Origin of the sequence: Geothrix mesophila (assembly GCF_022808835.1) — a bacterium.
Classification (GTDB): Bacteria; Acidobacteriota; Holophagae; order Holophagales; family Holophagaceae; genus Geothrix; species Geothrix paludis.
In genome coordinates this window covers 808068-864347 of record NZ_JAKZLD010000001.1, presented here as the reverse complement: position 1 = coordinate 864347, position 56280 = coordinate 808068, and the positions used below count along the sequence as shown (strand labels likewise).

Below are 56280 nucleotides of genomic sequence, written 5' to 3'. Positions count from 1 at the left end.
GCGGACCGGCTGGCGGACGCCATGAAGGGCGACGAGGAGAACGGCCTCTTCTTCACCGGCAGCAACGGCGCCAAGCTCCGCGAGCTGATCAGCGTCCGCGACCTCATCGAGGAGCTGACCCAGGATCCGGGCCTGCAGCGCGTCTACGCCTGAAGCCCCGAACTGCTCTGACAAAACGACACACACGGAGGTCGCTGAGGAAGCGGAGGTAGACGGAGAAGATATTCATCAGGCTGTTGCCTGATTTCCTCTGCGTCCCTCAGCCTTCTCCGCGACCTCCGCGAGTGTCGTTGCCTTCAGTCAGCTCCGCCGCTCCGCCACGATCTCCAGCACCATGGGCGTGATCATCAGGGTCTTCGGATCGGCTTCGGCGGCGCGGAGGGCATCGCGCACGGAGCGGACCCAGGCCTCGTCCACCCGGCCCAGGTCCAGGAGCCGCTGGAGGTTGATCTCCACGAACTCCGAGGGCCACTTCCAGATGAAGTCCGTGGGCGGGATCACGAAGATCTTCGGCTCCAGGCGCGTCACGGCGAGGCCGGTGCTTTCGAGCAGCTTGGGCAGGGAGAGGGCGATGTCCGGCTCGCCGCCGGAGGCCCGCCAGCTGGCCATGACCTCCGAGACGAACGATTCCAGGGGCGGGCAGGGGGGCGCCAGGCGCCAGGTACGGTAGTCCAGGTACTCGTGGAAGATGGCCACGCCACCGGGCTTCAGGGCCCGGGCCACGGTGGCCACCAGCTTCGCGGGATCGGATACGAAGGAGGCCACCCAGCGGCACCAGGCGGCGTCCATGCCCGTCACTTCCAGGGGGTCCGCCATGAGGTCCTGCTCGTGGAAGCGGACGTTCGCGAGGCCGCGTGCCTGGCAGGCCCCGCGGGCATGCTGGAGGAAGTTTCCCGAGCGCTCGGCCGCATGGACCTCGCCCGTCGGGCCCACGATCTCCGCCAGGTCCAACGTGGCGTAGCCGGGCCCGGCGCCCACATCGAGCACTCGGGAACCGGTGGTGATCCCGGCCCGGCGCCAGCACTCGAGCACATGGGGTCGCCAGACCCGGTGCTGCAGTCCCAGCCGCTCGATCTCCTCCTGATGCGTCCCGAGGACATAGTCGCGCTCGTCGGATCCGGCCACCCCTGCCTCCATGCCTGTCATGACGCCAGTCTAGCGGAGGGGGCGGGAATCCCGGGAAAGCGGGCTTGCACGATTCATTCCGTGATTAAAAATAATATCGCCAATTTACAATTGATTTTGCGTCTCATGGGCTTAGTTTAGATGGATCGCTCCTGAAGTGCCTCACCCATGGGATCTCATCCCGGAGGACGGACATGGCCCTTGATTCGCGCCCCATCGCACTCGCCCCCCCGCATCGCCTCTACACCTTCGCGGCCTGGGCGGTGGCGTTCCTCGTGGTCCTCGGTTTCGCGAAGACCTACTACCTCAAGGCGGTCTTCGGCACCCCGACGCTGTCCCCCCTGCTGCATCTGCACGGACTGGTGATGAGCCTCTGGTTCGGTCTGTTCGTGGTGCAGACACGGCTGGTGGCGGTCCGCCGGCTGGACCTGCACAAGCAGCTGGGCCTGCTCGGCGCCTTCCTCGCCGTGGCGGTCCTGGTCCTCGGCACGGTGACAGCCATCACCGCCGCGCGGCTGGGGCGTTCTCCGGGGCCGCCCCCGCTGATCTTCCTGGTGGTGCCCCTCGGGGACATGGTGGTGTTCGGATCGCTGGTGGGCACGGGCCTCTGGTTGCGGGCCAAGGGGGACTTCCACAAGCGGCTCATGCTGCTCTCCTGCGTGGGCATCCTGGCGGCGGCCATCGCGCGGATCCCCCTCGACGCCATCGCCAAGGCCGGGCCTCTGGCCTATTTCGGCCTGACGGACCTGGCGGTGATCGGCTGCGCGATCTACGACCGCCGCCGCACGGGCCGCCTGCATCCCGCCTTCCTGTGGGGCGGGCTCTTCGTCATCCTGTCGCACTGGCTGCGCCTGGCCCTGGCCGGCACCGGACTCTGGATGGCCTTCGCCACCTGGGTGACAAGGTAGCCCAGTTCGCAGCAGTCGGCTCGCAGCAGTCAACTTGCGTTGGGATGCCGCTCCAGCAGCTGTCGCAAGGGCGCGTTGCGCTTCACGGCGTCCTGGCGGCGGAGGTGGGCGATGAGCTGGGGCGGCGTGGCGCTCCAGCGGCCCAGGTTCTGGATGAGCAGGGTGGAGACGTAGGTGCGGCGGCAGAGCAGGGCGGTGGCGTGGCCATCCAGCGTGAGACCCACCAGGCTGGCCAGGCAGCGGCCCTCGGTGTTGAGGATCAGCTCGGCCTTCTCCTCGCCCGTGCGCTGGGTGAAGCTAGCGCGAAGCAGGTCCCGGGCCATGGCGCGCACCTGCTCCGGCGCGTCGCGGGACGTGGCCACCAGGTACTGCTCCGCCAGGCGCCGGGAGGACCAGAGGCGGCGGTAGAGGCTGGCCGGGAGTAGCGGATTCTGGAGGAGGGCCCGGCGCACGCCGGCGTCGTTCGTGAAACCGGCCCGACCGCCCAGGGCCTCCAGGCCCGCCGTGGTGCGATGGTGGGCCGCGATGAGGCGCGCGTGGACTGGGCCCACCCGGGGGTTCTCCAGCACCGAACGGATCACCTCCGCGGTGGGGTCGAAGCACCAGGCGCTCAACTCGGGCTCCACGGCGATCCGGGCCAGGGCCACCCGCTCGTCCACGGGCTTCGGGTGCAGTTGCTGCTCGAAGAGCTGGCGGTGGGTTGCCATCCGGGCGGCAGCCGTAGGAGCGTCCTCCCCGGTGTCCTCTTCGGCTTCCCCGCCTCCTTCCGTTCTCTCCGCCTCGGATTCACGCGGAGGCGACGGTGGTGGCGCTTCCTGGCGTGGGCGGGCCACGGGGGGTTCCGGCATCACGGCCCCCAGGGCCACCAGATCCCGGAGCATGCCGGTCAGCTGCTCCTGGCCCAGGCCCGTGAGGGCGGCCAGGGTGGGGATGTCCAGCGTCCCGTCGAGGCGCGACAGCAGGTAGCCCTGCTTGGGATCGAGGGGCAGCGAGCGGGCATCCACTTCCCCCCGCGGGACGGGTCTCCAGGTCATCGGAAGAGCATAGGCTGGATGGGGGACACGGCCTACTCTTCCACCGCGCCCTTCAGCCACGCCTTGCCCCGCAGGCGCTCGACGCTGGTCTCGGGGAAGAGGTCCAGGGGACTCTTCCCCTCCAGGCCCAGGCGGGGCACGGCGGCGCAGGCGAAGCCCAGGCGCGCGCCCTCCTGGAGGCGCAGGGGGAGCTGGGCCACGGGGCGCACTTCCCCCGTCAATCCGACCTCGCCCATGAAGAGGCCCTTCTCGGCCAGCAGGCGGCCCGTGGCGCTGCTGCACAGAGCGGCGATGACCGCCAGGTCTGCGGCGGGATCCTCGATCTCCAGGCCGCCGGCCACGTTCACGTAGACGTCGCGGTCGTGGAGCTGCACGCCGCCGCGGCGCTCGGCCACGGCGCAGAGCATGGACAGCCGCTGGCCGTCGATGCCGAGGGCCGTGCGGCGGGGGATGCCCAGGCCCGCGGCGGCCACCAGGGCCTGGATCTCCACCACCATGGGACGCGTGCCGCTGAGTACCACCGTGGCGGCGCAGCCCGGACGGGGTTCGGCGTCCAGGAAGAAGGGATTGCCCTCGGCGGGTACCAGGCCCTTCTCGGTCATGGCGAAGACGCCCAGCTCGAAGGCTGCGCCGAAGCGGTTCTTCAGGGCGCGCAGCAGGCGATGGTGGTGATGCCGGTCCCCCTCGAAGGCCAGCACCGTGTCCACCAGGTGCTCCAGCACCTTGGGGCCCGCGAGGCCGCCGTCCTTGGTGACGTGGCCCACCAGCACCAGGGGCGTGCCTGTGGTCTTGGCCCAGCGGGTGAGCATGGCGGCGCAGCCGCGCACCTGGCTCACGCTGCCGGCGCTGGATTCGAAGTCGGGATCGAAGAGGGTCTGGATGCTGTCCACCAGCAGGAGGCCCGGCTTCATGCGCTCGGCCTCCTCGATGATGCGGCGCACGTCCGTCTCCGCCAGCAGGTGGATGCCGGGGTTCTCGGCCCCCAGGCGCTGGGCCCTCAGCTTGATCTGGCGCTCGCTCTCCTCGCCGCTGGCGTAGAGGACGGTACTAGACGAGGGGGACCGCCCGTTCGCTTCGCTCTCTCTGCGTCCCCCTCGCGCTCCCCGCGTGTCCTCCGGGCCAAGCCCGGATTCCACGCCTGATTCTCCTGCCTGCGCGGCCCACTGGAGCAGCAGAGTGGACTTGCCGATGCCCGGCTCACCACCGAGGAGGACCACCATGCCCGGCACCACGCCGCCGCCCAGCACGCGGTCCAGCTCCACGAGGCCCGTGGGGCTGCGCTGGGTATCCGTGACCTCCACGTCCGGGAGCGCCACGGGCCCCGTGTAGTGACTCTGCGAGTAGGCCGATCCGGCGCGCTGGAGGTCGCGCCTCAGGCTACCGCGCACCTCCTGAACCGTGTCCCAGGCCCCGCAGGCCGTGCACTTGCCCAGGGCCTTGGGATGCCGCGCGCCGCAGGCGGTGCACTCGAAGAGCGGACTGGTCTTGGCCATCAGTCGCGGATTTCCTTCCGGATGAAGGCCACCACGTCGTCGGTGTTCGTGCCGGGCTGGAAGATCTCGCGGATGCCGAGGGCCTTGAGGCCGGGGATGTCCTCGTCGGGGATGATGCCGCCGGCGAAGACCAGCACGTCGTCCGCGCCCTGCTCCTTCAGCAGCCGCATGACTTCGGGGAAGATCTGGTTGTGGGCGCCGCTGAGGATGCTCAGGCCCAGCACGCGCGCGTCTTCCTGCACCACGGCGGCCGCGATCTGCTGGGGCGTCTGCCGCAGGCCGGTGTAGATCACCTCCATGCCGGCGTCCCGCAGGGCGCGGGCCACGACCTTGGCGCCGCGGTCGTGCCCGTCCAGGCCGGGCTTGGCGATGACGACGCGGATGGGGGCCTGGCTCATGGGGACTCCGTCGGGTTACCAGTTCTCAGTCTGCCGCAGCGCCTCGTAAAGGCCAATGGCCACGGCCTGTGCGAGGTTCAGGCTGCGGTGGTGGTCCCCGATCATGGGGATGCGCACCAGCTGGTCCTTGTGGGCGTCCAGGATGGCGTCGGGCAGACCCACGGTCTCCTTCCCGAAGACCAGCCCATCCCCGAAGGCCCAGGGGATCTGGGTGTGGCGCTTGGCGCCCTTGGTGCTGAAGAACCACAGCCGCCGTGCGGGGTTGCGGGCCAGAAAGTCCTCCCAGTTCTCGTAGTGGGTGGGCTCCAGCTTCTCCCAGTAGTCCAGCCCCGCCCGGCGCAGGTAGTAGTCGCTGGTGTCGAAGCCCAGGGGATGGATCAGGTGGAGCTTCGCCCCGTTGTTCACGCAGAGGCGCCCGATGCTTCCGGTGTTCTGCGGAATCTCGGGCTGGTGCAAGATGATGTGGAACATGGGGGGTCCTGATGAGCAGCGCTAGGAACGAATGTCTGTTCTGCAAGATCGCGCGGAAGGAGATTCCCGCGACCCTAGTGTATGAAGATGACAGCTTGCTCGCCTTCAAAGACATCTCGCCCCAGGCGCCGGTGCACCTTCTGATCATCGCGAAGGCGCACTGCGAGGGCCCGGCGGACATGACACCGGAGATCGCCGCGGCCGTGGGGCGCATCCCCCAGGTGGCCGCGCGCCTGGCCCAGGAATTCGGGGTCGCCGCCAGCGGTTGGCGCCTCCTCATCAACTCGGGGCCCGATTCGGGGCAGACCGTGTTCCATCTCCACTTCCACCTCCTCGGCGGCAAGCCCCTGGGCGGGAAGCTCTGCCTTTGAACTGAACCCGGTTACCTTCTATTCATATTTAGCGAAAAAGACACGCGTTTGCTGGCAATTCGCATTGCGTATGGCCCAAATGATGCAAATTAATAATATTTCAACCATTTAAACCGAAATGGTCCACCAGTGTGGACTTGAATCTGGTCGTGCGGATTGTAATGAGAATTAATTCTCACGTGAGTTTCGGGAAGACTCATCCTCGGCTGAGGGGGACGGTACAAATTGCCTAAACCCGAAGAGCTACTTCCGCCGCCAGAGATCGAAGGGTCGAGCGCCCAGGAGGATCGACACCCGGTTCTCGTGCTGGGAAGCGGAGCCTCGGTGGAGGTGCACCCGGCCAGCGGAAAGCTCCATGAAGAATTCCCGGAAGCCAGTCCTGGCCACCAGGCCCAACCCTTCGATGCGCAGGCCATCGCCTAGAGTGGACGGCTGGTCCGAGGCCCGACCAAGGTCGAAGCGGGGGCCGATCTGCCAGCCTGTACCCACCATCGAAGCCTTGGTGTAGGGCAGGCCGATCTTTAGGGCCGCCAAGTTCGGCATGAGGTAGGCGGCACTGCGGGTGCCGATGAAGGAATCGCTGCCGCCCGCGATCCACAGGCGATCCGGCGGCGCATCCTTCGACAGGGCCACTTCGGTGTCCACCATTAGTCCCCAGTTGGAACTCAGGGGTTGGTGGCGTTTGGCCCGGGCATAGCTGCGCCAGTACGGGTGGGCCTCGCCTTCCACGGAGAGGCTCCGGTCCGCCGAAAAGCGCAGGAGGGTGCCTTCGGTGGGGATGGTGTGGAAGTCCAGATCGTCCCACTCCAGCCAGCCCCGCACCACCGTGGCATTCGGCGTGTCGGTGTCGGTCCCGGCGCGGGTGAAGGTGCCCCTGTGCTGGAAGGCCGCGAGGCCGAAGCGGGCTCGATCCTCCTTGCCCCAGCGCAGGATGGCCTCCACGCCCAATTCCTTCCGGGTGAAGCGCGAGGCCAGGTCCGCCATGGGCTCCACGAACAGGACGCCGCCACGCACGTCGTTTTTCGACCAGGAGCCGAAGGCCCCCAGCGACAAGGCCGGAAGGGAGGGGAAGCTCCAGGCCACGTGTCCCTCCAGGCGCTTCTGGAGGTTGTCGGCCACCGCTTCGATGGAGCCGCTCTCGCCGCCGCCGAAGAGGTTCCGGCCTCGCATAAGGACGCCGCCGTGCGGGCCCCAGTCACTTTCGTAGGCCAGGGTGAGGTTCAGCAGGGTGGGTTGGCTGCCCACGGGGCGGAGGTTGAGGACAAGGCCCTCTTCGCGCTCCTGGAGGCGGGTCTCCAGCCGCTGAATGCCCATGCGGTCCTGGGCGCGTCCCAGTACCTCCTCCAGTTCCGAGGCGCGAAGCGCTTGGCCTTCCAACCCCTGGGCGATGGCGCGGGTGGAGGCCGCCATGGGGCCGGGCTCCACTTCGACGCGCACCAGGCTGGGCTCACGCACCGCGAGGGTGAGCACCCCGTCGGCGAAACCGCTGCCCCGCAGATCCAGCATGGCTGCGCCCTTGCCGACGGCCTCGGCGAGGAGTTCCTGTTCAGCCAGTCCGAACCGTGCAGCGTGGAAGGGCTGCCCGGGGACCAGGCCCCGCTCGCGCAGGCTCTGGGCCACTCGGGCCTTGTAGGCCGTGACCCAGTCCGCGGGCAGGTCCAACTGCACCCGCTGGATGAGAGCCGCAGGCTCCCAGTGGAAGATAGCCTCGCCTTCAGGAGTGGCGGGCAAGTCCACCCAGGCTCGGTCCAGAGGCAGCCTCCGGTGGGCGCGGCGGAGCAGGCGCCATAGGTCGGCGCGGCACCAGGGACCGGCGGACGGCCGGGTGTCGGCCAGCAACCCAGCCAGATCAGGATGGCCGGGGCCATCCACCCTCAGGGTGGCTGCGGCCGGAACCCCGGCATCCGTCATCAGGAGGGACTCCAACTGAGGCAGGGCTTTCCTTAGGGCGGTCGCGCCAGCCTCGAAGAGCAGGGACTCCTTGCCCCGGTAGGCGAACTCGTCCACCTTGTCGGTCTCGGGTCGGATCACCAGATCCGAATTCGCCTCGCTCCGCGCTTCGGTGACCCGCATGGCCAAGTCGAGGCTACGGTCCAGCAGGGTCAGGATGTCGGAAGGCGGCGTGGTATTCCAGGTTCGCCCGATGTTCACGGCGAGGATGCGAGCGCCGGGAAAGGCCGAGCGGGCTGCCATGGCGGGCAGGTTCTCCACCAGGCCGCCGTCCACCAGGCGCTCATCGCCGATGGCTACGGGGGCCAACAACCCCGGAATGGACATGGAGGCCTTCACCGCATCCACCAGGTCCCCCTGGGCCAGAATACGGGCCTCGCCCCGCGTGAGGCTGGAAGTCACAATCCGCAGGCGTGAACCAAGCCGGTCGAAGTCGGAGCCACCCAGCGCCTGGGCCCGTGCCAGGGTTTCGAACAGGGCGATCCGCAGGCGGCGCGCTCGGTCCTCGCCGGGCACCAGGATGGGCCGACCGCCGACGAAGGAGAGTCCCATCAAGGTGCCGTGCCGTTCCTCGTCCTCGGAGGCGCTCAGGCCCGGCGTCCGCCGTCGATCATCGAGCACCAGGGAGTAGTCCCGGCGCAAGAAGATCCGCTCGGCCCCGACCCCACCGAAACCGCTGGCGTAGAGCGCCGCCGCGAAGCTGCCGGCGCTGGTGCCCACGATTCCCTCGGGGTGCCAGCCTTCCTCCTCCAGGCGCCGCAGCACGCCGGCGTGGGCCAGGCCCTTGGCGCTCCCGCCCCGCAGAGCCAGCACGAGGGGGCGCTCGCCGGGGGCGTGGAGCACCGGCAGGAAACGGAACCGCTGGTCCGGCGGACTCACGGTCAGCGCGAGGCGTTCCTGGGCCTGCGCCAAGAAGCAGGAACTCAGGAAGAGGATGGCTAGAAAACGTCGCATATGGATTTAGAGCCCGAACCAGCGCTTGATCTCCACCCGCGCCAAATCTCGGCGATTGGCCGTCTTGGGCAAGTCGGCCATGTGCCCGGACCTGGATTCCTTCAGTTCGACCAGGCCGTCCACCAGATGGGGGGCGCTACGCAGGACGTGCTCGAAGGCGGCCTTGGGCACCTCCACCAGCTCGCAGACCGTCGCAGCCACCACTGTGGCGCGGCGGGGGGCGCCCGTGAGCAGGGACCCTTCGCCGAACCAGTCGCCGGGACCGAGGTCCCCGATCACCTCCCAGAACAGCCCGGTGTAAGGTTCGAAGCGCTCGACCACCTTCACGGCCTGCAAGGTGCCCGTCATGACCATGAACAGGGATTCGCCTGGATCCCCTTCCCGGATCACCCCTTCGCCAGGCTCGGCCCGGCGCAGGACCACGCGATCTTTGAGCTGTGGGGACCAATCTTGGGGCAGCCCGAAGCGTTCCAGGATGTCCTCCAAGACCCCGTCCTGGAGCACCACTGGGTCGGTCCTGGTGGGGGTGGGCCCGTGGGGTCCCAGCAGGGGCACCCCCAGGCGGTTCAACACCGTCTGGGTTAGGCGCACCGCCTGGAAGTTGGCGGCCCGGCCGTGACGCCAACCCAGGGCCCAGAACCGAATCTCTAACACCACCCCGCCCATGTCGAAGCTGTGGGATCTGACCTCGGGCTTGTGGTCTGGAGGGTGGGGGATGCCACCCAGGGCCTGCTCCATGGCCGCCAGGGTGGCCGCCATGGTGTCGTGGGGGGCCACGGTCACCTTCAGGGTGCGCCGGTGCAGACCGGAAGGAGCATAGAGGTTGGTGACCACCGCCTGGGCGAGGATCCGGTTGGGAAAGATGCTGGTGTCGCCGTTCTCGGTGATGATCTGGACCGTGCGCCAGGTCATGGCATCAACGCGGCCGATGAAGGTCTCCTGACCGTTGCCGCCCCTCAGATTGCCCGTGACCTCCACCCAGTCGTCCACACGGAACGCCGGGGCCAGGCTCATGGAGACGCCGGCGAACAGGTTGCCCAAGGTTTCCTGCATGGAAAGACCCAATACCGCGGCGGCGATGGCACCGGTGCTCATCAGAGTGCCCAGGTTCACGCCTACCGACTTGTGAAGCAGGAACACGGCGGCAACCAAATACAGGGTCACCACCACCAGATCCCGGGCGAATCCAGGGGTTGAGGTGCGCCAGTGGCTCAGCAGCGGGTCCAGCAACACGTGGGTGAAGACCCGGATTCCCAGGTAGGAGCCCAGAGCCCAGACCACAAGCTCACGCACCCGCACAAGCATAGGGTAGCCGTGGCCATCGCCCAGTACTGAGGCGGCCAGAGCGCCTGCCGTCAGCAGCAGGCCGATGGCCACCCATCGCCGCCACGGGCTGACGACGGTTCTCAGATCCCTGAACATGGCTGGACCTGGCTTACAGGAACAGAATGACTGACGTATACGCCCAGGTTCTCCAGCATCTTCTTGCCGGAGTCTTCCACCTGGTAGTCCGAAGGCAGTTCGAAGGCTGAGGGAGGAATGGGCCCTTCTTCGATATGAGTGGTGATGGTGGTTGTCTGCCCGGCAATGGGTAGTACGATGCGGTACTTCAGCGCGAGGCCTTGCACTCTGGCCAGTTCTTCACCGGCTTTGAGGCGTGGGGCCGCATTGGTCTGTGGCTGACCGATGACGGTATGAAGCCTGAGAAAGCGCTGATAGGGGATAGCAGGTACCGGAGGAGTGACCGACGGATCATTGCTGGTCTCGATGGTCGCCGGGCCCACGACGATCTTCCACTTGTGGCACTCGCGGTCGAGGATGATCTCAGAACCTTGGTCCACCACGGAGACGGGAGCATCGTTGGCACCCAACGCCTTCTGAATCAGGGGAGGTAGGTTCTTCAACTTCTCTCCAAGAACCTTCGCTGCAATCTCAAGGTCATCCCAGTTCATCTTCTGGATGAGCTTCTTGTCGTGATCGATGTGGTAGGAAACTCCCTGGGTGAAATCGACCAGAAAATCCACTTGGTTTCCAGGTTGGTTGATACGCATGTATCGGGACGACCAGAGCTGGATCTGTTCCCATTCATGTCCGTGATCAATGCTGGTTTGGTTGAGGGTGATATCCGAAGCCAAGAGGCTGATCGCAGGTAGAAGGAGGGCGACCATCGCCAACGGAACCGTTCGCATGTACCTCGTCAGGCTTCCCACAGAAATCGGCCCCATCCTTCACCTCCCAATCGGATCGGTGCAGTAAGGGCAGGTAAGATGCCAGGATGAATGATCAAATATAACTAGAATTAAATTAAAATTTACAAATACATGAGGCCTGCTGCAGTTCGACTTAGTGCCCTTCTCAGCGGCTTGATTTCGTCGCGAGGACTCTATTTCGTCACGGGTGAACTCGAATTCTGGCGATCGTTCGGTAGATCGCCCATGCGAGGTGCATCGAACTCAATTCCACGTATGATGCCTGTCGGCCTGGACGAACGACCCACTTGATCCAAGGTGAAATAGACCGACACATGCGACTTGTAGATCTCCATCCTGCCCCGATGATATAACCCCGAAGAAGGATGTCCCATGCAAGACGACCACGTGACACCCCCCTCCCACCAAGGCCGAGGTGTGAATCAGAACGCGGCGGGAGAGAAATTCACGGGTCACCGCAGGTGGCAAGGTGTATCTCGCAAACTGATGGTGCTCCAGGGGCTCCGTCGCCGATTGGATCAGCTGGCGCAAGAACGCGACGAGCTGCGACTCGTGCTGCACATCAACAAGCTTCTTCTGAACAACCTGGACCCAGAGCAGCTTTTCGTGGCCATTTCGTCGGCCTTATGGGAACGCACGCACCACGATTTCATGACCCTGAGCACACTGGAGTCGAAAGGTACCATGGAGCGTCTTCGGCTCTTGGACTTCACTCGCTCTCGGGGGCAGTTCAGAATTGGCGATCAGGTCCCTGAATCCCTGGAGTTGGCTAGCAGGGCCCTGGACACCAAGCAGATCGATATCCTCGATCCGGCGCGGATCGCCACTCTTCAACCGCCTGAGCTTGCCCGACTGCTACAGCAGGAGCACATCCAGTCCATCTGCCTCATTCCCTTGCACTCCAGAGGCAAAGCGCTCGGGGTGATCAGCCTTGGGAGCCAAAAGGAGAATGCCTTCCAGGGCCCCACCTTGCGTCTGCTGGAACTCGTGGCGGGCCAGATTGCCCTCGCCCTGGACAATGCCATGGCCTTCCAGGACATCCGCCACTCACACGATAAACTGGTGGAGGAAAAGCTCTATCTGGAAGAGGAAAGGGCCCAGGACTTCGCAACCCAAGAGATGGTCGGTGCTAGCCCATCTTTCGCAAAGGTCCTGCAGCAGATTGAAACTGTGGCCCCCTCCGACGCCACGGTCCTCCTGCTGGGAGAAACCGGAACTGGCAAGGAACTGCTGGCGCGAGCCATCCATGAGCGGAGCAAACGGAAGGAGCGCACCTTCATCAAACTCAATTGCTCGGCCATCCCCATGGGTCTGGTGGAGAGCGAGCTGTTCGGCCATGAACGAGGGGCCTTCACAGGAGCCATCGCCAGAAAGGTCGGCCGATTCGAGTTGGCCCACTTGGGTTCCCTGTTCCTGGACGAAATTGGTGACCTCCCCCTGGAGCTTCAGCCAAAGCTTCTACGCGCCCTTCAGGAGCGAGAATTTGAACGCCTGGGCAGCACCCGAACCCTTCGAGTCGACGTGCGGCTGATCGCCGCGACTCATCAGGACCTGGCACAGATGGTCGAGAATGGGACCTTCCGCCGGGATCTGTTTTACCGCCTAAATGTGTTTCCGGTCCGAGTCCCGCCGCTGCGTGATCGCAAGGAAGACATTCCCAACTTGGTCCGATATTTCACTCAGAAGTTTGCCAGGGCCATGGACAAGCGCATCGTGCGCATTCCTGCCGAAACCATGGAATTCCTGGTTCGATGGCCTTGGCCTGGAAACATCCGGGAATTGCAGAACCTGGTGGAGCGATCGGTGATCCTCAGCCCAGGTCCGGACCTGCATGTGCCCATGGGTGAGATGATCCTGCCGGCGGTCCACTCGCCAGTCGCCGCTGCCCAGACCTACGAAGACCTGGAACGCCAGGGCATCCTGGAGGCTCTGAAGGCGAGCGGGGGTGCGGTGGGGGGGCCCCACGGCGCAGCTGCGCGCCTTGGCCTGAAACGCACAACCCTGAATTCCAAGATGAAGCGCCTCGGACTCGATCGGCCCAAATGACGACATGAAGTCGCGAGACTTCATGTCGTCTTGCCAAAGCAGAATGGTCCATGAATGGAGTCGACAGGTGCAAGCTAAATCGCATTGATTTAGCGATTTGAGTGCTATTGGAAGATTGGCATCGTGTGTGCCAAGGGCTTCATGATTGGAGGCCCGAGGTGCCACGAATCCACGATGAAAAAGGGCACCAGGCCGAAAGGCTGGCCAGTGCTCCTCCGAGTCAAGCGGTGCGAACGCTGATTCGAGGTGTGGCGTTCCTGTGTGCTCTGCTTCTACTCCAGGCACTGCTCTCATGCAGGAGGCTCAATTTCACCGGCACCTCCCTGGAGGAGGATCGCCTCACCACCCTGAAGACGTTCTGCATCGATAGCCAGCCAGATTCAGCGCTTTGCATCTGGAATATGCGGACTATTCCCTTCGAAGAGTTGAAGCCATTGGTGTCTGACCGACTCATGGAGAAGGGTTACCGGATGGCGCTGCCTCAGGAGGCGGATTTCCAAATTGTCCTGACTACGTTCACTGAGGAGTCGTCCCCACGCACCCGGGTTCCAGTCATGGAGATATTCGAGCGACACGGCGCACGAAAGCTCTGGTGGGGGCACGCCGAGATTCCTTACAAGCTGGATCCGAGACAAGGGGTGAGGGATCAACCCGCTTTGACGGGGCTGCTGGACCTCATACCACCTCACACTGAATCCGATCGCACCCCATCCCGCTCCATGCTTCGGGATTGACGCGAAGTGGTTCCTTCCTTGATCGAAGGTTCAAATTCTCTTCATGAATCGAAGGGTGAAGGGATCCTTGCTGCATGAGGCCTATGGGGCCTCGGGTCCTTCGGAACTCGTTCGGGAACATGATTGCCAGGGAGGTTTGGGAAGGGTCTCCCACACGGCTCGATCTACCCAGCCCACTAAGCCTCCACTGCCTGGGTGAGCCGGGGGCATCGACGCCCTTCCTGGGCAGAAACACGGCATCTCTCACGCCGAGACACAAGGATTCGCTTTGGCCGAGCCAACTGACGACATGAAGTCGCGAGACTCCATGTCGTCTCGGGGCGACGATGTCGTCTTCGGAGCAGAGGCAGGCTCGTTCGATGCAAATATTAATATAAAAATAGTTAAAATTGTTTGAACAAACTGGCATCAAGTGTGCGCATAGGGCTCCGTGAATGGAGGTTCTGTGTGCTGAGAATCCATGTTGAATCTGAACAAGAAACTGTGCGGCTGCGCCTAGAAGGGAAGGTCATCCATCCCTGGGTGGACGAACTCTTCAGGGTGTGGATGGATGCCTCCCCCCGAATTCCCGGTCACTGGGAAGTCGTCGTGGACTTGTCTGAGGTCTCCTTCGTGGATGCCCGTGGCAAAGCCATGCTCGCGGCCATGCGCCGAGCCGGGTGTTTGCTGCAAGGTCCAACCCCATTCATCGAAGCCGTCATCGAGGAAGTCGAATCCCTTTCCAAGGATTGACCTTTTCCCATTTCAGGAGAATTCCATGCAACGCAAACTTCTCGTCCTATCTCCTCTGTGCCTGATCCTTGCCTGCGGGAGTCACCGGGAGGCCGTCGAGACCGCCAAGGTCAATATCTCGGTGGCACAGCCCACCCGTGTCCAGGAACTGGAACGCGTTGGCGTCAGCGGCACCCTGACTCCCCAGGGTGGATCCTCCATGGTGGCCTTTCAGGTGCCAGGCCGTGCGGTTCAGGTCCTTCTGAGGGAAGGCGAGCCGGTGCGGAAGGGACAGCTCCTGGCCGTCCTAGATGCCGAGAACCTCGCCCATGCGATGGAAGCAGCCCGTGCCCAGGTGGCGGCTGCAAGGGCGGGCGCGGACCAGGCAGATCAGGAATTCCGCCGCATGAAGCAGCTGTTCGACACTCAGAGCCTGGCGCCCAATGATTTCGCAAAGTTTACTGCGGCCCGGGACGCATCCCGCGAGCAGCTTCAGCAGGCGATCGCCGGGGAAGGTGTGGCTCGCAAGAACCTGGCCGAAGCCAGACTGGTGGCACCCATCAACGGTTTCATCGCGCGGCGGATGGTGGAGCCGGGCGTCATGGTGGGCGCAGGCCAGCCCGTCTTCGAAATCGCGCAGCTGGATCCCATTGAGGTGAACGTCGGGATTCCCGAAACCGACGTAAGGCTCGTGAAGGTGGGGCAGTCCGCCTCGGTCACGATTCCCGCCTTGCCCGGCCGCCTCTTCCAGGGCCGCGTGCGGGTGGTGAACATTTCGGCCGATCCTGCGACGCGCACCTACATGGCTCGTGTCAGCGTCACCAATCCGCAACGTGAGCTCAAGGTGGGCATGGTTGCCGAGGTCTCCATCACCGGATCGCAGCATTTGGACATGCTCACCCTGCCCTCCGAAGCCATCGTTCGGGATCCCCAAGGCGCCACCCAGGTGTTTCAGTACTTCCCCGATCAGCAGCGGGTCTACTCAAAGCGAGTGGAAGTAGGGGCGGTGTACGGGCGCAGCATCCAGATTCGATCCGGCCTTACAGGGAGCGAGTCCATCGTGGTGGCCGGCCAGAACACCCTGCGTAACGGCATGAGCGCCGAGCCCGTCCAGGGGGGTAAGTAGCCATGAACAAAGCCATCAAAGCCTTCCTACGCTACCCGACCATCACGGCCATTCTCGTCATCATGGCCGTGGCGCTGGGGATCCACGCCCTGATGGGCATGCCTCGTACCGAGGACCCGAGCATCACCATCCGGACCGGTATCGTCGCCGCCATGTATCCTGGTGCCACCACGGAACAGGTGGAGAAGCAGGTCACCAAGACGCTGGAATCGCACATCTTCAAGTTCCAGGAAGTGCGCAAGGAGAAGACCTACTCCACCAGCCGACCTGGCCTCGCGATCATCAACGTGGAGCTGGAGAAGAACGTCAAGACTCCGGATGTGTTCTGGGCGAAGCTGCGCCACGAGATGAACCTGGTGAAGGCCACAGAATTGCCGGGCGAGGTGATGGGACCGGTGGTGGATTCGGATTTCGGAGACACCGTGGCCATGCTCATCTGCGTGAGCGGCGAACGCTACGGCTACCGTGAGCTGCGCGATTACGTGGACACGATCCAGGATGCCCTTCGCACCGTGCCCGAGGTCGGGAAGATTGCGGTCTACGGCCGGCAGAACGAACAGATCTGGGTGACCAGCAGCCTCGAGCGCATGAGCCAGTACTTCACGGATCCCCGGCAAATCGTGGGAGCGCTGAATCAGAGAAACGAGATTCAGGCCGCCGGGAACGCCCGCACGGACAACGGCCAGATCCCCCTCCACACGACGGGGTCCTTCAACACGGAAGAACAGATCAAGAAGGTGATGGTCGGCATGTCCCCGACCGGGCAGCCAATCTACATCGGGGACTTCGCCAGTGTGGAGCGTCGGTACCAGGATCCGGAATTCATGGTCCGCTACGACGGCAAGCCCGCCCTGATGATCTCTGTGGAGATGCAGAAAGGGCACAACATCGTCGAGATGGGTGACAAGGTGACCGAGGTGCTCAATCACCGGGTCAAACCCATGCTCCCGCCCGATCTCCACATGGACTACATCGCGAACCAGCCGCAGGTCGTGGAAGAGCGGATGACCCACATGGGCCGTGAGTTCCTCATCGCCATCGGGTGCGTGATCGTCGTGACGGTCCTCCTGCTCCCCTTCCGGGTCTCGCTCATCGCGGCCCTGGCCATCCCAACGACCATGTTGACGACCATCGCCGTCATGAACGTCTTCGGGATCCAACTCCACCAGGTCTCCATCGCAGCCCTGATCGTGGTGCTCGGCATCGTCGTGGACGACGCCATCGTCATCGCCGACAACTACGTGGAGCTACTGGATCACAAGGTCCCGCGACCCGAGGCTGCCTGGCGATCCGCCACGGAAGTGCTCGTTCCGGTGCTGGCGGCGACCCTCACGATCATTGCCTCCTTCCTGCCCCTGATCATCATCTCCGGAAGTGCCGGTGAGTTCATCCTGGCCCTCCCCATCACCGTGGCGGTAGCCCTCTCCGTCTCCTTCCTCGTGGCGGTCTTCGTCACCCCGCTCCTTTGCCGAACCTTCATCCACAAGGGCTTGCACGACCACGACGCGGAACCTACGGATCACGTCAAGAAGTTCAATGCCCTGGATCTCCTCCAGGTCGCCTATAAGAAGGCCATCACGTACTTCATGTCCAAGCCCATGCTCGCGGTCGGCCTAGGCGTGGCAGGAATTGTCCTGGGTGCCTTCCTATTCCGGTTTGTCCCCCAGGAATTCTTCCCCAACGCCGAACGCAACCAGTTCGTCGTTGACCTCTGGATGCCCCAGGGAACACGCATCGAGGCCACGGACGCCACCATGAAGCGCATCGAGGGCGAACTCCTCCGCGACAAGCGGGTGACTCACCTTGCCGGCTTCGTGGGGCAGAGCTCCCCCCGCTTCTACTACAACGTGAACCCACAGCAGCCCGATCCGGCCTACGGCCAGTTCATCGTGAACACGGTGGACGTGAAGGCCACCACGGCGCTCGTGGAGGAGCTCCGGTCACGCCTGGCACGTCTGGCGCCCGAGGGCATGGTCCTGGTTCAGGAACTCCAGCAGGGAGCTGTGATGGAGGCGCCCATCGAGTTTCGAATCTCCGGGGATGACGAGGCGAAGCTGAAAGCCATCGGTGAGCAGATCGGGGACATCCTCCAGAAAGACCCCCGGGCCCAGTTCCTCCACACCGACTACCGGAACGACTCCCCCATGATCAATGTGGACCTTAATACGGAGCTGGCCAACCGCCTGGGCATCACCCACATGGGCGTGTCGAACCTCCTCTATGGCGCCTTCGATGGTGCACCCGTCAGCACGTTCTGGGAGGGCGACCGGGCGGTGAACCTCGTCCTGAGGGTCGACCCTGCCCACCGTGCCACCTTCGATGATGTGCGAAACACGTACGTCGGTTCTTCCATCACCAACGGGAAGGTACCCCTGCGGGCCATCGCGGATCTTGCTCCCACCTGGCAGACCAGCCGTCTCGTGCGCAGGAACGGCGTGCGCACCCTGACCGTCCGCTGCCTCCAGGCCCCGAGGACCTATGCCTCTTCCATCCTCAAGGACGCTCTGCCGAAGGTGAAGACTCTGAAACTTCCTCCCGGGTACCGGCTCGAACTGGGCGGCGAATTTGCCAACCAGGAAGAAACACAGCCCGAGATGGTTGTGGCCCTTGGCATCAGTCTCCTGGCCATCTTCTTCATCCTCATGATCCAGTTCCGGAACCTGGTCGAACCCCTGGTGGTCATGGCTTCCATTCCACTTTCGCTCTTTGGTGTGGTCGTGGGCCTCCTCATAACCCGCAATTCCTTCGGTTTCACGGCTTTCATGGGCATGATCAGCCTCTGCGGCATCGTGGTCCGGAACGCCATCATCCTCATCGACTACATCAAGGAGAAGCTGCGCGAGGGTATCCCCCTTGTGGAGGCCGCCACCCTCGCCGGTGAGCGTCGACTGCGACCCATCTTCCTCACCACCATGGCTGCGGCCGTCGGCGTAACACCCATGGTTCTTTCGGGCTCGAAGATGTGGAGCCCTCTGGCCAGCGTCCTCGCGGTCGGTCTGATCTTCTCGATGTTCTTCACGCTTCTGGTGGTCCCCGTCATCTACGTGCTCGTGTTCCGGTCCAAAGAGAGCTCATCCACTGGAAGCCGGGTGGCTTCGGTCATCCCGATGTTCATCCTGGCCTTGCTCCTGGCGTCCCCGCTCAGTGCGGGGGTGTCGGAACCGAAGCACATGACTCTCGAGCAGGCTGTGGCCAGCGCCCTCGACCACAGTGCGGCAATTCGCATCGCCCGTGCCAAGGTCGATGAGGCAGCGGGGAAGAAACGCACGGCGCGAGCCGACTACTTCCCGCAACTCGCAATGGATGCCACCTGGTTGAAGCGCAACGATCAGCCATTCATGACCGTTCCGGCAGGCTCCCTCGGAAACGTGCCAGGTCTAGGGCCCTTCCCGACCCAGGACGCCAACCTGGGCCAGGGTAAGACGCATCTTTTCTATCAGAACATCACCTTGAGTCAGCCCCTCACCCAGCTTTTCAAGATCCACCATGGGAACGAGGTCGCCTCTGCCGAGGAGCGGGTGGCAAAGGCCGAGCTGCGAAAGATGGAGACCGAGATCGCCTATCAGACACGCCGGGCTTACTATGGCCTTCTGATCGCTCAGGCCCAAATCACGGCTGCTCAGGCAGGCGTGGCTGCGGCCGAATCCCAGGATCTGGATGCCCAAGATGCCGTCAAGGCGGGGAATGCCCTGAAGGTGCAGCAAATCGGGAGTCGGGCCAAGCTCCTCCAGAACCGCTACAAGCTGAGTACCGCTCAGGCCACCGCCTCTGATCTCACGTCGGAACTCAACGACTTGATGGGTGAACCCCTTCAGACACCTCTGGACCTTGCCCCTGTCTCCACTGAAGCACGGCCGCTTCCAGCGCGTGAAGCGATGCTGGATCAGATCCGGAAGTCCAATCCCGATCTGGCAGTAGCCCAGGCCTCGCTCGAGAAGAGCCGCAGCGCCCTCAAGGCAGGCAAATCCGAATACATTCCTGAACTGGGTGCCTTCATCCGTCAGACACACCAGGATGGACTTCCTTTCGTCCAAGCCAACTCCACCTCCTACGGGCTTTCCCTGAGTTGGACCGTTTTTGATTGGGGCAAGCGATCCGGTGTGGTCCACCAGCGGGCTGCCCTTGCGAGCCAAGCCTCGAGCAACTACGACCGGGTGCGCAACCGTACTGAGATCGATCTCGATCGGCTGCTCCGTAAGCTGGAAACAGCGCGAATCCTGTCAGAGGCTGCTGAAGATGCGAATGCCATGAACGTCGAAAAGGCCCGTCTGGCCGGGAATCAGCACAAGTCCGGACTGATCCCAGTCTCAAAAAAGCTGGATGCGGATGCCGAGGCCACTGCTTCCGAGGCCGAACTTCTCGCCGCTCGCCTGGGACTTGATCTCACGCGCGCCGAGTTGGATCGACTGCTCGGAGGAGGTTTAAATCAATGACCGACTCCAGAGACAACCTGAAAATGCCTGCGCCGATCACAAACTCGCGACTGATGCTACTGAAGGCCGCCATCCGCATCTTTGCCGAGAAGGGGTTCGAAGGCGCCTCCATCCGAGAGATCTCCGATGCGGCAGGAGTCAACAGCAGCCTCATCTCCTTCCACTTTGGAGGAAAGGCCGGTCTGCATGCCGCCTCACTTCACCTTGCCTCCCGGATGGCAATTCACACCGCCAAGACATTGCCAATGCCGCCATTGCCAGTCGGCCCATTTGCGGGCAAGGCTGCGGTGCTTCGACAAGCGGTCACCGCACTTCGAGCCTACATCCGCGAATTCATCCGGATGAGCCTCCGCCAGAAGTCCAACCTGCCCCCCGACAAAGATCCTGAACTTGAACGAGCCATCCTGGTTCTCATCGCGAAATCCATGATCTACCCACCTGAAGAATCGATGGGCAGTTTGATGGAAGCGATTCAGCCACACATTGAGTATTTGAACCGCTGCCTTCGCGTTCTCAGATCCGACCTGGATCACGATGGCTTGGTGCGGATGGGCATGAGCATTCATGCACAGTTGATCTTCTTCCTCTGCCACCAGGACATCCTTGCCCGGCTTCTGAATGAGCCGCCCTGTGACGAGGACGACGTGCCGCGCCTGGTGACCCACTTCCTCAGGTTCAACCTGAATGGATTGAGAATCCCGGACTACTACCTCGAGCCTGAATCCTAACGAAAGGAAGATATCGGAACCCAGATCGAGCACGGTCTAAGGGCGACTGGTTCAGCTAGTGATCCCTGTTAAGGCCTGGCTGGAATCACGCGCTTCGGCGCACTTCGACATCCGCCTTCAGCCCGTCGGTCCAAACCCTACCTGCAAGCCGCCTGAAGGCCGGAGCCTTTCGTCCAATAGCAAAGCGTATTCGTCTTGGTCCACGGCACCTGATCACGAGACCCGGAGCACCGTTCTTGCACCATGCCGGCCCGAAAGGTTAGGCGGGAATTGGAGCATGCCACATGAGATCACACCAGGCATCATCATCCACTTGGGTGAGAGCACTCGGCTTTCATTTGGCACTCCTGTTGATGGGTCTCATCCCTCTCCATGCCCAGGAGCCAATGGAAATGGGGCCCTCCCCGACGAGAGAGATGTTCCCACTCTTCTCGCTCCCAATGGCCTACCAGCCGGTGGACCCCACCCCCGTAGGGCGGGGACACTGGCGGGTATCCATGGATCACATGCAAGCGAACACGTTTGAGTTCTCGGACATTCTGAAAGACCAAGCGCCGCGTGATGCTCAGGGACGGCTTGCGATCACCCGGGAGTTTGTGCTCGCCCATGCCGCGGAGTACGCTTCGATCCCCCTTGTCTTCTTCTTCGACGAGGAGACCGCCCGGACTTCCCTTCGAGTTCGTTACGGCCTTACGGATCAGACCGACGTCTGGGCGGAGCTTCCGTTCCAGAGCCAGGGGGGTGGGGTCCTGGATGGTGTCATCGAGGATTTTCATAAGGTTGGATTTGAGCAGTTCGGGCGAGATCTGGTGAAGCAAAACCAAGTGACGCTCATGGTGATGACCCATGGCCAACTGGTTTTTTATAGCGATCAACACATCCGTGGGAAGACGGAGGACCCTACGGTCGGGCTGGTTCATCGAGTTTCAGGAGGGCCAACCTGGACCTTGTCTATGTTTCTGTCCGTCAAGCCACCTTTGACCACGACCTATGATGTCTTCCGCTCCGGCTGGGATCAGTCCCTTGGGCTTACGGGGAGGTGGCAGCCCAGCCCGCGACATGTCTTCTATGGCGGGTTCGGGTTCATTCATCGGCCCGGTGGATCTGCCACCTACAACACTATGGCCTTCGGCAGCTTCCGTGATGCCTGGGGAGTTCACGGCACGTGGGAATGCCGACGATGGCAGAAGATCCGGCCCTTCCTACAGCTCTATCTTCAGAGCGGCTTCCTTCCGAAACAGCCCTATCAGAAGTTGGACCGACCCAGCCTTCAGCACGACCTGGGTTTCCATTGGCAGATGAAGAAGAATTTGGTTTTCACCTTTCGGTATCTCAACAACATCACCCACAACGAGAATACGGCTGACATGGGGTTTGGGGTAAGCCTCACAGCCTCCTTCTGACAGGGGGGTCACCGGTACTGAAGGGTCTTGTCATTCGGACGGAGCTCAATGACAAGGCGCGCCACCTGATCGAAGCCGGGCTCATCGCTCCGCTATAGCGAGGGCTGGGTGGGTGTGGGCATATCAAGGAGGATCCATAGAACCCTGGGGCGACGCCTGACATCGAAATTGAAAAGCACATCGATTGGGCTGCGGCTAGCCTTCGAAAGCAGCCCATTCGGGGTCTGGAACCACGTTGCAACAAGGTCCTCATCTGGGATTTTTTTTGTGGCCAGTTCCAAACATTTCCAGACGAGCCAAAGCTTGAAATCGATGTGGTATTGATCGCTAATGGGCCTTCCGTTCTTCACTTTGCTTACCCAATAGAAGTATGTCCGACGGGACAGGCCAAGGCTTCTGAATTGGCGTGAGGTACTGACTCCTAGGAAGCTGGTCGCCTCCAAGAACGCCTTAAAATTGGCAGTGAATATTCCTGCCTTGGCTTTCCGGAGTTCCTTCCTCGTCCACTCGCCGTCCAGTCTTTCGATCGTTAGGCGGTACGAGGACCAAAGCTTATCGGCCGTAGATTCACTTGTCTCCCTTGAGCCCAAGCCTGGAGTAACGGACCACTCCCTGTGATGTGCGATCACGGAGGGAAGGGGACCGAAGGTTTCCCTCTTGTCCTCCAGGTGGCCCACTAAGAACGTATCCCCAAATATAAGCCTGGCCACTTCCTCGCTGGTCGAGGAGCCAGCCCGCTGAATGTCGTCGAGTGTCCGGAAAGCAGGGGCGGCCATGGGCTGTGGTCCATATAGGAGGGGCTGGAGTCATTGCAGATCGAAGTGAATGTGACTTTCGTTGTTGTCATAAAAAAAACGAAAATAGACCAAAACGCTGTTGTGAGAACCCTCGCCATGGGGATGAGAGCTTGGCCACGAGGCCAAGAATTTCGCCATTCCCAGTGAGAAAGGGCACTTTGCGTGTCTTTTTCGCTTTTATTTCCGCTTGTGGCATCTCGGCGCCTTTCTAGACTTTGAAGTGGTTCTCAGTGGAGAAAAGTGGTCTGAAGTGGATCAAAGTGGTCTCTTCCTTCCCCCTGGTATCTCCTGAGGCCGCAGTTGAAAGGCGATGCCGGTGCTGCGACTCCGCGGTAATTCACCGGCCACGGTGGACGAGAAGGGACGACTGAAGCTCCCCTCATCCTTCAAGGCCGAGCTCGAATCCTTCGCCCAGGGCGAGGGGGCCGAAGCTCTGCGTGAAGGTCCCGGCGCCCTGCGGCACTACCTGACCTCCCTGGACGGTCGCTCCGCCCGCCTCTACCCCCTGCCGGTCTGGGAGGCCATCGAGGCCCGGCTGGCAGCCCTGCCGTCCACCAGTCCCGCCAAGCGCAAGTTCCTGGAGACCACGGCCTACTTCGGCAGCGAGGTGGAGCCGGACGCCCAGGGCCGCTTCGTCATTCCCCCCATCCTGCGGGAGGCCGCCCAGCTCACCGGCGAGGTGGCCGTACTCGGACAGATGGACCACCTGGCCCTGTGGAACAAGGCCGGCTTTGAGCGCCGCCTGGCGGCCGAACCCCTGGGTGCGGAGGACCTGGCCCAGCTCGCGGACCTGGGGATCTGATGATGACGATCCCCGTTCATGTCCCCGTCCTCCTCCAGGAGGTGCTGGACAACCTGGTGCTGCCGCCGGCGGCCCGGATCCTGGACCTCACCCTGGGCCTGGGCGGTCACGCCGAGGCCCTGCTGGCCCGCTGCGACAAGGGCGCCCGCTACCTGGGCGTGGACCGCGACCCCGAGGCCCGCTACCAGGCTCGGCGCCGCCTGGGCGACGATGCCCGCCTCGAGATTCTGGCCTGCGCCTATGAGGACCTCTGGGACGATGCCCGTTTCCTGGCCTGGAAGGCGGAATCCGCCCCCGGCGGCTTCGACGCCATCCTCGCGGATCTGGGCGTTTCCACCCTCCAGCTCCGCAGCCCGGAGCGCGGCTTCAGCTTCCGGGACGAAGGCCCCCTCGACATGCGCATGGACACCACCTCCGGCCCCACTGCCGTGGAGTGGATCGCGGAACAGACCGACGAAAGCCTGGCCGACGCGATCTACCAGTACGGCGAAGAGCGCGCCAGCCGGCCCATCGCCCGCGCCATCCTCCGGGCGCACCGCGAAGGCCGGCTGGCCACCACCAAGGACCTGGCCGAAGCCGTCTACACGGTCATTCCCCGCGAGCCGGCCAAGCGCAAGGGCCACAGCGACCCCGCCACCCGCACCTTCCAGGCCATCCGCATCGCCGTGAACGGGGAGCTGGACCGGCTGGCCGCCGCCCTGGAAGCCGCCGCCGGACACCTGCGCCCCGGTGGGCGCCTGGCCGTCATCAGCTTCCACAGCCTGGAGGACCGCATCGTCAAGCAGACGCTGCGACGCCTCGCGGGCATCTACGACGGCCCCGGCCGCACCGCCCCGACCGTCCTCCCCAAGACACTCAAGCTCATCCATCCCGGTGGTCTCGCGCCCAGCGAGGCCGAGGCCGCCGCGAATCCCCCCTCCCGCTCCGCCCGCCTGCGCGTGGCCGAGCGACTCCCCTGATCGAGGTCAACCATGGCTGCCGGAATCCTGCCCAGCCCCACCGCTCCCGTCCGGACGGTCGAGAGCGAAGGCATCCTGCGCATGCTGCTCCTGGTGCTGGCGCTGGCCATGCCCCTGGGCGTCCTGGCGTACCTGAAGATCCAGAGCACCCGACTGGGCTACGCCATGGGCGACCTGAAGGAGCGGATCCGCAAGGAGGAGGAGCTCCAGCGCAAGCTCCTGCTGGAGCGCAGCCGCTACCAGCGGGATGAGGCAGTCCAGAGCTATGCCGAGAAGGCCGGGCTCCAGCCCCGCAAGCAGAGCCACCTGGTCCGCCGTGGCTTCACCCCGGAGGATCAGCGCCTGGCCAAGCTCCGCCCGGTGTCGTCCGATGGATTGTAGTCTGTAGGCAGGGGGCCGCCGCCCTCGCCACCGTTCCATCCCGCCCCGGCCTTCCCGTGTCCATCCGCTTCGCCACCGAGCCCCGCGTGTCCCGCCGCCTCCTGGGTCGGCAGGATCCCCAGGATCTGCTGAACCAGCGCCTGCCCTGGATCATGGGCGGCATGGCCTTCTGGGCCCTGCTCATCCTGCTGCGCCTGCTCTGGCTGCAGGGCATCGAGCACCGGAAATACCAGGCCAGGGCCGATCAGCAGCACACCACCATCGTGCCGATCCCCCCCATCCGGGGCGAGTTGCGGGACCGGCGTGGCGAGCCGCTCGCCATCTCCATCAAGGTGGAGAGCCTTTTCGTCGATCCCCGCGTGTTCTACCCGGACTACAAGCCGGGAAGGGGGGAGGAGCGGCAGTGGGGCGAGCCCGACCGCAAAGCGGCCGCCGCCGTGGCGGCGAAGCTGGCCCCCATCCTGGAGCAGACGCGGGCGCAGGTAATGGAGAAGCTCCTGCGGAAGAAGACCTTCGTCTACCTGGAGCGGCACCTGCCGCCCGTCAAGTCGGCCGCCGTGAGGGCCCTGAACCTGGACGGCATCGAGTTCCAGCCCGAGAGCCAGCGCTTCTACCCCCGGGGCAGCCTGGCGGCCCAGATCATCGGCTTCACCAACATCGACGGCCTGGGTCAGCTGGGCATCGAACAGACCTACGACAAGCAGCTGGCGGGCGTGAAGGGCGAGCTCATCGCTCCCAAGGACGCCCACGGCAAGCTGCTCATCCTCCAGGAGAACTACAGCAAGATCCCCGTGAACGGGGCCTCGCTCCAGCTCAGCCTGGACGCCTCCATCCAGCACATCGTGGAAGACACGCTCGAAGAGGGTGTGCGCCTCTCGCGACCGCGCACGGCCTATGCGGTGGTGGTGGATCCCCGCACCGGGGAGATCCTCGCCATGGCCGGTACGCCCACCTTCGATCCGAACCACATCCTGCCCAAGAAGTTCCGCAATCGCGCCGAATCGGAGCTTTCCTCCGCGGAACGCGACGAGCTCAACCGCGAGCTGGAACGCCAGAAGGCGGCCCGCAAGGTGCATCCGGTGGAGGATGTCTACGAGCCCGGTTCCACCATGAAGATCTTCACCGCCGCCATGGCCCTGGAGGAGCGCAAGATCCACCTGGGCGAGCGCATCGACTGCATGTCGGGACGCTGGCAGTACAGCGCGAAAGTCCCGCCCATCACGGACACCCACCGCCACGGCCTCCTCACCTTCGAGGAAGTGCTCTGGCAGAGCTCCAACATCGGCGCCGCGAAGATCGGCATCCGCCTCGACCCGGCGGTGCACTACCAGTACCTGCGGAAGTTCGGCTTCGGCGACGCGACGGGGCTCAACTTCCCCGGCGAGAGTTCCGGCCGCCTCATCGCGCCGGACCGCTGGAGCGTGCCCACCCAGTACACGATGTCGTACGGCTACGGCCTCAGCACGACCCCCCTGCAGATCCTCATGGCCGGCTGCGCCCTGGCCAACGGCGGCAAGCTCATGCAGCCGATCCTCGTGCAGCGCATCTACAACGACAAGGGCCTGCTGCTGAAGGAGTTCAAGCCCACCGTGCGCGGCCAGGTCATCAGCGAAGAGACCGCGAACCTCATGAAGGAGACCCTGAAGGGCGTCATCACCCAGGGGACCGGAAAGAAGGCGAAGCTCGACAACGGCGTGGAGGCCTTCGGCAAGACGGGCACGAGCCGGAAGCTCATCGACGGCCAGTACGACCCCAAGCGCCACTTCGCGTCCTTCATGGGCTTCTTTCCAGCGGACAAGCCACAGTTCGGCGTCCTGGTGATGCTGGACGATCCCGCCGGCGACACCACCGGCGGCGACGTGGCGGCGCCCCTGTTCAAGCGCATCGGCGACGGCATCCTGCGGTTCCGGCAGACCTCTCCGGACCCCGACCGGGAGGCGGATTTGAAGCTGTCCCTGCGTGACTGGCCCGTGAGTGAAACGGATGAGGCCGCCCTGCACGTGGAACGGGGCCGGGTCCCCGACCTCCAGGGCCTCAGCCTCAAGGCCGCCATCCATCGTGTCGTGCTGGTAGGCGGGAATCCGAAGGTGGACGCGGCGCCCGGCACCACCGCCACGCACGTGGTGGGGCAGAGCCCTGCGCCGGGAACCCCGCTGGAACCGGGCACGGCGGTGAAGATCAAGGCGGGGATGCCATGAAGCTGGATGTGCTCATCGATGGCCTGGCCGTGCGCCGCTCCGGGCCGGAAGTCGAGGTGGCGGATCTCACCAGCGACAGCCGCGAAGTCCGCCCTGGCTGGGGCTTCCTGGCCCTCCAGGGCGAGAAGGCCGATGGCGCCGCATTCGTGCCGCAGGCCCTGGCTCAGGGCGCCAGCGCGATCTTTTCTGCTTCCGGCGTGCCTACGCCGGAAGGCGTTGCCGACTGCACCTTCACCGGCGATCCCCGCCTCCAGATGGCCGACCTGGCCCGCCGTCTCCATGGCGCGCCGGATGAGCGCCTGGCGCTGATCGGCGTCACGGGCACCAACGGCAAGACGACCACCACCACGCTCATCCGCCAGCTTCTGCGGGGAGCCGGCCTCGGTTGCGGCCTGGTGGGCACAGTGCTGAACGCGGCCGGGGATGTGGAGGAGGAGGCGGTCCGCACCACCCCGGAAAGCCCGGCCTTCTACCGCTGGCTGCGCCGCAGTGTGGAGGCCGGCGACGCGGCCTCCGCGGTGGAGGTGAGCAGCCATGCCCTCTGTCTCGGACGTGTCCACGGCGCGCGGTTCATGGTCGGCGTCTTCACCAACCTCACCCAGGACCACCTGGACTACCACGGCACCATGGAGGCCTATTTCGAGGCCAAACGCCGGCTGGTGGCTCAGTGCGACCGCTTTCTCGTGAATGCCGACGATCCCTGGGGCCGTACCCTGCTGGAACGGGAGGGCCATGCCAGCTATGCGGTGGATCGCGCCGCCCGCTACCAGGCCCGGGATCTGGATCTGGGACCCACGGGAACCCGGTTCACCCTGGCCACCGAGCGGCGGAGCTGGGAGGTCAGGAGCCCGCTCCTGGGCCGGTTCAACGTGTACAACCTGCTGGCGGCCCTGGCGGCCTGCGCCGAGGCGGGCTTCGACCTGGACCGGCTGGTGCCCGCCGTCCCCATGGTCCAGGGCGCGCCCGGGCGGCTGGAGCGTGTGGACTGCGGCCAGCCCTTCGGCGTGATGGTGGACTACGCCCACACGCCGGACGCATTGGAGAAGCTGCTGGCGGAGGGCCGCCGCCTGCTGCCGCCGGGCGGTCGCCTGCACGTGCTCTTCGGTTGCGGGGGCGATCGCGACCGCGCCAAACGCCCGCTCATGGCCGCCGCGGTGGCCGCGGGGGCGGATGTGCTCTGGCACACCAGCGACAACCCGCGCGGCGAGGATCCCGAACGCATCCTGGACGACGCGGCTCCGGGCATCCCGGAGGCCCTGCGCACCGATGGCGTCCGCTACCACCGCAACGCGGACCGGCAGGAATCCGTGCGGCAGGCCCTGGCGGACTGCCGCCCCGGTGATCTGCTGCTGCTGGCGGGAAAGGGCCACGAGCCCTACCAGGAGATCCGGGGCGTGAAACACCCCTACAGCGACCGCCTGGCCGTCGAAGCTGCGCTGCGGAGGAACCGATGACGCGGATCCTTCCCGTCGCGGGTCCCGCGGATCCGGCCATTGAGGAAGCCGCCGCCCTGCTGCGCGCGGGGCGCCTGGTAGCCTTCCCCACGGAGACCGTGTACGGCCTGGGGGCCGACGGACTGGACCCTGAGGCCGTGGCCCGGATCTACGCCGCCAAGGGGCGCCCGGCCACGAATCCCGTGATCCTCCACGTGGCGGACGCGGCCTCCGCCCAGGCGCTTGTCTCCCGCTGGCCCCCCGAGGCACAGAAGCTGGTGGAGCGGTTCTGGCCCGGGCCGCTGACCCTGGTCCTGCCCGCTTCAGGCACCGTGCCTTCCATCGTCCGTGCCGGCGGTCCCTCAGTGGCCCTGCGCTGCCCGGCCCATCCGGTGGCTTTGGCCCTGATCCGCGCCACCGGGCGCCCCCTGGCCGCGCCCAGCGCCAACCGAAGCCAGCACCTGTCGCCCACGCTGGCCCAGCACGTGGCCTCCAGCCTGGGCGAGGCGGTGGACCTCATCCTTGACGGGGGGCCGACGGAGGCGGGCCTGGAATCGACGATCCTCGACCTGTCCAGCGACCGGCCCTGCGTGCTTCGCCCCGGCCCCATCCCGCCGGCCGACCTCGAGGCTCTGGTTGGCCCCGTGGACCTCTGGGCAGGGGCGGTCCGGGCAGGCGACCGCCAGGCGGCTCCCGGCATGGCCGAGCGCCACTACGCCCCCCGGGCCCGGCTGCAGCTGGTGGCGCCAGGCTCCGGCCTGCACGGGACCTTGAGTGAAATCTTGCCCGGGACATCGGGTTTCGTGGCGTACGTGGCCCTCGGAACCCTCCCCCCGCTTCCCCCGGGGGTCCGGGGCATCCTCCTGCCCCTGGATGCGGACACGGTCGGGGCGAGGCTCTACGCCCTCCTCCACGAACTGGATGACGCAGGCTGCGAGCGTATCTTCATGGAGCGCCCGCCGGAAGATGAGGCCTGGCTGGCGGTTCGCGACCGTCTGCGGCGGGCTTCGGCGAAGGAGCAGCCATGAGCCCATCTGCGACCCCCTCTACGAGTCTCTGGTCCCTGTTCCAGGCCGCTTCCCAGGTGGGCGGCGAGATCCTGGGCGACGGCGCCGTGGTGCCGTCCTCGCTCTCGCTGGATACGCGAACTTTGGAACCCGGCGCCTGCTTCGTGGCCCTGCGGGCCGAGCGGGATGGGCACGAGTTCGCTCCCCAGGCGGTGGAGAGGGGGGCCGCCTGCCTGCTGGTGGACCATCCAGTGGACAGCGGGTGTCCACAGCTCGTGGTGCCGGATACCCTGGCCGCGCTCCAGCGCTGGGGCCAGGCCCGGCTGGCCGCGGTGCGCCCCAAGGCGGTGTTCGGCGTCACCGGAAGCGTCGGCAAGACCAGCACCAAGGAACTGCTGGCGGCGGCCGTGGGCGGCTGGAAGACCCCCGGGAACCGCAACAACACCCTCGGCCTGCCCGAGGCCCTGGCCACCCTGCCTGAAGGACTCGGCGCGGCGGTGCTGGAAATGGGCATGAGCACGCCCGGGGAGATCCGGCGCCTCACCGAGATCGCTCCTCTGGACTTCGGCCTCATCACCCTGGTGGGCACCGCTCACGCCGAGAATTTCGCCAAGGGTCAGCAAGGCATCGCCGAGGCCAAGGGTGAGCTGGTGGCCGGCCTGGCACAAGGCGGTGCATGGGCCCACCTGGCTTCGGACCCCTGGTGCCGCTGGATCGCGGAGCAGCCTTGGGCCCGTCATGCCGAGGCCCTGCCGGTGGGTGAAGGGCATCCTTACGGCTGGGAGGGCGTCGAGTCCCTGGGGGCAGCAGGAGAGGCGTTCCTCCTGCGCACACCCAAGGGCAGGTTCCCGGTTCGGATCCAGCTCCCCGGAGAGCATCAGGTGCGCAACGCCGCCCTGGCCGCCTCCCTGGCCATCCATGCGGGCCATGATCCGGAACGGGTGGCAGCGGGCCTGGGAGCGGTCGCGCCTGAACCGGGCCGGGGCAGGCTCCACGAGATGCCTGCTGGCGGCTGCCTGCTGGACGAAAGCTACAACGCCAGCTCCGACTCCATTCTGGCCTGCGCCCATGCCCTGCTGGACCTGCCAGGCGGAGAAGCGGTGGCGATTCTCGGTTCCATGAGGGAACTGGGAACTCATTCCGCGCGGATCCATCGCGAGACCGGCGCCGCCCTCAAGGCCCTGGGGCTGTCCCGACTCTGGGCCTACGGGGACTTCGCCGAGGATTACGCGGAGGGCTTCGGTCTCCGCGCCGTGTCGTTCCCTGATTTCGAATCGTTGCGCGACGCCGCCGCCGGCCTGTCCGCCATCCCGCCGGGAGCCCGTATCCTGGTGAAGGGCAGCCGGTTCTGGCGCGCGGAACGCGCTGTCGAGTGGCTTCTCACCCACTGATCCAGCCCTCAGTCCTCAACCCTCAGTCCTCAGCCCCCAAGTCTTCAGAACTCTGGACCCCCCATGCTTCCTTGGCTCCTCTACCCCTTCCGCGACGTGATCCCCGGGTTCTCCGTCTTCCGCTACGTGACCTTCCGGACGGCCATGGCCGCGGCCACGGCGATGATCCTCAGCCTGGTGCTGGGGCCCTGGGTGATCCGGACGTTGACGGCCCTCAAGATGGGCCAGCACATCCGTGGCGAGGGGCCCGAGCACCACCAGAAGAAGGCGGGGACACCGACCATGGGCGGCATCCTCATCCTGCTGGTGATCACCGTGTCCACGCTGCTCTGGTGCGACCTCAAGAGCGGCGCCATCTGGGTGGCGCTGATGGCGCTGCTGGGCTTCGGCACGGTGGGTGCCTTCGATGACGCCCAGAAGCTGCTCAAGAAGCAGAACCTCGGCCTCACAAGCTGGCAGAAGATGGCTCTGCTCACGGGTATCTCCCTGCTGGTGGCTTGGCTGATCCTGCACTTCGGCCTGCGCGGCGCGGCCACGAGCCAGCTCTCGGTGCCCTTCTTCAAGAACTTCCGCCCCAACGTGGGCGTCTTGCTCATCCCGTGGATCTGGCTGGTGATGGTGGGCACGAGCAACGCCGTGAACCTCACGGACGGCCTCGATGGCCTGGCCATCGGCGGCACGCTCATCGTGTCGCTCACCTACGCGATCCTGGCCTATGTGGTGGGCCACGCGAAGATCGCGGCCTACCTGGTGGTGCCCCACGTCCCCGGCGGCGCCGAACTCTCCGTCTTCATGGGCGCCATGGCCGGAGCCTGTCTGGGCTTCCTCTGGTTCAACGCTCACCCGGCCGAGGTCTTCATGGGCGACACGGGTTCCCTGGGCCTGGGCGGGGCGCTGGGCACCGTGGCCGTGGTCATCAAGCAGGAAGTGCTGCTGGTCATCGCCGGCGGCCTCTTCGTGCTGGAAGCCGTGAGCGTCATCCTCCAGGTGGGCAGCTTCAAGCTGCGCGGCGGCAAGCGCATCTTCCGCATGGCGCCCTTCCACCACCATCTCGAGCTGGGTGGTCTCCAGGAGACGAAAGTGGTGATCCGCCTCTGGATCACCGCCATCGTCTGCTCGATCCTCGCCCTCAGTTCTCTGAAGCTGCGATAGGCTTCGGCCGCTGAGGCCACGGCTGGCCCAGGATGAAACCCTGGCCCCAGGGCACGTCCGCGTCCATGACAGCCTCGAGTTCCTCCATCGTTTCGATGCCTTCGGCGATGAAGCCGATGCACATGTGCCGGGCGAAGTGCGAGAGCGCGTTGAGGAGGGCGGCCTGGTAGGGCCTGCGGTGAACCTGCTCCACGAGGCTCCGGTCGGCCTTGATGTAGTCCGGTGCCAGCCGCGCCATCTGCGTGAGGCTCGCCACGCCGGCCCCGAGATCATCCACGGCCACCCGCAGCCCGACGTCGCGCAGCCGCTTGGCGTAGGTCTGGAGTGCCTCGAGGTCGTGCATACCCTGGGATTCGGTGAATTCCATCACCACGCATTCCACGGGAAAGGACAGGGCTTCCAGCCAGCGCGGCAGGCGCGCCCAGAATCCCGGGGCTTCCAGGCTCACGGGCTCGAGGTTCACGAAGTGGAGGTGGCTGCCGGTTCCGCGCTGCGCCAGGGCCGCGAACGTGGCGTCGAGGAACCGCAGATCCAGGGTCAGCCGATCCTCCGGCGGGAGGGTGGGGTTCTGCAGGATCGGGCCAATCGGATGGGTGATGCCTGCCTTGTCGAGGTGGCGGGCCAGGTACTCCTGGGCCACCATGCGATTGTCCTGCAGCCGGTACATGGGCTGGACGTGAGGGACGATCGTGCCCTCTCCACTCAACAGACTTTCCAGGATGCCCTTGGGCATGGCCGCTCCGCACTCGTTCAAGGGTCCTGCGTCCAGTGTAGCGCTCTATGTGTCCGCATGCAGGAAGGTCCGTCGCGGGTTACGCTGGAATCGGAGGGCGACATGCGCACCGTGGTCATGGGAGCGGGACGTTCGGGCTTGGCGGCGGCTCGTTTCCTCGCGTCGCAAGGGCGGCCCGTGGTGCTGACGGACAGCCGGCCCGGGCCCGATCCCGCCTTGGAGCTTGAGCTTGCCCGAGCGGGCATCCCCGGAGTGTGGGGCAGCCACCCTGAATCGCTCCTGGAGCATTGCGGTGAACTTGTCATCAGCCCCGGCATTCCTCCCAGCGCGCCCTTTGTCGCAGCTGCCATTTCCAGGGGAATCCCTGTCATCGGCGAAGTGGAGTTGGCCCACCGCGCCCTCCGGGACCGGCACGACGGGAACCGCGTGCTGGCCGTGACTGGCACCAACGGCAAGAGCACCACCACGGATCTGGTGGCCCACTTGCTCAAGGCGGCAGACCTGCCTGCGGTGGCCTGCGGCAACCTGGGCACTCCCGTCATCGAGGCCGTGACCGCGGGCGTCCGAGGGGCGGTCTACGTGGTGGAGCTGAGCAGCTATCAACTCGAGACAGTGGCGGCCTTCCATGCCGAGGGCGCGGCATTCCTGAACCTGACGCCGGACCATCTGGCTCGCCACGGCAGTCTCGAGGCCTACCGCCGGGCCAAATTGCGGATCTTCGAGCGGCAGACCGCCGATGATCTCCGGGTTGTCCCCGTGGCTCACCCCGAGTGGTGGCAGGATGCGCCGGGCGGCGGGCGGACCGCGCGCTTTGGCTGGACCGAGTGCGAGGCCTGGTGCGATGCCGGAGGCCACCTGCACCTGCATGGCGAGGTGCTCCTCCACCGCCATGACCTGCGCATTCCCGGCGACCACAACGTGGAGAACGCCCTGGCGGCGGCCCTCCTGGCACGCTACGGCGGCGCGGATGTCGAGGCCATCCGCCAAGGGCTGCGGACCTATCCGGGGCTGGCCCATCGCATCGCCTTCTGCGGCGAGAAGGCCGGCGTGCGCGCCTACAACGATTCCAAGGGCACGAATGTCGATGCCACTGTCACGGCCATCCGGGCCCTGCCGGGCCCGCTGGTGCTGCTGCTGGGGGGCACGGACAAGGGCGCCAGCTACGAGCCGCTGCGCCAGGCCCTGGATGGCAAGCTGCGGCGCCTGGTGTTCCTGGGTGACGCGATCCCACAGCTCACCCGCGACCTGGGCGATCTGCCCCATGACGTGGTGCCGGTCTTCGACGAAGCTGTGCGGACAGCCCTGGCCCTCGCGCGGCCCGGCGACCAGGTGCTCCTCAGCCCGGCCTGCGCCAGCTTCGATCAGTTCGACAACTTCGAGCAGCGCGGGGAGCGCTTCGAGAGCCTGGTGAAGGCCTGGCTCCAGTAGAATCGGTTATGCACGATGCCGTCCGAGCCGCCGCCGATCTCCGCGCCATGCTGGGCGCCGATGCCGTCCTGACGGAAGCCAACGACCTGGCCCGCTATGAGGACGGCTGGCGCTACGGGAAGGGCAGGGCCCTGCTGGCGGTGCGCCCCGGGACCACGGAGCAGGTGTCCGAAGTCATGGCCTACTGCCACGAACGTGGCATCCGGGTAATGCCCCAGGGCGCCAACACGGGCCTGGTGGGCGCCTCGAACCCGGATGCCAGCGGCGAGATGCTCGTGCTCAGCCTGGAGCGTCTGAACAAGCGCCTGGAGATCGACCCCGTCAACCGCACCGCGGTGGTGGACGGTGGGGTGCTCCTCAGCACCCTGAACGCAGCTCTGGCGGAGCACGGCCTCATGTTCCCCATCGACCTGGGGGCGGATCCCAGCATCGGCGGGATGATTGCCACCAACACCGGCGGGACCCGGCTCCTGAAGTACGGCGACGTGCGCCACAATCTCCAGGGCCTCGAGGCGGTGCTGGCGGACGGCACGGTGGTGGAGGTCATGAACCACCTCCGGAAGAACAACACGGGTTTGGACTTCAAGCAGCTTTTCGTGGGCACCAGCGGTGTGTACGGCGTGATTACTGGGGCGGTGCTCCAGGTGGTGCCCGTGCCCCGGCAGCACGCCACGGCCCTGGTGGGCTGCGCCTCCGGCGAGGCGGTGCTGGCTCTCCTGCAGGCGCTGGAGCGGGAGATGGCCGATGTGTTCACGGCCTACGAGGTCATCAGCGCCAACGCCCTGGGCCCCGTGTTCAAGCACCACGAGGACATCCGCAACCCCTACGGCGCCGCCAGGCCCCCTGCGTACACCGCCCTGGTGGAGCTGTCCTCCACGCTTCCGGAAGCGGCGCTGAACCTGGCCGAGGTGCTGGAAGAACGTCTCGGAGCGTTCCTGGAAGGCGAGCGCGGCGAGGGCATCACGGACGTCTTCATGGGCAAGCCCGAGGACTTCTGGGCCATCCGCCACCACATCAGCGAGAGCCTGCGGAACGAGGGCAAGGTGCTGGCCTTCGACATCAGCGTGCCCCGGAGCCGCATGGCCGCCTTCACGGACGCCGCGGTGGCGTTGCTGGCCCAGGATTATCCCTTTGTCCGCTGCTGCGACTTCGGCCACTGGGGCGACGGCGGGACCCACCTCAACCTCGTGTGGAACGAGGCGGAGGCCCCGAAGCCCACGGCCCAGATCGTCGAGGAACTTCAGTCACGGATCTACGACCTGGCGGTTCGAGGCTTCGATGGTTCCTACAGCGCCGAGCATGGGGTCGGCCCGCACAACCAGCGCTTCTACGACGCCTACACCCCGGAGCCCGTGAAGGCCGCGAACCAGGCCCTCAAGCGGCACCTGGACCTCAAGGGCCTCCTGGGCACCACCAGGCTGGGCTGAACCAGGTCCGTCCAGCGATGGCCGCCGGCCGCCTCCGAGGGTAGATTCGAAGGACCCCCGGAGGCTCCATGCGCTCATCCATTCTCGCCCTGTCCCTGGCGGCGCCCCTGCTGGCCCAGGCGCCCGCGCCCAAGGCGGACCTCTTCGAGCCCGTGCGGTTCCTTGTTGGGGATTGGGTGGGGGAATCGGACGGGAAGCCCGGCTCCCCCAGCGGTGCGGCCTCCTTCCGCTTCGAGCTGGAGGGGAGGGCCCTGGTGCGGCGCAGCCACGCGGACTACCCCGCAGCCAATGGCCGCCCGGCCGTTCACCACGAGGACCAGATGACGGTCTTCGTGGAGGGTGGTCAGCTCAAGGCCTTCTACGTCGACAACGAGGGCCACGTCATCCGCTACGTGGCCGCCGCCATTCCCCAGGGCGCGACCTTCACCAGCGAACCGGCCCCGGGTCCGCGCTTCCGCCTGACCTACCTCCGCGGGGCCGCCGACACCGTCGCCGTTCGCTTCGAGATCGCCCCGCCCAACGCTCCCGAGGCCTTCAAGCCCTACGTGGAGGGCGTCACCCGCAGGGTGAAGTGACCCCCAATCCACTCCGTCCACTGGGGGAGATAGCAAGAAGAAGCCCGGCTTTGCCGGGCTTCTTCGCGGGGATCCGGGGGTGTGCGCGCAGCGCGGAACCCCCGGAGGATATCAAGCCTTGTGGTGGGGCTTCTGCTCCCAGAATCGCGGCGGCGCGTAGCAGATGGCCATGAAGATCAGCTGGCTCAGGCCGAAGCCCATGAGGGCGTAGAAGGCCTGGTCCATGAAGCCGTAGGAGTGCAGGCCGACGCCCAGCATGTTCACGCCGAACCAGGAGCAGGCGGTGATGACATTGCCGAAGATGGCCATCACCATGGTGCCGCGTTCGCGGACATAGCCGGCCCAGCGGGCGTGGAGGATGATGGCGTTCCACAGCACGATCAGCAGGGCGCCGTTCTCCTTGGGGTCCCAGCCCCAGAAGCGGCCCCAGGACTGGTCGGCCCAGATGCCGCCCAGCACGGTGCCCACGAAGCTGAAGAAGAGCGCGAAGCAGATGATGCCGTAGGCCATGTCCACCAGCGCCTTGTCCGTCTCCACGTCCACCTTGCTGACGATGTGCTTCCGGATGGCGTAGGCGATGGCGATGGCGCCGGCCAGGAACGTGCCGGAGTAGCCGATGGTGATGGTCACCACGTGGGTGGCCAGCCAGAAGTTGGAGTCCAGCACGGCCCGCATCATCTCCATGGTGTCGCCCTCGGTGCCCAGGTTCTGGGCGACGATCAGGGAGGCGAATCCGGCCACGGCGGCCACGGCGGTGCCGAAGCCCTTGCGGTACATCCGCTCCACGATGAGGCCCAGGATCACGGCGCCCCAGCCCACAAAGATGGCCGAGGAGTAGAGGTTCGTCACCGGCGGGCGGCCCTGGAGGATGATGCGCGCCGCCAGGCCCAGGGTGTGGACGATGGCGCCCGCGAAGAGCAGCGAGTAGGCGGTGGGACGCAGCAGCTCCGGCTTCCAGATCCAGGAGATGCACAGGACGATGAACGCCACGAAGTAGATCGACAGGCCCACGAAGAAGGGCTGGGCCCGGTTGAAGACGATCTCGTTGCTCGCGTGGCTGAGGGCCCCGGGCTTGAGGGTGGAGACCACCCCGTTCAGGTCGGTCAGGGCCTGGTTGAAGCTGGCCGGGTCGTTGGCGACGTAGGCGGCGTTGAGCCGCGCGAGGGGGACCAGGGCCGGATGGGCGCCCTGGCCGGCGGCCATGGCGCGGAGGCCCTCGCCCACGTTCTTCCAGGCATCGGGGCTGCCGCCGGGGAGGGGCGGCAGGATGCGGAACTGGGACAGCTGCATCAGGTCCTGGTGGCGGGCGGAAGCCTCGGCATCGCTGATGGACTGGAGCTCCCAGCCGAGACCGGGCGAGCCGGCCAGCTGGAGGGTGTTCCGCAGCTTGTAGTAGAGATAGACGCGATCGAACAGGTTGACGATGGCGCTCTGGAAGCGAGTCCGCTTCTGGGGTGCGATGGGCTGCGCCGTCTGGGCCTGCTTCTGGATCTCCTCCAGATGGGAGGACAGGTCGACGAAGCTGAAGTAGTTCCGGTTCTTCGTCTGCTTCGCGCCGATGAGGCCGATGACGTCGGGATCATCGATGACGAAGATGGGCTGCTGGTCCGCCACCTGGGGGCGGAACAGCACGTCCAGGATCCACTCGTCGGGTCCGATCGTGCGGCCCTCATAGCGGAAGCCCTGGCGGCTGTGGATGACCAGCAGGGAGTTGCGGGCCACGGAATCCAGCGGCTTGACGCGCCCGCCTTCGAGGATGGGGATGTTGCCGAAGCCGGCGACGTCGAAGCCGCGCACCTTCCCGCCGGGGAGGGCGAAGGCCAGGGCGATCAGGAGGGCGAGGGCCCCGGCGGCCCAGGAGAGGTATTTCTGCACGAAGGTCATGTCAGCCCTCCTTTTTGTCCTGGCGCCGCTTCAGGGAGCGCCGCAGGACGATGGCGAAGTGCACGAGCAGGCCCAGGGAGACCAGCACGCAGGACACATAGGGGAGAAGCCAGCCGGGATTTTCGACCACGGAAAGGACGGACAGGGTGTCGTTCTTGCCAAAGCTCGCCTGGTAGAAGGTCTTGCCCTCGTACCGCAGCGGCTGGTTCATGTAGATGAGCACCTCGCGGGATTCCTTCTGGGAGGGGTTCACCACCTGGACCAGGCTCGAGAAGTTCTTGGGGATGTCGGTGCCGGGGTAGACGTCGTGCCGGAACTGCTTCAGCGTGAAGGCATAGGGCAGATACTGGCGGCGGAGGCGCATGGTGAGGAGGTAGGTGTGCCCTTCGTGGGTGAAGGACTGGGGCGCTCCGAGCGCCATGGAAGCCAGCCAGACGCCGTAGCTGCGGCCACCGGCCACGGGCTCCACGAACACGGACCCCGTGTTCAGCTCGTTGTCGTTGGTGACCGTGGGGCGCTCCACGACGGAGATGCCGGGGCCGATGCCTGCGGTCGCCAGGGATGGCGGCGCGCCCGGAGGCAGGTTGGACAGCTCCGAATTGGGGTAGTAGCGCTTCACGTTGAGGGTGAGGGGCGTATCGGGGATGGCGATGGACCCGCCCTTGGCCAGCAGGGTGTCGGGCACCGAGTAGACCTCGTCCCAGGTGGGGTCGGTGATGTCGATGACGGCCAGCTCCATGTTCTTGTAGCTCTGGACGTAGTTGACGGTCTGGCCCACCTCGATGGACATGTTGGTGTCCACCTGCATCATGCCGGCCACGAACTCGCCGGCGAACAGAATCACCAGGCCCGCGTGGACCAGCCACATGCCGGCCTTGGTCCAGCTGCGCTGGATGTCGAGCGTCTTGGCGATGAGGTTGAGGGTGAGGAGGAGGCCCACAAGCCCGCCTCCCGGGAACACGGGCAGGGGGAAGGGGAGGAAGCTGACCTGCCGCTTCACGAAGAAGCTGCGCATGTAGGCGTTCACGGCACCCTGGGTGCCCATCTCCACCTGAGCCAGGGTGCAGAGCACCACGAGCGCCATCAGGCAGGCGAGCAGGACGATGGTGAGTTGGAAGGACTTGAAGAACTTCCAGATGCGGGAGGCGAGTGTCTTAATCAAGGCGGAGGCTCTCCAGGATGCGCATGAAATCAGGCTTGGCCTTGGCCACGGGGCCGGCGTCCCCCGTCAGCTTCAGGAACCAGGTGTTGCCGTCGGGGGTGGAGATCAGGCCGGCCACCATGCGGCTCTTGGTCTGGCCTTCGCTGGTGAAGTCGTAGACGTTGAGCGCGCCGGCCTTGGTCTTCACCACCTTCCGCGCGGCAGCCAGGGCCGCCTCGTCGATGGGGCCCAGCCCGATCTGCCCGCGCCAGCGGTTCACGTTGGCCAGCTCGCCACCGGCAGCCCCGGGCAGCACCACCACCGTGGCTTCGTTCTTGCCCGCCACCGGTGACTTGAAGGTGGCGAAGCGCATTCCCTCGCCGGGAACTTCGCTCCAGCCCTGGGGCAGGGACCACTTGAGGGAACCCTGGCCCGAAGGCCTCGGAGGCGCGGGCATTCCCCCATCAGCGGGCGGCATTCCCATGGGTGGTCCGGAGGGGGCTTCCTGGCCCGTGCCGTCCAGCCGCGCGGCGGCAGACTCCTTGGGCACTCGGTAGTGATTCACCTGGTCCCGGTTGCACCCGAGGGCGGCCAGGGTCAGGAGCCCGGCGCCGGCCAGCAGTGAAGCCTTCGAGATGAAGGACGTGGGTCGGTGGGGAGGCGTCAATGTTTTCAACAAAGGGTTCCTCTGGGACATTTCAGAATACCGGACCTTCCAGTGTGAAGACAGGCAAGGATGGGGGCGGGCTTACAGGTCGAGCCGCAGGACGGCTTCGTCGATGAGTCGGGCCAATTGGTGGTCCTTTTCCGTGATGCCTCCTGCGTCGTGGGTGGTCAGGGTGATTTGCACACGGCCCCAACCAAAGAGGATATCTGGGTGATGATTCATTGCCTCGGCAGGTTCCACGACGCTGGTCACAATCCGGAAAGCGGTCATGAAATCCGGGGTCCGGAACTCCCGTACCAGGCATCCGTCCTGTTCGATCCAACTCATGACCGCGCCTCCTGGGCCAAGGTGGCCTCCAGCTCCGTCAATTCCGCCTGCAGCAACCATTCCTCCGGATAGGCCCGAGCCCGGTCCAGCAAGGCCCTGAGTCGTCCGCCATCTCCGGCCTCTCGCAGAGCCCGGGCTTCCTGGTAGAGGTCGGCCAGGTCAGGGGAAAGAGAGGACGCCTTGCGGGTCCGGGCCTGGGCTTCGGCTTCGCCTTCCGCGAAGGTCCCCTGGGCGCCGTACCAGCGGTCCCAGGCGCTCGGGTCCGCCGGGCCGCCCGCCACGGAGGGCAGGCTGGAACTGAGGAAGAGCAGGGCCCAGCTGGGCAGGTCCAGGGGGCGGCCGTCCTGGTGGCCCCGCAGGTTGATGACCTCGTGCTCGCCCACCCGGAAGCCCGTGAGGAAGAGTCCCGAGGGCAGGTCCAGGCTGAAGGGGCCGCGGGGGGGCAGGGCTCCGCGCCCGAAGGCCACCAGGGCGGTACCGGGCCAGGGCGAACCCTCGGCCGTGCCCTTCCGGGAGATCATCACGGGACCCTCCACCCGCGCCAGGGCCGTGGACAGGCCCGGGGCCAGCTCGGCGCGGGCGGGGATGCGGGCCACCACCTTGCCCGTAAGCTCCAGGCCGCCTTCCAGGCCCAAGTGGTTCACCGTGCGAGCCCGGAGGGCCTCCTCCAGGCCGTGGTCGCCGCCGCGTCGCCAGCCGAGGGTGGCCTCGAAGGCCTCCAGCACCTCGAAGAGGTGGTCGAAGTCCCGGGCCACGAAGAGCTGGGGCTGCATGCGGGTGATGTCGTATTCGGTGTCCGCGCAGGCGAGGCTGAGGGGCACCTTGGCCACCGCGGAGGTGAGGCAGTGGGCGGCCTCGCCCAGGCTGCTGAGGAGGCCGGCACCATAGAGCTTGGGATCCGCCAGGTCGCCCACCAGGCCGTACTCGGCGGTCCACCAGTAGAGGCGGCTGGCCTTGGTGCTCTCGCTCACGTAGCGGCGGCTGGCGGTGGCGGCCCGCAGGCGCTCCTCGGCCAGATGGACCTCGGCCTCCGTGGCCTCGGGGTCCTCCTTCACCACGCTGAGGTTGCGGATGGCCTCGTAGACGGCCTGGTCCTCCACGGAGGCGATGGCCCGGAAGCCCGCCTCGCCGCAGCGCTTGAGGTAGTCCGCGTAGCGCCGGTCCGCCAGGATGGGCGCGTGGCCGGCGCTCTCGTGGACGATGTCCGGGGCCGGGGTGTATTCGATGTGCTCGTGGCTGCGGATGTCCGCGGCGATGGCCAGGACGCCCAAGGACTGCAGCTCCGTGAACACAGCCGGGGGGATGAAGCCCCGCACGCCCACGGCGGACCAGCCCAGGCCCTCGAGCTTGAGGTTCATCTCGTCCAGGCTGGGGATGCGCTCCAGGCCGATGCCCGTGGCCGCAAGGCCCGAAAGGTAGCTGGCGTGAGCCGTGTCCTTCAGGCGGTCCGCCAGCCGGTGCAGGATGTGCCGCCAGACCGCGTGGTCCCGCGGGGTGTAGGCGTCATAGTCCTGGGCCGCCACGTAGCGCCGCAGGTGGGCTGGGAGCCGGTCGATGGCGCGCTGGGTGGGGCTGGGAGACGTGGAAGTGGGGGCCATCATTGAATTCTAATCCGAATTCAATGGCCCGTCCCGGTCCAGGGGTACCCTGGGGCCATGGCCTTCGATCCCTGGGACCCCTACCGCGATCTGCGCTTTGCCGGAACCCGGGAGCACCCGGTGCATGGTCCCTGCTTCATCGCGGAGGGCCGGATCCTCGTGGAGGATCTGCTGTCGGCGGGCCGGGCGGGGCGCCTGCAGGTCGTGTCCGTGGCGGCGACCACCACCGCCGCCGAGGCCGCACGGGTCCTGCTCCCGGAGGGGACGGAGCTGCTGGTGGCCGAGCCGGAAGCCCTGTCGGAACTGGCGGGCTTCTCCTTCCATCGCGGCCTCATGGCCCTGGCGAAGATGCCGCCGCCTCCACCTGTCTCGACGCTGCTCTCAGCCCGGCGCCTGCTGGTGCTCCCGAGGCTCTACGACGGCGAGAACCTGGGCCTGCTGCTGCGCAGCGCGGCCGCCCTGGGACTGGACGGCGTGCTGGCGGGGCCGGGGCCGGGCCTCTGGAGCCGCCGCACGGTGCGGGTCTCCATGGGCGCTGTCTGGCGCATCCCCGTCTGGCGGGTGGAGAATCCCTGGAGCCTCCTGTCGGATTGGAGGCTTGCGGAAGCGGGCTCGGAGGTCGTGGCGGCAGCGCTCACGCCTGTGGCGGAAGACGCCCGTCGCTGGCAGCCCACCAGGCGTTGCGCCCTGGTGATGGGGCCGGAGGACACGGGCCTGGATGCGGACCAGTTGGCCCGCTGCGACCGCGCCGTGGCCATCCCCATGGCCTCGGGCATGGACAGCCTCAACGTGGCCGCAGCCGGAGCCATCCTCATGTTCCGGATGGTGGGGGGAAGCTAGGGCTCGCGGCTGCTGGCGATGTCCACCAGACGCATCAGCTCAGCCACGACCTCATGGCAGGCGGTGTCCTGCTCGTAGAGGACCGACACCTTCTTCCGCGCGGCGGCCACGTCGCCGCAGGCCTTGCCCCGGGCGATGAGTTCTTTGCATCGCTCGGGCATGGGGCCCCAGTTCCCGCACTCCACAAAGCGGTCGCTGAGGAAGATGAACTTGGGGATGGCCTCGCCCCCGTTGGTGAGGAAGCGGGCGAACACGTCCGGGTGCTGCATTCGGCTGATGTAGCGGACCTCCAGCTTCGGACCTGCCTCGGCCAGGCGCTGGAGCACGGGCGCGTGGCGCACCACGTCGCCGCACCAGTCCTCGGCGATGGCTATCACATGCACAGGTCGGGGCAGGGCGGCCAGGACGCCCACCGTCGGTGGGTCCAGGGCCAGGGCACGATGCTGGGTCTCGATCTTGGTTCGCTGCTCGGGGGATTCCGCTGCGGCCAGCCACTCGGCGTAGGTAAGGCCGGAATCGAAAACCGCCTGCCAGTCCACGGTCGGCAGGATGGCGGGACGGGGCATGAAACCTCCAGCGAACCTCTGATGCTGCCATGCCCGAGCCCGTGACCTGACGTACCTTGGGAGTGGCGCGGATCGCAGCCCGCGGGAAAGGGGGCGCCATGAGAGCCATGTGGAATGCCACCAAGCCACCCCTCGAATGGATGGATCCCATGGTGAGGGTGCCGAAGTACGAGCTCCATGCCGGCGACGAGGTGCTGGCGCGCCTGTCTCTGGAGCCGCTCTGCCGGACCTTCGCCACCGTGGAGACGGCGGAGGGGCATTGGACCTTCAAGCAGACGGGCATCCTGGCCACGCTCGTCCACATCCGGGAGGCCGGGACCGATCAGGATCTGGCCATCTTCCATCCGGGCTTCCTGGGGCGGGGACTGCTCCGGTTCTGCGACGGCGAGACTTTCCAGTGGCGGCGGGCCCACCACGACGGAGGCTGGTCGTTCCGGGACAAGGACGGTCGCGTGGTGCTCACACTCCGGTTGGAGCCCTCACCGCCCGGTGAGCCCTGGCCCCGGCGGACCCGGGCTGAAGTCGACATCACGGCGGAAGGCCGCCCCAACCCGCGGACACCCCTGCTGATGGCCGTCGGCTGGTTCCTGATGCTGCTCCATCCGCTCTAGTCGCTGGGCATCGCGGACCTCATGGTCCGGAGGCCACGCACCGTGAAGTGCCTTCTTCACCTCGAGGCTCCGTGGTCTAGAGTGGAGGTCCGGTCTTTTCAGGAGTTCTCATGGCCACCGCCAAAGCCTACGCCGCTGCCTCTGTCACGTCTGCCCTCGCGCCCTTCCAGATCGAGCGCCGGGCCGTAGGGCCGCACGATGTCCAGATCGAGATCGCCTATTGCGGCATCTGCCACTCCGACCTGCACCAGGTGCGCGACGAATGGGGCGGGTCCAAGTACCCGATGGTCCCCGGACATGAGATCGTCGGGAAGATCACGGCCGTGGGCGCCCATGTGAAGGCCTTCAAGGTCGGCGACCTGGCGGGCGTGGGCTGCATGGTGGATAGCTGCCGCACTTGCCCCAGCTGCCAGCGGAAGCTCGAGCAGTTCTGCGAGAAGGGCGTGGCCTGGAGCTACAACAGCACCGAGATGGACCGCGTGACGCCCACCTACGGCGGCTACTCGTCCAGCATCGTGGTGGACGAAGCCTTCACGCTGAAGGTCTCGCCCAAGCTGGACCTGGCCGCCACGGCGCCGCTGCTCTGCGCCGGCATCACAACCTACTCGCCCCTTCGCCACTGGAACACCAAGAAGGGCGACAAGGTGGGCGTGGTGGGCCTGGGCGGGCTGGGCCACATGGCCGTGAAGATCGCCGCCGCCATGGGCGCCGAGGTCACCATGCTCAGCACGTCGAAGTCGAAGGAGGCCGACGCCCGCAAGCTCGGCGCGCACCACTTCGGCCTCACCTCGGACGACGCCACCTTCAAGCGGCTGGCGGGCCAGTTCGACCTCATCATCGACACCATCTCCGCCCCCCACGACTACAACAAGTACCTGGGCCTGCTCCGGGTCGAGGGCGCCATGGTGCTGTTGGGCGTACCCCCGGAACCCACGCCCGTGGCAGCCCACGCCCTCATTGGCGGCAGGAAGATCCTCACGGGTTCGCTCATCGGTGGCATCCAGGAGACCCAGGAGATGCTCGACTTCTGCGCGGAGCACGGCATCGTCTCCGAGATCGAGCTCATCCCCGTCCAGAAGGTGAACGAGGCCTACGAACGGATGCTGAAGAACGACGTGCGCTACCGCTTCGTGTTGGACATGAAGACATTGTGATTGAATCTGCGTAAACACGGCGTGGAACAAGGAAAAAAGCGGTTGGCAGCTTGGCCATGAAGAGGTAACCTTCCCAGGCTCCCCTTCTCCTCCAGCAGGCGGAGGTTCCATGCCGTCCCTTGCCCCCGGCTCGCCTCTCGGTGCCTACGAGATCGTGGGTACCCTCGGCGCCGGCGGCATGGGAGAAGTCTTCCGGGCCCGGGACACGAAGCTGGGTCGCGAGGTGGCAATCAAGGTCCTGGCCGAATCCTTCGCTTCGGATCCGGCCGGACTGCGGCGGTTCCAGCAGGAGACGCGGGCGATGGCCGCCTTGTCGCATCCAAACGTCGTGCAGGTCTTCGACGCTGGTGAGCACCGCGGGCTCCCCTACCTCGTGATGGAGCTGGTGGAGGGCGAGACCCTCCGGAAACGGATGGCCGCGGGACCCATGCCCTGGCGCCAGGCGGCGGAACTTGCGGCGGCGGTGGCGGATGGCCTCGCCGCAGCCCACGCCAAGGGCATCATCCATCGGGATCTCAAGCCCGAGAACCTGATGCTGACCCAGGATGGCCACGTGAAGATCCTCGATTTCGGGCTGGCCAAGCTGCGAAAGGAACAGTCCGACCCGCATACGCCACGGCCGACGCCGGGGACGCTCCAGCTGGCCGGGAGGCTCACGGAGGCGGGCCTGGTCATGGGAACCGCCGACTACATGAGCCCTGAACAGGTACGCGGCCGGGCCCTAGGAGCTCCAAGCGACCTGTTCAGCCTGGGAGTGATCCTGTGGGAGCTGGTGACGGGCGGTCACCCCTTCCGGCGGAGCACGCCCGGGGAGACCATGCGGGCGATCCTGATGAACCGGCCGGAACTCCCCGGCACGAAGGAACGGCTGCCCTCGCCCCTGGGGGGCATTCTGCGGGTCTGCCTGGCGAAGGACCCCGCTGAGCGATTCAAGACCGCGCGGGCCATGGCGGAGGCCCTGCGTTTCGCCGCCCGTTCGGATCTGGAACCGCGTCCGATCCTAGGGCGCTCCGGCTATCCGTCGCCGGCGCGGGGCCTCCAGTTTCTGGGTGCCGGGCTGGCCCTGGCCCTCGTGGGCGCTGGCGCGGGCATCTACGCCTGGCTGCGGAGCCATCAACCTGCGCCGGCGACCAAGGCGAGGGACCTGCCCAGCGTCCTGGCCCTCCCCGCGCGGGTGTACGGCGCCGAGGAGTCGGCCTTCCTCACGGACGCCGTGCCCAATACCCTGTCCACCCTCCTCTCGAAAGTGGAAGGTCTGGACACGAAGGCGCCGCCCTCCAGTTTCCAGATGGAGAAGTGGAAGGGGGACCTGGCCCGGGTCACGGAGGCCTACCACGCGGACCATCTGGTGGTCACGACCATCACGAAGAAAGCTAGGCACCTGATCCTAAACGTGCAGCTGGTCGATACACGGACCTGGAAAGTGCGGTGGGGGCATCAGTACGAAGGCACCCAGGCGGACTACAACACCCTGGTTCGCGACGCGGCGGAGGCCGTGGCCCGGACCCTGACCCGGGAGGAAGGGCTCGGCCCGGTCATCGCCCGGCCCACCACCGGCTCCGAGGGGGAGCTCGCCTTCGGCGAAGGGCGGCACTTCCAATACCGGTACCGGACGCTGGGACGGCGCCAGGACTTCGATCAAGCCGTGGCCGCCTTCGAGAAGGCCTTCCGCCTGGATCCGCGCAACAGCGAAGCCGCGGTGCAGCTGGCCTGCCTGCACGGATGGCGCGCCTACCAAGCGGGCACGGCCCAAGCGGGCGAAGCCGAGCGGCAACTCGAGGCCACGTGGGCGCGGCGGGCCCTGGAGATCGATTCCCGTTGTGGGCTGGCCTGGAGCCTCCTGGGGGCTGTGGAGGTGCAGGGTCGGCGCGGGAATCCGGATCTGGCCGTGGAATACGCGGTGAAGGGGGTGTGCCTGGCCCCGAACCAGGCCCAGGTCCACATCACCATGGCCACCATCTTGTCCGGCCCAGGGTCGGTGGGGCTCTTCATCGCGGGCGGCCGGCGGTCCATGGAACTGGACCCCATGGATCTCACGGGACCCGCCTTCGTGGCGCTGGGACTGGCGTGGATGGGGCGGGCCGAGGAGGCCCTGGTCATCGCGGATCGGGCCCTCCTCCGGGAACCGGAGCACGTGCTGCTCAACCACACGGTCCGGCCCTACGCCCTGGCACGGCTGGGCCGGCTGGACGAGGTGGAGGTGCACGTCACGCGTCTCGGCAAGCCGGTCAGTACGACCATCCGGTTCTGGTGCGCGGCGGACCGCGGGCAGGAGGCGGAGGCCCGGGCCCTCGCGAAGGGCCTGCTGGCGCACTGGCTGGGCCCGGAGGAGCGGGCTATCGACCTCGGGAACGCAGCGATGTTCAACGCGCCTTACCTCGTCAAGGTGGGGCTGAACGACGACGCCCTCCGGCTCCTCCTGCGGAGTGTGGAGGTGGGCAGTCCTCCCTGCCTGGATTGGCTCCTGACCAACCCGGAGATGCAGCGGCTGCGCTCTGATCCCCGGTTCGCGAGGATTCTCCAGGCCTCCCGGAACGGTGCGGCGATGGTGGCGAGGCAGCTTGGCCGGGCCCAGATCCGGGGGGACCTCCCGGAGTACCTGTATGGCCCCCTGGAGGACCTGCACCGTCACGTCGCGATGGCTTCATCGCCGGGGCCATGAGAAGCGCCCCGCGGGGCGGGGCGCTTCAAGGCCGGGACCGGCGTCTACCGGTACTGGAACACCAGGTCCAGGGTGGCGGGCCCGCCCTTGGTGCCGTTCTGCCAGGGGGTGATCGTGATGTCCTCGATGACGCCCTTCTGCAGGTCGAGGTTCAGCAGCTTGGGATTGAACAGCAGCTCCCAGTTGGTGGCCTGGCCCATGGCCATGACGCACCCATTCTTCAGGGCCTCTGGGTGGGTGCCGAAGGCGGGGATGGTGCCGTTGACCTGGTGCACCAGCGCCGTGGCCCAGGGCGACCCATCGCGGATCAGGGGATCGTTGGGGAGGAGTGCCAGCAGCTGGACGCCACGCTGGACGATCGTCGATCCGGCGGGTCCCACCTGCATGGGGTGCCGCGCGTCGACCACCGTGAGGGTGGTTCCTTCGGGCAGGGCCCTCTGCAGGTCAGCCAGCTGGTCCCGGCTGCGGCCATAGTCGCAGACGACGCCGAAGTGGGTTTTCCCCTGGTAGATGATGCCCGCCGCCTTCACCACGGGGCCGAAGTCCTCGGCGGCGAGTGAGGCAGTGAGGGCAGCCAGGGCGAGCACTGTGGTGGGTCGGAACATGGAACACCTCCATGAATGGAACCCGGACCGATCCGGGTGGCGCCGAGCCATCGCTGCGGCGAAGGAAAATCTGGGAAAGACCACCTCTCCCCGCCATAACCGATGGCTTACGATGTAATTGCACTAAAATAAAGAATTGTTGCGACAGGTTCAATGCGAGGCAGACTTGATCTCTTCTGGAATTGGGGTCGGTTAGATCCGGGTGAGATCGGCTGTTGATGAGGGGCCGACCGGTCCCATACTTGCCACGCCTCCCAGGAGCGTCGGATGACCCGGCTGGCCTTTGGCGGATTCGAGCTGGACCCTCACACTGGCGAATTATGGAAGGGCGAGGATTGCATCCGGATCCAGGACCAGCCCCTCAAGCTGCTGCTCTGCCTGCTCGAGAGGCCCGGCCAGATCGTGGGGCGCGAAGAGCTCCAGAAGCGGGTCTGGTCCGGGGACATCCACGTGGGGTTCGAGGATGGTCTCAATGCGGCCGCTTGGCGCCTCCGCCAGGTGCTCGGCGACTCCGCGGAAGCGCCCGCCTTCATCGAGACGATCCCCCGCAAGGGCTACCGCTTCGTGGGAAAGGTGGTCCCCCTCCCGGGCAAGTCCCCTCCGCCCTCCGGATCCTTCCCGATGCCGGTTTTCAGGCCCCCCTCGAGCTCCGGGATGGACGCGTTCACCCCCACTCGAGTCCGTCGGCCGTGGCGCCCCTGGACCCTGTGGTTCGGGGCCGTCCTCGGTCTGGGCCTTATGGGCGTCGGCGTGATGCTCTGGGGGGTCATGAGGGCGCGCGCGGTGACCCTGGTCATCACTCCGCTGTCCAACCTGACGGGCGACCCTGCCGTGGACTACTTCGCCTCCGCCCTGTCCCGACAGGTCACCCAGGACCTTGTGAACGTTCCGAGCCTGGATGTCCAGTCCGCTGAAAGGCCCGATTCGGACAGGTCTCTGCCAAAGGCCGCACTGACCCTCACCTGGACCCTGGATCGGGAGGCCGGAGGCTACCGCATCCACGTGAACCTGAGGGATGCCCAGGGACGCAGCCGGGGCGATCGCACCTTCCCCGTTCCACAGGAGGAATTGCATCGGATCCACCGGACCATCGCCGACTACATCGCCCAGCAGGTGGCAGGACAGGCGGCGGGGCAGGTAGCGGGACCGGCGACGGGAGAGGGCGTGGCGGCTGGGCTCAGGCTGGCGGGATGGGCAGGCCGTGCTGGCGGAGGAAGCTGAGCTTGTCCCAGTAGCCGCGCTGGAAGGCGATCCTCCCGTCCACCACGCGGAAGAAGCCGCAGCCGCGCAGGCCCAGGGGATCGCGCCACTCGAGGATCGCCCACTCGCCATCCTCGAAGAGGTTCTCCACCAGGCACACCATCTCCGCCGCCGCGAACTCCCGCGCGAACATGGCCCGGATCGCCTCCCGGCCGGCCACCGGAGCCTCGGCCACCTGATGGTTCACCGCGTCCTCGTGGTACATCGCGGCCAGAGCCTCGGCATCGCCGCGGTTGAAGGTCTCGACCCAGGCTGAGACCAGGCTTCCAGGGGTGAGTGGCATGGGAACTCCGGGGCGTGGGCGTCAGGCCTGGGATTGGTCCTTCATCTTGGCCGCGTTGTAGGCCACGCTTCCACCCCTGGCGACGCTGAGCGACTGCCATGAGCCGGGCGCCAGGTGCTTCGCGAGGAAGACCATCTGGCCTGCGTGGTAGGGGTAGTGGGCGAGCTGGCGGTTGATGGCCTCGAGCACGGTGTGGGGCTCGTGCCGGATGGTCACGGTCCGGTCGAGGTCGGCGGCGGTGAGGCTTTCCAGGGCATCGAAGAGGCGGGCCCATCCCCGTTCCCAGCGGTCGCGCAGGGCCCGCGGGTCGAAGGTCTCGGGATCCTCGAACTCGGCGTCGCGGTGGCGGTCCAGCTTCTCGCCATCGGTGGTCAGGAAGTCAGTCCAGCGCGAGAGCATGTTGCCCGAGAGGTGCAGCATCAGCGTGGCCAGGCTGTTGGATTCCGGATCCAGCCGGTGCGCCCAGCGTTCCACGGGCACCTGCGCGAGGGCGCGGTCGCACTGAGCGTGCGCTTCACGGAAGCGCTTGAGGGCATCGGCCAGGTAGAGGTCGCCGTTCATGGGAAGCTCCTGGGAGAGGGGGGCAGTTTGGGGGGTGGTCGGACCCGCGTCAGGACAGGGTGCCCCCGAGAGGGGCTGCGGACGGGGCATAGGCCTTGGACATCCGCCGGAACTCGATCCGGATGTCCTCGAAGTCATGGAATTCCACACCCGTTTCCGCGTAGCCCAGGCCCCGGTAGAAGCGGATGGCGCGGTCGTTGCCCTTGTAGACCACCAGCCAGGCGGACGGGGCGTTCCGGGCCCTCATCGCGGCCTCGCCCGCCTGCATGAGCCGCTGCCCGATCCCGCCCTGGATCAGGTCCGGGTCCACGTAGAGCTTCTGGACCTGCCAGGCCTCCGTGCCTCCCGCCTTCAGCTTCAGGAAGCCCTGGAGGCGGCCCTCCGCCTCGGCCACGAAGTAGAGGTTGGCCGCCTTGGCCAGGCTGCCGGCGATCTTCCCGGCGGAGTACGTCCCGTCCAGATAGCGGGCCAGCACGTCTTCCCGGAACAGCGCCCCGAAGGCCCAGGAGAAGCTCTTCCGGCCCAGGGAGGCGATGGCTTCGGCATCTCCCGCGACCGCACCGCGCACCGTCGTGTTCATCTCAGGCACCTCGAACAGGGGCCGCAGGGATTGAGAACGATTCTCGATCACCTGGACCTTGGTTCGAGGATGCCGCTCCGCCCAGCGTCGGGCCACCCGACTCTTGCGGCGTTTGACGATCAGACAACTTTCGCGCCGGCCGGTCCGGCAAACCCCGATCGGATCCGCCGCACCAGCATCGGCACGACCAGCATGGCGCCGAGGACGATCCACATGGTGGTGTCCGGGTTCTTGATGACCGTGTTCAAGCGCAGGGTCGTGAGGGCGATGACGCTGTAGTAGAGCATGTCGCCTGCGATGGCGAAGGCCCAGCCCGCCAGGAAGCCGTGGCCCGCGGCCAGGGCCGCGCTCCGGCCGGTCATGGGGTCCACGCCGAAGGCGATCATGACGAGGGAGATGGGCCCGGCGCCGGGGCCGCCGACATGCGCGGCGCTGCGGGCCATGGCCTCCCGCATCGCCGCGCCGAACCTGGCGAGGAAGGCCACCCGCCGCCCCAGCGCCACGAACAGCCGCAGCATGGGCTCAAAGGCCAGGGCCAGGATTACGTCCGAGACGAAATACAGCCCCACCGTCAGGGGCCAAGCCAGCCCCTTGGACTGCGCCAACAGCACCCCCGCCGGAATCCCACCCCCAACGGGGATCAGGAAGAGGAGGAGGACGGAAAGCATGAACCCATGCTACCCCGCCCGACGGCCGGGGTCTGGTGCCAATGGAAGGGTGGCAGCCTCTCAGCCCCGGGTGCCCTTCGGATCAATGGACCTCGGATAGGTGCGCTCCTCCTGGATCTGGCCATCCTCCTTGTGGATCTTCACGGAACCCGGGTGGTCGTGCATGTAGACACGCATCTGCCCGATCGCGTCCGCCTTGGTCATCGCATGGACCACGGGCCGACTGCCTCCTTCAGGCTTGAGGTTCCAGGCGTTACCTTCTTTGGCGAGGTGATAATTTTTCATATCGTCCTCCTCATGTGGCTATCGCCGGTGCTGAAGATAGGCCTTTCCTGCAGCATGGCCAATGAAGCTGCCACACCTCTGCCGCGATGGGCCTCGAGTGGATCCTCGTGCTGCCCGGGGTCTTCAATGCCTGGAAGCCACGGGTGGCGTCACTTTGAAGACGAAGGCAGGAAGCAGATCCATGCCCAAAGTACTTGGCGCAGATCGCCCGATGATGGCCATCGAACCGGAACCTCCTGCAGGGGGATCGAACTCGGCAACGTCCGCCAATAGGACCGGCCGACGAATCCCATCCCTTTCGAGCTTTTCCTGGATGATGCCTAAAGCCTGAGTCCATGAGCCATGACTTACAACACCATACGATGGGCATGAAAATAACTGCATAAAATGTGAAACCGCCTGGTCGTTCACTTTCCCTAGATTGGGTATGTCGACCCCGGGCTTGAGGATCTGCCGAACCTTGGGGAATTCCGCCATCCCTCCACGGCGGGGGGATTCAATCGGCAGGGCGTATCCGACGTCCAGGCAACCGCTGGCAGGCTGCCTCGTCCGTGAAGCGCCGTGGGGTTTTGTTACGACCTCTTAGGAGCTGTTTCGAGAGACGCTCAGCCCCACACTCGCTTGCCGCCCACCCAGGTGCCGATGACCTTCCCGGGCAGGCTCCAGCCCTTGAAGGGGGTGTTGTAGGACTTGGACTGGATGAAGGCGCGGTCCACCTGGACCTGGGCGCCGGGATCGAAGAGGACGAAGTCGGCGGGGGCGCCGGGCTGGAGGCTGCCAAGGCCGCGGCGGTCCAGATGGAAAGCCTGGGCGGGCTTCCAGGAGAGCAGGGCGATGGCCTTCGCCAGGCTGAGGACCTTGCGGTTCACCAGCAGCTCCATCGTGAGGGGCAGGGCGGTCTCCAGGCCGATGACGCCGAAGGCGGCGATGGGCAGCTCCACTTCCTTGTCGTCCCAGCCGTGGGGCGCGTGATCTGTGGCGATGGCGTCCACCGTGCCGTCCGCGAGAGCCTCCAGCACCGCCTGGATGTCGGCCTCGGTGCGGAGGGGCGGGTTCATCTTGTAGTCGCTGTCGAACTTCATCAGTTCCTTGTCCGACAGCGCGAAGTGGTGGGGCGTCACCTCGCAGGTGACATTCAGGCCGCGGGCCTTGGCCTCGCGCACCATGCGCAGGGAGCCCTTCGTGCTGAGATGGGCCAGGTGCAGGTGGCCGCCGGTGTGCTCGGCCAGGATGATGTCCCGGGCCACCATGGCCTCCTCCGCCGCCGCCGGGATGCCGAGACAACCGAGCGACGCGCTCACGGCCCCCTCGTGCATGTAGCCCTTGCCGGCCAGATCGCGATCCTCCTCGTGGGCCACCACGGGAACCTCCAGCCAGCGCGTGTACTCCAGCGCCCGGCGCATGAGGGCCGAGTTGCCGATGGGCACGCCGTCGTCGGAGAAGGCCACGCAGCCCGCGGCCTTCAAGGTGCCCATGTCTGCCAGTTCCTCGCCCTTCATCTCGCGGCTGACGGTCCCGATGGGGAAGTAGCGGCACAAGTCGGCCTTCGCGGCGCGGGTCAGCATCATTTCCGTGATGGCCACGCTGTCGTTCACGGGCTTGGTGTTGGCCATGGCGCAGACGGAGGTGAAGCCGCCCGCCACCGCCGCCCGGCTGCCCGTCTCGATGCTCTCCTTGCGGGTCTGCCCAGGCTCGCGGAAATGCACGTGCAGGTCCACGAAGCCCGGCGCCAGCACCGTTCCGCCACCGTCCAGGACGTCGGCGCCGGCGGCGAGCGGATCGTTCCCCGCGTCGGCCCCGATCGCGGCCACCGCCCCCTCCACCACCAGCAGCGAGCCCATCCCATCCAGGTTCTGGGCAGGATCCACAAGGCGGACGTTCTTCACGAGGAGGGACATGGGGGCTCCGGGGCTGGCTTCCGGTCTAGTTTGGGCTGTCAGCTGTCAGCTGTCAGCTGTCAGCTGTCGGCTATCAGCTATCAGTGGCCGACAGCTGATAGCCGACAGCTGATGGCGTCCCTACTCCATCCGGTAGTTCGGGGCTTCCTTGGTGATCATGACGTCGTGGGCATGGCTCTCGCGGAGGCCGGCGCCGCTGATCTCGACGAGGGTGGCCTTCTGCTGGAAGTCGGCGACGGAGGCGCCGCCGCTGAGGCCCATGCCCGCGCGGAGGCCGCCCATGAGCTGGGTGACCAGATCGGCCATGCGTCCCTTGTAGGGCACCTGGCCTTCGATGCCCTCGGGCACGAGCTTGGTGTCGTCCTTGCCTTCCTGGAAGTAGCGGTCCTTGCTGCCCTGCTTCATGGCGCCCAGGCTGCCCATGCCGCGGTAGGACTTGAAGGTCCGGCCCGCGTAGAAGATGGTTTCGCCGGGGGCTTCGTCGGTGCCCGCGAAGAGGCTGCCGATCATGACCGCATCGGCGCCCGCCGCGATGGCCTTGGCCACGTCGCCGCTGAACTTGATGCCACCGTCGGCGATGCAGCTGACGCCGGCCTCGCGGCAGGCCCGGCTGGCTTCCGCCACCGCCGTGATCTGGGGCATGCCCGCGCCGGTGACGATCCGGGTGGTGCAGATGGAGCCGGGCCCGATCCCGACCTTCACGGCGTCCGCGCCAGCGGCGGCCAGGTCCTTGGCACCCTGGTAGGTGGCCACGTTGCCGGCGATGAGGGCCACGCCGGGATGCGCCTTCTTGAGGGCCTTCACGGCGTCGATGATGCCCTTGCTGTGGCCGTGGGAGCTGTCCAGGCAGAGCACGTCCACCTTGGCTTCCACCAGGGCCGCGGCGCGATCCAGCAGCTCCTTGCCCACGCCCACGGCGGCGCCCACGCGCAGGCGTCCATGGGTGTCCTTGCAGGCGTTGGGGTACTCGATGGACTTCTCGATGTCCTTGACGGTGATGAGGCCCTTGAGCTGGCCCTGGCCGTCCACCACCAGCAGCTTCTCGATGCGGTGCTTCTGCAGGATGCCCTTGGCCTCCTGCAGCGTGGTGCCCACCGGCACGGTGATGAGGTTCTCCTTGGTCATGGCTTCGCGCACCGGGAGCTCCCAGCGGGTCTCGAAGCGCAGGTCGCGGTTGGTGAGGATGCCCACCAGGCGGTGGCCCTCCACCACGGGCACGCCGCTGATGCGGAACTTGGCCATGAGGGCCTCGGCGTCCCGGATGGGCGCGTCAGGCCCGATGGTGATGGGGTCCGTGATCATGCCCGATTCGGACCGCTTCACCTTGTCCACTTCCTCCGCCTGGCGTTCGGGGCTGAGGTTCTTGTGGATGATGCCGATGCCCCCCAGCTGGGCCAGGGCGATGGCCATGCGGCTTTCCGTCACGGTGTCCATGGCGGCGGACAGGAGGGGGATGCGCAGCCCGATGTCCTTCGTGAGCCGGGTGCCCAGGTCCACCTGGTTCGGGTGGATCTCCGAGTAGCCGGGGACGAGCAGGACGTCGTCGAAGGTGAGGGCGCGCATCAGGGGCAAGGTCAGCATGGGGAGCCTTTTTCCGGACCCGCAGCCTGCGGGACCTTGCATCCCATGGTCTCACGGCTGGGGCGCGGCTTCCAGCGGACGCTCGCAACGCAGGCCGTCCCGGGAACTTCCGCGCCATGGGCCCCAAGTGCCGCAAGTCCCGGCTGGGTCGGGGCATCGGGGCTGGAAGGGGCAGCCCAGCGGGCGGTCCTGCGGCGCGGGGAGGAAGCCGGCATCCCGGGAAGGCTGTCTCCGGGCGCCCGCCAGAAGGCGCGCGGTGTAGGGGTGCCGCGGGGTTTCAAGGAGGCGGGCGGCGGGTCCGGTCTCCACGGGCTCGCCGCCATAGAGCACCAGCAGGCGGTCACAGGCCCGCGCCGCCAAGCCCAGGTCGTGGGTGATCCACAGGAAGCCCAGGTTCCGCTCCCGCTGAAGGTCGAGCACAACCTCCAGGAAGGCCTGCTGCGCCGCTGGATCCAGGGCCGTGGTGGGCTCGTCGAGCACCAGCAGCTCCGGATCGCAGGACAGGGCGATGGCCAGCGCCAGCCGCTGCCTCTGGCCACCGCTGACCTGATGGGGGAAGCGAGCCAGGAAGGCCGGGGTGGTGGGCAGGCGCAGCCGCTCGAGCAGCGGGGCGAGGCGGGCCAGGGCCGCGCCAGGCGATTCTCCCCGATGGACGCCCGGCAGCAGGGTCAGGTGCTGGGCCAGGGTCAGCAGGGGGTTCATGACCTGCCGGGGGTCCTGGGGCACCCAGG

The 56280-nt window shown here is 66.2% G+C and carries 52 protein-coding genes (2 of these 52 running past the window's edge); 26 read left to right on the top strand and 26 right to left on the bottom strand.

Translation table 11 applies throughout. The features are described 5' to 3' along the window. Positions 1–153, top strand: partial view of an NAD(P)H-dependent flavin oxidoreductase gene (locus MLG87_RS04010; RefSeq protein WP_243293916.1) — the 3' portion only. It extends 1575 nt beyond the left edge of the window; the window shows 153 of its 1728 coding nt (coding positions 1576–1728); the start codon falls outside the window, past its left edge; the stop codon is at positions 151–153. Positions 154–300: 147 nt separating this feature from the next. Here the strand turns inward: MLG87_RS04010 and MLG87_RS04005 are convergent, their stop codons facing one another. Then, positions 301–1125: a class I SAM-dependent methyltransferase gene (locus MLG87_RS04005; protein WP_243293915.1), complete on the bottom strand. Its 825-nt coding sequence runs from the start codon at positions 1123–1125 to the stop codon at positions 301–303. A gap of 194 nt (positions 1126–1319) precedes the next feature. Here MLG87_RS04005 and MLG87_RS04000 point away from each other — a divergent pair, with 194 nt between their 5' ends. Continuing rightward, positions 1320–2033 carry a hypothetical protein gene (locus MLG87_RS04000; RefSeq protein ID WP_243293914.1) on the top strand — a complete coding sequence of 238 codons (714 nt, stop codon included), beginning with the start codon at positions 1320–1322 and terminating at the stop codon, positions 2031–2033. A gap of 29 nt (positions 2034–2062) precedes the next feature. Here the strand turns inward: MLG87_RS04000 and MLG87_RS03995 are convergent, their stop codons facing one another. The 4 genes from MLG87_RS03995 to MLG87_RS03980 all read right to left on the bottom strand — a co-directional run bounded on the left by MLG87_RS03995 (position 2063) and on the right by MLG87_RS03980 (position 5429). After that, positions 2063–3037, bottom strand: a complete 975-nt coding sequence (locus MLG87_RS03995) for a hypothetical protein (RefSeq protein ID WP_243293913.1) — start codon at positions 3035–3037, stop codon at positions 2063–2065. Between the two features lie 62 nt (positions 3038–3099). Continuing rightward, positions 3100–4560 (bottom strand): DNA repair protein RadA, encoded by a 1461-nt coding sequence (locus MLG87_RS03990; RefSeq protein ID WP_243293912.1) that lies wholly within the window; start codon positions 4558–4560, stop codon positions 3100–3102. Continuing rightward, on the bottom strand, positions 4560–4958 hold the full coding sequence (locus MLG87_RS03985; RefSeq protein WP_243293911.1) for a cobalamin B12-binding domain-containing protein: 399 nt from the start codon (positions 4956–4958) through the stop codon (positions 4560–4562). The genes MLG87_RS03990 and MLG87_RS03985 overlap by 1 nt, the downstream gene beginning before the upstream one ends. 15 nt (positions 4959–4973) lie before the next feature. Then, positions 4974–5429: a tRNA (cytidine(34)-2'-O)-methyltransferase gene (locus tag MLG87_RS03980; RefSeq protein ID WP_243293910.1), complete on the bottom strand. Its 456-nt coding sequence runs from the start codon at positions 5427–5429 to the stop codon at positions 4974–4976. Positions 5430–5440: 11 nt separating this feature from the next. On the opposite strand from MLG87_RS03980, the gene MLG87_RS03975 reads away from it, so the two are divergent. Beyond that, the gene (locus tag MLG87_RS03975) at positions 5441–5800 is read left to right on the top strand and encodes a histidine triad nucleotide-binding protein (RefSeq protein ID WP_243293909.1); all 360 of its coding nucleotides are present in this window, start codon (positions 5441–5443) and stop codon (positions 5798–5800) included. Positions 5801–6043: 243 nt separating this feature from the next. On the opposite strand, the gene MLG87_RS03970 is transcribed toward MLG87_RS03975, so the two are convergent. The 3 genes from MLG87_RS03970 to MLG87_RS03960 are packed head-to-tail and all read right to left on the bottom strand — an operon-like array spanning position 6044 to position 10893. Beyond that, entirely contained in the window at positions 6044–8704 is a 2661-nt protein-coding gene (locus MLG87_RS03970; protein WP_243293908.1) for a patatin-like phospholipase family protein, read from the bottom strand. 6 nt (positions 8705–8710) lie between these two features. Beyond that, positions 8711–10126: a mechanosensitive ion channel family protein gene (locus tag MLG87_RS03965; protein WP_243293907.1), complete on the bottom strand. Its 1416-nt coding sequence runs from the start codon at positions 10124–10126 to the stop codon at positions 8711–8713. Further along, positions 10111–10893 (bottom strand): hypothetical protein, encoded by a 783-nt coding sequence (locus MLG87_RS03960; RefSeq protein WP_243293906.1) that lies wholly within the window; start codon positions 10891–10893, stop codon positions 10111–10113. The genes MLG87_RS03965 and MLG87_RS03960 overlap by 16 nt, the downstream gene beginning before the upstream one ends. A gap of 393 nt (positions 10894–11286) precedes the next feature. On the opposite strand from MLG87_RS03960, the gene MLG87_RS03955 reads away from it, so the two are divergent. The 7 genes from MLG87_RS03955 to MLG87_RS03925 all read left to right on the top strand — a co-directional run bounded on the left by MLG87_RS03955 (position 11287) and on the right by MLG87_RS03925 (position 22095). Further along, on the top strand, positions 11287–12960 hold the full coding sequence (locus tag MLG87_RS03955; protein WP_243293905.1) for a sigma 54-interacting transcriptional regulator: 1674 nt from the start codon (positions 11287–11289) through the stop codon (positions 12958–12960). Between the two features lie 158 nt (positions 12961–13118). Next, on the top strand, positions 13119–13694 hold the full coding sequence (locus tag MLG87_RS03950) for a hypothetical protein (RefSeq protein ID WP_243293904.1): 576 nt from the start codon (positions 13119–13121) through the stop codon (positions 13692–13694). 447 nt (positions 13695–14141) lie between these two features. Continuing rightward, a complete protein-coding gene (locus MLG87_RS03945; RefSeq protein ID WP_243288745.1) occupies positions 14142–14426 on the top strand; it encodes an STAS domain-containing protein in 285 nt (94 codons plus the stop codon). Positions 14427–14451: 25 nt separating this feature from the next. Beyond that, on the top strand, positions 14452–15531 hold the full coding sequence (locus MLG87_RS03940) for an efflux RND transporter periplasmic adaptor subunit (protein ID WP_243293903.1): 1080 nt from the start codon (positions 14452–14454) through the stop codon (positions 15529–15531). A 2-nt stretch (positions 15532–15533) separates the two neighbouring features. Continuing rightward, positions 15534–19964 carry an efflux RND transporter permease subunit gene (locus tag MLG87_RS03935; protein ID WP_279341055.1) on the top strand — a complete coding sequence of 1477 codons (4431 nt, stop codon included), beginning with the start codon at positions 15534–15536 and terminating at the stop codon, positions 19962–19964. Beyond that, a complete protein-coding gene (locus tag MLG87_RS03930) occupies positions 19961–20692 on the top strand; it encodes a TetR/AcrR family transcriptional regulator (RefSeq protein ID WP_243293902.1) in 732 nt (243 codons plus the stop codon). Before MLG87_RS03935 ends, MLG87_RS03930 begins: the two co-directional genes overlap by 4 nt. Before the next feature lie 497 nt (positions 20693–21189). After that, complete coding sequence (locus tag MLG87_RS03925; RefSeq protein ID WP_243293901.1) at positions 21190–22095, top strand: DUF3187 family protein; 906 nt, start codon at positions 21190–21192, stop codon at positions 22093–22095. A gap of 92 nt (positions 22096–22187) precedes the next feature. Here MLG87_RS03925 and MLG87_RS03920 read toward each other — a convergent pair whose 3' ends face one another. Continuing rightward, a complete protein-coding gene (locus MLG87_RS03920) occupies positions 22188–22871 on the bottom strand; it encodes a hypothetical protein (RefSeq protein ID WP_243293900.1) in 684 nt (227 codons plus the stop codon). A 337-nt stretch (positions 22872–23208) separates the two neighbouring features. Here MLG87_RS03920 and MLG87_RS03915 point away from each other — a divergent pair, with 337 nt between their 5' ends. From MLG87_RS03915 to mraY, 8 genes are all read left to right on the top strand, one after another. Continuing rightward, positions 23209–23694 carry a division/cell wall cluster transcriptional repressor MraZ gene (locus MLG87_RS03915; protein ID WP_243293899.1) on the top strand — a complete coding sequence of 162 codons (486 nt, stop codon included), beginning with the start codon at positions 23209–23211 and terminating at the stop codon, positions 23692–23694. A 2-nt stretch (positions 23695–23696) separates the two neighbouring features. Beyond that, entirely contained in the window at positions 23697–24653 is a 957-nt protein-coding gene (gene rsmH, locus MLG87_RS03910; RefSeq protein ID WP_243293898.1) for a 16S rRNA (cytosine(1402)-N(4))-methyltransferase RsmH, read from the top strand. Between the two features lie 12 nt (positions 24654–24665). Beyond that, positions 24666–25034 carry a hypothetical protein gene (locus MLG87_RS03905; RefSeq protein WP_243293897.1) on the top strand — a complete coding sequence of 123 codons (369 nt, stop codon included), beginning with the start codon at positions 24666–24668 and terminating at the stop codon, positions 25032–25034. A gap of 56 nt (positions 25035–25090) precedes the next feature. Then, positions 25091–27232: a penicillin-binding transpeptidase domain-containing protein gene (locus tag MLG87_RS03900; RefSeq protein ID WP_243293896.1), complete on the top strand. Its 2142-nt coding sequence runs from the start codon at positions 25091–25093 to the stop codon at positions 27230–27232. Further along, entirely contained in the window at positions 27229–28686 is a 1458-nt protein-coding gene (locus MLG87_RS03895; RefSeq protein ID WP_243293895.1) for a UDP-N-acetylmuramoyl-L-alanyl-D-glutamate--2,6-diaminopimelate ligase, read from the top strand. The genes MLG87_RS03900 and MLG87_RS03895 overlap by 4 nt, the downstream gene beginning before the upstream one ends. Beyond that, on the top strand, positions 28683–29693 hold the full coding sequence (locus MLG87_RS03890; protein WP_243293894.1) for an L-threonylcarbamoyladenylate synthase: 1011 nt from the start codon (positions 28683–28685) through the stop codon (positions 29691–29693). Before MLG87_RS03895 ends, MLG87_RS03890 begins: the two co-directional genes overlap by 4 nt. Beyond that, the gene (locus MLG87_RS03885) at positions 29690–31063 is read left to right on the top strand and encodes a UDP-N-acetylmuramoyl-tripeptide--D-alanyl-D-alanine ligase (RefSeq protein WP_243293893.1); all 1374 of its coding nucleotides are present in this window, start codon (positions 29690–29692) and stop codon (positions 31061–31063) included. The genes MLG87_RS03890 and MLG87_RS03885 overlap by 4 nt, the downstream gene beginning before the upstream one ends. Positions 31064–31126: 63 nt before the next feature. Beyond that, the gene (gene mraY, locus MLG87_RS03880) at positions 31127–32215 is read left to right on the top strand and encodes a phospho-N-acetylmuramoyl-pentapeptide-transferase (protein WP_243293892.1); all 1089 of its coding nucleotides are present in this window, start codon (positions 31127–31129) and stop codon (positions 32213–32215) included. Here the strand turns inward: mraY and MLG87_RS03875 are convergent. Beyond that, entirely contained in the window at positions 32193–32948 is a 756-nt protein-coding gene (locus MLG87_RS03875; RefSeq protein WP_243293891.1) for an EAL domain-containing protein, read from the bottom strand. The two genes, mraY and MLG87_RS03875, sit on opposite strands and share 23 nt — an antisense overlap. Before the next feature lie 57 nt (positions 32949–33005). Between MLG87_RS03875 and murD the strand changes: the two genes are divergently transcribed. The 3 genes from murD to MLG87_RS03860 all read left to right on the top strand — a co-directional run bounded on the left by murD (position 33006) and on the right by MLG87_RS03860 (position 36378). Beyond that, on the top strand, positions 33006–34376 hold the full coding sequence (gene murD, locus MLG87_RS03870) for a UDP-N-acetylmuramoyl-L-alanine--D-glutamate ligase (RefSeq protein ID WP_341848572.1): 1371 nt from the start codon (positions 33006–33008) through the stop codon (positions 34374–34376). An 8-nt stretch (positions 34377–34384) separates the two neighbouring features. Further along, positions 34385–35803, top strand: coding sequence for an FAD-binding oxidoreductase (locus tag MLG87_RS03865; RefSeq protein ID WP_243293890.1), 1419 nt, complete (start codon positions 34385–34387; stop codon positions 35801–35803). Positions 35804–35871: 68 nt separating this feature from the next. Further along, positions 35872–36378, top strand: coding sequence for a hypothetical protein (locus MLG87_RS03860; RefSeq protein WP_243293889.1), 507 nt, complete (start codon positions 35872–35874; stop codon positions 36376–36378). Between the two features lie 111 nt (positions 36379–36489). Here MLG87_RS03860 and MLG87_RS03855 read toward each other — a convergent pair whose 3' ends face one another. From MLG87_RS03855 to MLG87_RS03835, 5 genes are all read right to left on the bottom strand, one after another. Continuing rightward, a complete protein-coding gene (locus MLG87_RS03855) occupies positions 36490–38262 on the bottom strand; it encodes a cytochrome c biogenesis protein (RefSeq protein WP_243293888.1) in 1773 nt (590 codons plus the stop codon). A gap of 1 nt (position 38263) precedes the next feature. Next, positions 38264–39424, bottom strand: a complete 1161-nt coding sequence (locus MLG87_RS03850; protein ID WP_243293887.1) for a cytochrome c biogenesis ResB family protein — start codon at positions 39422–39424, stop codon at positions 38264–38266. Beyond that, positions 39417–40079 (bottom strand): hypothetical protein, encoded by a 663-nt coding sequence (locus MLG87_RS03845; RefSeq protein ID WP_243293886.1) that lies wholly within the window; start codon positions 40077–40079, stop codon positions 39417–39419. Before MLG87_RS03845 ends, MLG87_RS03850 begins: the two co-directional genes overlap by 8 nt. Positions 40080–40151: 72 nt before the next feature. After that, complete coding sequence (locus MLG87_RS03840) at positions 40152–40397, bottom strand: 4a-hydroxytetrahydrobiopterin dehydratase (RefSeq protein ID WP_243293885.1); 246 nt, start codon at positions 40395–40397, stop codon at positions 40152–40154. Beyond that, positions 40394–41995, bottom strand: a complete 1602-nt coding sequence (locus MLG87_RS03835; RefSeq protein ID WP_243293884.1) for an aromatic amino acid hydroxylase — start codon at positions 41993–41995, stop codon at positions 40394–40396. The genes MLG87_RS03840 and MLG87_RS03835 overlap by 4 nt, the downstream gene beginning before the upstream one ends. A 57-nt stretch (positions 41996–42052) precedes the next feature. Here MLG87_RS03835 and MLG87_RS03830 point away from each other — a divergent pair, with 57 nt between their 5' ends. Beyond that, positions 42053–42835: a TrmH family RNA methyltransferase gene (locus tag MLG87_RS03830; protein WP_243293883.1), complete on the top strand. Its 783-nt coding sequence runs from the start codon at positions 42053–42055 to the stop codon at positions 42833–42835. On the opposite strand, the gene MLG87_RS03825 is transcribed toward MLG87_RS03830, so the two are convergent. Continuing rightward, positions 42832–43401, bottom strand: a complete 570-nt coding sequence (locus MLG87_RS03825; RefSeq protein WP_243293882.1) for a thioredoxin family protein — start codon at positions 43399–43401, stop codon at positions 42832–42834. The two genes, MLG87_RS03830 and MLG87_RS03825, sit on opposite strands and share 4 nt — an antisense overlap. Positions 43402–43499: 98 nt before the next feature. On the opposite strand from MLG87_RS03825, the gene MLG87_RS03820 reads away from it, so the two are divergent. The 3 genes from MLG87_RS03820 (at position 43500) to MLG87_RS03810 (ending at position 47828) form a co-directional block, all read left to right on the top strand. Next, complete coding sequence (locus MLG87_RS03820) at positions 43500–44012, top strand: hypothetical protein (protein WP_243293881.1); 513 nt, start codon at positions 43500–43502, stop codon at positions 44010–44012. A 110-nt stretch (positions 44013–44122) separates the two neighbouring features. After that, entirely contained in the window at positions 44123–45166 is a 1044-nt protein-coding gene (locus MLG87_RS03815) for an NAD(P)-dependent alcohol dehydrogenase (RefSeq protein WP_243293880.1), read from the top strand. 109 nt (positions 45167–45275) lie between these two features. Then, positions 45276–47828 (top strand): protein kinase domain-containing protein, encoded by a 2553-nt coding sequence (locus MLG87_RS03810; protein WP_243293879.1) that lies wholly within the window; start codon positions 45276–45278, stop codon positions 47826–47828. A gap of 44 nt (positions 47829–47872) precedes the next feature. Here MLG87_RS03810 and MLG87_RS03805 read toward each other — a convergent pair whose 3' ends face one another. Then, the gene (locus tag MLG87_RS03805) at positions 47873–48433 is read right to left on the bottom strand and encodes a type 1 periplasmic-binding domain-containing protein (RefSeq protein WP_243293878.1); all 561 of its coding nucleotides are present in this window, start codon (positions 48431–48433) and stop codon (positions 47873–47875) included. A gap of 267 nt (positions 48434–48700) precedes the next feature. Here MLG87_RS03805 and MLG87_RS03800 point away from each other — a divergent pair, with 267 nt between their 5' ends. Beyond that, positions 48701–49654, top strand: a complete 954-nt coding sequence (locus MLG87_RS03800; RefSeq protein WP_243293877.1) for a winged helix-turn-helix domain-containing protein — start codon at positions 48701–48703, stop codon at positions 49652–49654. On the opposite strand, the gene MLG87_RS03795 is transcribed toward MLG87_RS03800, so the two are convergent. The 9 genes from MLG87_RS03795 to MLG87_RS03755 form a co-directional block, all read right to left on the bottom strand. Further along, positions 49611–49976, bottom strand: coding sequence for a nuclear transport factor 2 family protein (locus MLG87_RS03795; protein WP_243293876.1), 366 nt, complete (start codon positions 49974–49976; stop codon positions 49611–49613). The two genes, MLG87_RS03800 and MLG87_RS03795, sit on opposite strands and share 44 nt — an antisense overlap. Positions 49977–49997: 21 nt before the next feature. Next, positions 49998–50537 carry a DUF1572 family protein gene (locus MLG87_RS03790; RefSeq protein ID WP_243293875.1) on the bottom strand — a complete coding sequence of 180 codons (540 nt, stop codon included), beginning with the start codon at positions 50535–50537 and terminating at the stop codon, positions 49998–50000. A gap of 49 nt (positions 50538–50586) precedes the next feature. After that, positions 50587–51117 (bottom strand): GNAT family N-acetyltransferase, encoded by a 531-nt coding sequence (locus tag MLG87_RS03785; RefSeq protein ID WP_243293874.1) that lies wholly within the window; start codon positions 51115–51117, stop codon positions 50587–50589. A gap of 119 nt (positions 51118–51236) precedes the next feature. Continuing rightward, positions 51237–51785 carry a hypothetical protein gene (locus MLG87_RS03780; protein ID WP_243293873.1) on the bottom strand — a complete coding sequence of 183 codons (549 nt, stop codon included), beginning with the start codon at positions 51783–51785 and terminating at the stop codon, positions 51237–51239. A 60-nt stretch (positions 51786–51845) separates the two neighbouring features. Beyond that, positions 51846–52070 (bottom strand): DUF2188 domain-containing protein, encoded by a 225-nt coding sequence (locus MLG87_RS03775; protein ID WP_243293872.1) that lies wholly within the window; start codon positions 52068–52070, stop codon positions 51846–51848. Between the two features lie 123 nt (positions 52071–52193). Beyond that, positions 52194–52547 carry a hypothetical protein gene (locus MLG87_RS03770; protein WP_243293871.1) on the bottom strand — a complete coding sequence of 118 codons (354 nt, stop codon included), beginning with the start codon at positions 52545–52547 and terminating at the stop codon, positions 52194–52196. Positions 52548–52675: 128 nt separating this feature from the next. Next, the gene (locus MLG87_RS03765; RefSeq protein WP_243293870.1) at positions 52676–53968 is read right to left on the bottom strand and encodes a dihydroorotase; all 1293 of its coding nucleotides are present in this window, start codon (positions 53966–53968) and stop codon (positions 52676–52678) included. Positions 53969–54088: 120 nt separating this feature from the next. After that, entirely contained in the window at positions 54089–55549 is a 1461-nt protein-coding gene (guaB, locus tag MLG87_RS03760; RefSeq protein ID WP_243285979.1) for an IMP dehydrogenase, read from the bottom strand. 51 nt (positions 55550–55600) lie between these two features. Continuing rightward, positions 55601–56280, bottom strand: partial view of an oligopeptide/dipeptide ABC transporter ATP-binding protein gene (locus MLG87_RS03755; RefSeq protein WP_243293869.1) — the 3' portion only. The gene runs 259 nt beyond the window's last position; only the last 680 of its 939 coding nucleotides appear in the window; the start codon falls outside the window, past its right edge — the gene reads right to left on this strand; its stop codon occupies positions 55601–55603.

What these genes read in the sequence shown, in the direction of transcription:
- MLG87_RS04000 (WP_243293914.1), top strand. Translation starts at nt 1,320, where the DNA reads ATGGCCCTTGATTCGCGCCCCATCGCACTCGCCCCCCCGCATCGCCTC.
- MLG87_RS03990 (WP_243293912.1), bottom strand. Translation starts at nt 4,560, where the DNA reads ATGGCCAAGACCAGTCCGCTCTTCGAGTGCACCGCCTGCGGCGCGCGG.
- MLG87_RS03985 (WP_243293911.1), bottom strand. Translation starts at nt 4,958, where the DNA reads ATGAGCCAGGCCCCCATCCGCGTCGTCATCGCCAAGCCCGGCCTGGAC.
- MLG87_RS03980 (WP_243293910.1), bottom strand. Translation starts at nt 5,429, where the DNA reads ATGTTCCACATCATCTTGCACCAGCCCGAGATTCCGCAGAACACCGGA.
- MLG87_RS03975 (WP_243293909.1), top strand. Translation starts at nt 5,441, where the DNA reads ATGAGCAGCGCTAGGAACGAATGTCTGTTCTGCAAGATCGCGCGGAAG.
- MLG87_RS03970 (WP_243293908.1), bottom strand. Translation starts at nt 8,704, where the DNA reads ATGCGACGTTTTCTAGCCATCCTCTTCCTGAGTTCCTGCTTCTTGGCG.
- MLG87_RS03965 (WP_243293907.1), bottom strand. Translation starts at nt 10,126, where the DNA reads ATGTTCAGGGATCTGAGAACCGTCGTCAGCCCGTGGCGGCGATGGGTG.
- MLG87_RS03960 (WP_243293906.1), bottom strand. Translation starts at nt 10,893, where the DNA reads ATGCGAACGGTTCCGTTGGCGATGGTCGCCCTCCTTCTACCTGCGATC.
- MLG87_RS03955 (WP_243293905.1), top strand. Translation starts at nt 11,287, where the DNA reads ATGCAAGACGACCACGTGACACCCCCCTCCCACCAAGGCCGAGGTGTG.
- MLG87_RS03940 (WP_243293903.1), top strand. Translation starts at nt 14,452, where the DNA reads ATGCAACGCAAACTTCTCGTCCTATCTCCTCTGTGCCTGATCCTTGCC.
- MLG87_RS03935 (WP_279341055.1), top strand. Translation starts at nt 15,534, where the DNA reads ATGAACAAAGCCATCAAAGCCTTCCTACGCTACCCGACCATCACGGCC.
- MLG87_RS03930 (WP_243293902.1), top strand. Translation starts at nt 19,961, where the DNA reads ATGACCGACTCCAGAGACAACCTGAAAATGCCTGCGCCGATCACAAAC.
- MLG87_RS03925 (WP_243293901.1), top strand. Translation starts at nt 21,190, where the DNA reads ATGGATCACATGCAAGCGAACACGTTTGAGTTCTCGGACATTCTGAAA.
- MLG87_RS03920 (WP_243293900.1), bottom strand. Translation starts at nt 22,871, where the DNA reads ATGGCCGCCCCTGCTTTCCGGACACTCGACGACATTCAGCGGGCTGGC.
- rsmH (WP_243293898.1), top strand. Translation starts at nt 23,697, where the DNA reads ATGACGATCCCCGTTCATGTCCCCGTCCTCCTCCAGGAGGTGCTGGAC.
- MLG87_RS03905 (WP_243293897.1), top strand. Translation starts at nt 24,666, where the DNA reads ATGGCTGCCGGAATCCTGCCCAGCCCCACCGCTCCCGTCCGGACGGTC.
- MLG87_RS03895 (WP_243293895.1), top strand. Translation starts at nt 27,229, where the DNA reads ATGAAGCTGGATGTGCTCATCGATGGCCTGGCCGTGCGCCGCTCCGGG.
- MLG87_RS03890 (WP_243293894.1), top strand. Translation starts at nt 28,683, where the DNA reads ATGACGCGGATCCTTCCCGTCGCGGGTCCCGCGGATCCGGCCATTGAG.
- MLG87_RS03885 (WP_243293893.1), top strand. Translation starts at nt 29,690, where the DNA reads ATGAGCCCATCTGCGACCCCCTCTACGAGTCTCTGGTCCCTGTTCCAG.
- mraY (WP_243293892.1), top strand. Translation starts at nt 31,127, where the DNA reads ATGCTTCCTTGGCTCCTCTACCCCTTCCGCGACGTGATCCCCGGGTTC.
- MLG87_RS03875 (WP_243293891.1), bottom strand. Translation starts at nt 32,948, where the DNA reads ATGCCCAAGGGCATCCTGGAAAGTCTGTTGAGTGGAGAGGGCACGATC.
- murD (WP_341848572.1), top strand. Translation starts at nt 33,006, where the DNA reads ATGCAGGAAGGTCCGTCGCGGGTTACGCTGGAATCGGAGGGCGACATG.
- MLG87_RS03865 (WP_243293890.1), top strand. Translation starts at nt 34,385, where the DNA reads ATGCACGATGCCGTCCGAGCCGCCGCCGATCTCCGCGCCATGCTGGGC.
- MLG87_RS03860 (WP_243293889.1), top strand. Translation starts at nt 35,872, where the DNA reads ATGCGCTCATCCATTCTCGCCCTGTCCCTGGCGGCGCCCCTGCTGGCC.
- MLG87_RS03855 (WP_243293888.1), bottom strand. Translation starts at nt 38,262, where the DNA reads ATGACCTTCGTGCAGAAATACCTCTCCTGGGCCGCCGGGGCCCTCGCC.
- MLG87_RS03840 (WP_243293885.1), bottom strand. Translation starts at nt 40,397, where the DNA reads ATGAGTTGGATCGAACAGGACGGATGCCTGGTACGGGAGTTCCGGACC.
- MLG87_RS03835 (WP_243293884.1), bottom strand. Translation starts at nt 41,995, where the DNA reads ATGGCCCCCACTTCCACGTCTCCCAGCCCCACCCAGCGCGCCATCGAC.
- MLG87_RS03830 (WP_243293883.1), top strand. Translation starts at nt 42,053, where the DNA reads ATGGCCTTCGATCCCTGGGACCCCTACCGCGATCTGCGCTTTGCCGGA.
- MLG87_RS03825 (WP_243293882.1), bottom strand. Translation starts at nt 43,401, where the DNA reads ATGCCCCGTCCCGCCATCCTGCCGACCGTGGACTGGCAGGCGGTTTTC.
- MLG87_RS03820 (WP_243293881.1), top strand. Translation starts at nt 43,500, where the DNA reads ATGAGAGCCATGTGGAATGCCACCAAGCCACCCCTCGAATGGATGGAT.
- MLG87_RS03815 (WP_243293880.1), top strand. Translation starts at nt 44,123, where the DNA reads ATGGCCACCGCCAAAGCCTACGCCGCTGCCTCTGTCACGTCTGCCCTC.
- MLG87_RS03810 (WP_243293879.1), top strand. Translation starts at nt 45,276, where the DNA reads ATGCCGTCCCTTGCCCCCGGCTCGCCTCTCGGTGCCTACGAGATCGTG.
- MLG87_RS03805 (WP_243293878.1), bottom strand. Translation starts at nt 48,433, where the DNA reads ATGTTCCGACCCACCACAGTGCTCGCCCTGGCTGCCCTCACTGCCTCA.
- MLG87_RS03800 (WP_243293877.1), top strand. Translation starts at nt 48,701, where the DNA reads ATGACCCGGCTGGCCTTTGGCGGATTCGAGCTGGACCCTCACACTGGC.
- MLG87_RS03795 (WP_243293876.1), bottom strand. Translation starts at nt 49,976, where the DNA reads ATGCCACTCACCCCTGGAAGCCTGGTCTCAGCCTGGGTCGAGACCTTC.
- MLG87_RS03790 (WP_243293875.1), bottom strand. Translation starts at nt 50,537, where the DNA reads ATGAACGGCGACCTCTACCTGGCCGATGCCCTCAAGCGCTTCCGTGAA.
- MLG87_RS03785 (WP_243293874.1), bottom strand. Translation starts at nt 51,117, where the DNA reads ATGAACACGACGGTGCGCGGTGCGGTCGCGGGAGATGCCGAAGCCATC.
- MLG87_RS03780 (WP_243293873.1), bottom strand. Translation starts at nt 51,785, where the DNA reads ATGCTTTCCGTCCTCCTCCTCTTCCTGATCCCCGTTGGGGGTGGGATT.
- MLG87_RS03775 (WP_243293872.1), bottom strand. Translation starts at nt 52,070, where the DNA reads ATGAAAAATTATCACCTCGCCAAAGAAGGTAACGCCTGGAACCTCAAG.
- MLG87_RS03770 (WP_243293871.1), bottom strand. Translation starts at nt 52,547, where the DNA reads ATGGCGGAATTCCCCAAGGTTCGGCAGATCCTCAAGCCCGGGGTCGAC.
- MLG87_RS03765 (WP_243293870.1), bottom strand. Translation starts at nt 53,968, where the DNA reads ATGTCCCTCCTCGTGAAGAACGTCCGCCTTGTGGATCCTGCCCAGAAC.
- guaB (WP_243285979.1), bottom strand. Translation starts at nt 55,549, where the DNA reads ATGCTGACCTTGCCCCTGATGCGCGCCCTCACCTTCGACGACGTCCTG.